55 protein-coding genes and 4 pseudogenes (1 of these 59 running past the window's edge) are annotated in these 55,151 nt (G+C 62.2%); 26 read left to right on the top strand and 33 right to left on the bottom strand.

Annotated features, from left to right (window positions below; all coding sequences use genetic code 11):
* Positions 1-131 precede the first annotated feature (131 nt).
* On the bottom strand, positions 132-1,676 hold the full coding sequence (locus LPA36_RS27495) for a methyl-accepting chemotaxis protein (protein ID WP_228883762.1): 1,545 nt from the start codon (positions 1,674-1,676) through the stop codon (positions 132-134).
* 538 nt (positions 1,677-2,214) lie between these two features.
* Between LPA36_RS27495 and LPA36_RS27500 the strand changes: the two genes are divergently transcribed.
* The 4 genes from LPA36_RS27500 to LPA36_RS27515 are packed head-to-tail and all read left to right on the top strand — an operon-like array spanning position 2,215 to position 6,909.
* The gene (locus tag LPA36_RS27500) at positions 2,215-2,979 is read left to right on the top strand and encodes a phosphocholine cytidylyltransferase family protein (RefSeq protein ID WP_228883615.1); all 765 of its coding nucleotides are present in this window, start codon (positions 2,215-2,217) and stop codon (positions 2,977-2,979) included.
* Positions 2,976-4,667 carry a phosphoenolpyruvate mutase gene (gene aepX, locus LPA36_RS27505; RefSeq protein WP_228883617.1) on the top strand — a complete coding sequence of 564 codons (1,692 nt, stop codon included), beginning with the start codon at positions 2,976-2,978 and terminating at the stop codon, positions 4,665-4,667. The genes LPA36_RS27500 and aepX overlap by 4 nt, the downstream gene beginning before the upstream one ends.
* Positions 4,664-5,842, top strand: coding sequence for a phosphonopyruvate decarboxylase (gene aepY, locus LPA36_RS27510; RefSeq protein ID WP_228883623.1), 1,179 nt, complete (start codon positions 4,664-4,666; stop codon positions 5,840-5,842). The genes aepX and aepY overlap by 4 nt, the downstream gene beginning before the upstream one ends.
* Positions 5,842-6,909 carry a 2-aminoethylphosphonate aminotransferase gene (locus LPA36_RS27515; RefSeq protein WP_228883625.1) on the top strand — a complete coding sequence of 356 codons (1,068 nt, stop codon included), beginning with the start codon at positions 5,842-5,844 and terminating at the stop codon, positions 6,907-6,909. The genes aepY and LPA36_RS27515 overlap by 1 nt, the downstream gene beginning before the upstream one ends.
* A gap of 48 nt (positions 6,910-6,957) precedes the next feature.
* Here LPA36_RS27515 and LPA36_RS27520 read toward each other — a convergent pair whose 3' ends face one another.
* The 6 genes from LPA36_RS27520 to LPA36_RS27545 all read right to left on the bottom strand — a co-directional run bounded on the left by LPA36_RS27520 (position 6,958) and on the right by LPA36_RS27545 (position 12,896).
* Positions 6,958-7,119 carry a hypothetical protein gene (locus LPA36_RS27520; protein WP_228883627.1) on the bottom strand — a complete coding sequence of 54 codons (162 nt, stop codon included), beginning with the start codon at positions 7,117-7,119 and terminating at the stop codon, positions 6,958-6,960.
* 125 nt (positions 7,120-7,244) lie between these two features.
* Positions 7,245-7,961 (bottom strand): PIG-L family deacetylase, encoded by a 717-nt coding sequence (locus LPA36_RS27525; protein WP_228883629.1) that lies wholly within the window; start codon positions 7,959-7,961, stop codon positions 7,245-7,247.
* Positions 7,962-8,150: 189 nt separating this feature from the next.
* Complete coding sequence (locus tag LPA36_RS27530) at positions 8,151-8,741, bottom strand: nucleotidyltransferase family protein (protein ID WP_228883631.1); 591 nt, start codon at positions 8,739-8,741, stop codon at positions 8,151-8,153.
* A 203-nt stretch (positions 8,742-8,944) separates the two neighbouring features.
* On the bottom strand, positions 8,945-11,170 hold the full coding sequence (locus LPA36_RS27535; protein WP_228883633.1) for a xanthine dehydrogenase family protein molybdopterin-binding subunit: 2,226 nt from the start codon (positions 11,168-11,170) through the stop codon (positions 8,945-8,947).
* The gene (locus LPA36_RS27540; RefSeq protein WP_228883635.1) at positions 11,167-12,168 is read right to left on the bottom strand and encodes an FAD binding domain-containing protein; all 1,002 of its coding nucleotides are present in this window, start codon (positions 12,166-12,168) and stop codon (positions 11,167-11,169) included. The genes LPA36_RS27535 and LPA36_RS27540 overlap by 4 nt, the downstream gene beginning before the upstream one ends.
* 11 nt (positions 12,169-12,179) lie before the next feature.
* A complete protein-coding gene (locus tag LPA36_RS27545) occupies positions 12,180-12,896 on the bottom strand; it encodes a 2Fe-2S iron-sulfur cluster-binding protein (RefSeq protein WP_228883637.1) in 717 nt (238 codons plus the stop codon).
* Between the two features lie 1,066 nt (positions 12,897-13,962).
* Between LPA36_RS27545 and LPA36_RS27550 the strand changes: the two genes are divergently transcribed.
* Positions 13,963-15,162 (top strand): porin, encoded by a 1,200-nt coding sequence (locus tag LPA36_RS27550; protein ID WP_228883639.1) that lies wholly within the window; start codon positions 13,963-13,965, stop codon positions 15,160-15,162.
* 337 nt (positions 15,163-15,499) lie between these two features.
* Positions 15,500-17,083: an aldehyde dehydrogenase (NADP(+)) gene (locus LPA36_RS27555; protein ID WP_228883641.1), complete on the top strand. Its 1,584-nt coding sequence runs from the start codon at positions 15,500-15,502 to the stop codon at positions 17,081-17,083.
* A gap of 117 nt (positions 17,084-17,200) precedes the next feature.
* Here LPA36_RS27555 and LPA36_RS27560 read toward each other — a convergent pair whose 3' ends face one another.
* The 3 genes from LPA36_RS27560 to kdgD all read right to left on the bottom strand — a co-directional run bounded on the left by LPA36_RS27560 (position 17,201) and on the right by kdgD (position 20,784).
* A complete protein-coding gene (locus tag LPA36_RS27560; RefSeq protein WP_228883643.1) occupies positions 17,201-17,944 on the bottom strand; it encodes a FadR/GntR family transcriptional regulator in 744 nt (247 codons plus the stop codon).
* A gap of 361 nt (positions 17,945-18,305) precedes the next feature.
* Positions 18,306-19,655 (bottom strand): MFS transporter, encoded by a 1,350-nt coding sequence (locus tag LPA36_RS27565; RefSeq protein ID WP_228883645.1) that lies wholly within the window; start codon positions 19,653-19,655, stop codon positions 18,306-18,308.
* A gap of 211 nt (positions 19,656-19,866) precedes the next feature.
* Complete coding sequence (gene kdgD / locus LPA36_RS27570; RefSeq protein WP_228883647.1) at positions 19,867-20,784, bottom strand: 5-dehydro-4-deoxyglucarate dehydratase; 918 nt, start codon at positions 20,782-20,784, stop codon at positions 19,867-19,869.
* 206 nt (positions 20,785-20,990) lie between these two features.
* On the opposite strand from kdgD, the gene garD reads away from it, so the two are divergent.
* From garD to LPA36_RS27590, 4 genes are all read left to right on the top strand, one after another.
* Entirely contained in the window at positions 20,991-22,580 is a 1,590-nt protein-coding gene (gene garD, locus LPA36_RS27575; protein ID WP_228883655.1) for a galactarate dehydratase, read from the top strand.
* 78 nt (positions 22,581-22,658) lie between these two features.
* Positions 22,659-23,753, top strand: coding sequence for a lactonase family protein (locus LPA36_RS27580; protein ID WP_228883657.1), 1,095 nt, complete (start codon positions 22,659-22,661; stop codon positions 23,751-23,753).
* A gap of 255 nt (positions 23,754-24,008) precedes the next feature.
* Complete coding sequence (locus tag LPA36_RS27585; protein ID WP_228883659.1) at positions 24,009-24,530, top strand: Tar ligand binding domain-containing protein; 522 nt, start codon at positions 24,009-24,011, stop codon at positions 24,528-24,530.
* Positions 24,531-24,648: 118 nt separating this feature from the next.
* A complete protein-coding gene (locus LPA36_RS27590; protein ID WP_228883661.1) occupies positions 24,649-25,056 on the top strand; it encodes a hypothetical protein in 408 nt (135 codons plus the stop codon).
* 303 nt (positions 25,057-25,359) lie between these two features.
* Here the strand turns inward: LPA36_RS27590 and LPA36_RS27595 are convergent, their stop codons facing one another.
* Positions 25,360-25,842 (bottom strand): DUF2778 domain-containing protein, encoded by a 483-nt coding sequence (locus LPA36_RS27595; RefSeq protein ID WP_228883663.1) that lies wholly within the window; start codon positions 25,840-25,842, stop codon positions 25,360-25,362.
* Positions 25,843-25,851: 9 nt separating this feature from the next.
* Positions 25,852-26,334, bottom strand: a complete 483-nt coding sequence (gene tssD, locus LPA36_RS27600) for a type VI secretion system tube protein TssD (protein ID WP_228883665.1) — start codon at positions 26,332-26,334, stop codon at positions 25,852-25,854.
* Between tssD and LPA36_RS29630 the strand changes: the two genes are divergently transcribed.
* The 3 genes and pseudogenes from LPA36_RS29630 to LPA36_RS27610 all read left to right on the top strand — a co-directional run bounded on the left by LPA36_RS29630 (position 26,317) and on the right by LPA36_RS27610 (position 28,440).
* Positions 26,317-26,820: a group II intron maturase-specific domain-containing protein gene (locus LPA36_RS29630; protein WP_407674346.1), complete on the top strand. Its 504-nt coding sequence runs from the start codon at positions 26,317-26,319 to the stop codon at positions 26,818-26,820. The genes tssD and LPA36_RS29630 overlap by 18 nt on opposite strands.
* A 79-nt stretch (positions 26,821-26,899) precedes the next feature.
* Positions 26,900-27,124, top strand: a pseudogene (locus tag LPA36_RS27605) (transposase); the annotation flags it as partial.
* A 231-nt stretch (positions 27,125-27,355) separates the two neighbouring features.
* Positions 27,356-28,440, top strand: a pseudogene (locus LPA36_RS27610) (IS630 family transposase).
* 44 nt (positions 28,441-28,484) lie between these two features.
* On the opposite strand, the pseudogene LPA36_RS29635 reads toward LPA36_RS27610, so the two are convergent.
* Positions 28,485-29,138, bottom strand: a pseudogene (locus LPA36_RS29635) (tyrosine-type recombinase/integrase); the annotation flags it as partial.
* A gap of 9 nt (positions 29,139-29,147) precedes the next feature.
* Between LPA36_RS29635 and LPA36_RS27615 the strand changes: the two are divergent.
* A pseudogene (locus LPA36_RS27615) lies at positions 29,148-29,507 on the top strand (methyl-accepting chemotaxis protein); the annotation flags it as partial.
* 66 nt (positions 29,508-29,573) lie between these two features.
* On the opposite strand, the gene LPA36_RS27620 reads toward LPA36_RS27615, so the two are convergent.
* On the bottom strand, positions 29,574-30,866 hold the full coding sequence (locus LPA36_RS27620) for an aspartate carbamoyltransferase (RefSeq protein WP_228883666.1): 1,293 nt from the start codon (positions 30,864-30,866) through the stop codon (positions 29,574-29,576).
* Between the two features lie 424 nt (positions 30,867-31,290).
* On the opposite strand from LPA36_RS27620, the gene LPA36_RS27625 reads away from it, so the two are divergent.
* The 3 genes from LPA36_RS27625 to LPA36_RS27635 are packed head-to-tail and all read left to right on the top strand — an operon-like array spanning position 31,291 to position 32,541.
* On the top strand, positions 31,291-31,659 hold the full coding sequence (locus LPA36_RS27625; RefSeq protein WP_228883668.1) for a hypothetical protein: 369 nt from the start codon (positions 31,291-31,293) through the stop codon (positions 31,657-31,659).
* Complete coding sequence (locus LPA36_RS27630) at positions 31,656-32,045, top strand: hypothetical protein (protein ID WP_324250989.1); 390 nt, start codon at positions 31,656-31,658, stop codon at positions 32,043-32,045. Before LPA36_RS27625 ends, LPA36_RS27630 begins: the two co-directional genes overlap by 4 nt.
* A 49-nt stretch (positions 32,046-32,094) precedes the next feature.
* Positions 32,095-32,541 (top strand): lytic transglycosylase domain-containing protein, encoded by a 447-nt coding sequence (locus LPA36_RS27635; RefSeq protein WP_407674352.1) that lies wholly within the window; start codon positions 32,095-32,097, stop codon positions 32,539-32,541.
* Positions 32,542-32,721: 180 nt separating this feature from the next.
* On the opposite strand, the gene LPA36_RS27640 is transcribed toward LPA36_RS27635, so the two are convergent.
* Together LPA36_RS27640 and LPA36_RS27645 are read right to left on the bottom strand one after the other, a co-directional pair.
* Entirely contained in the window at positions 32,722-33,474 is a 753-nt protein-coding gene (locus LPA36_RS27640; RefSeq protein WP_228883672.1) for a hypothetical protein, read from the bottom strand.
* 288 nt (positions 33,475-33,762) lie between these two features.
* Positions 33,763-35,208, bottom strand: a complete 1,446-nt coding sequence (locus LPA36_RS27645; protein ID WP_228883674.1) for a DEAD/DEAH box helicase — start codon at positions 35,206-35,208, stop codon at positions 33,763-33,765.
* 199 nt (positions 35,209-35,407) lie between these two features.
* On the opposite strand from LPA36_RS27645, the gene LPA36_RS27650 reads away from it, so the two are divergent.
* Complete coding sequence (locus LPA36_RS27650; protein ID WP_228883676.1) at positions 35,408-35,752, top strand: hypothetical protein; 345 nt, start codon at positions 35,408-35,410, stop codon at positions 35,750-35,752.
* Between the two features lie 1,199 nt (positions 35,753-36,951).
* Here LPA36_RS27650 and LPA36_RS27655 read toward each other — a convergent pair.
* The 7 genes from LPA36_RS27655 to LPA36_RS27685 all read right to left on the bottom strand — a co-directional run bounded on the left by LPA36_RS27655 (position 36,952) and on the right by LPA36_RS27685 (position 43,122).
* On the bottom strand, positions 36,952-37,137 hold the full coding sequence (locus tag LPA36_RS27655) for a hypothetical protein (protein ID WP_228883678.1): 186 nt from the start codon (positions 37,135-37,137) through the stop codon (positions 36,952-36,954).
* A gap of 531 nt (positions 37,138-37,668) precedes the next feature.
* Positions 37,669-37,974: a VIT1/CCC1 transporter family protein gene (locus LPA36_RS27660; protein WP_407674347.1), complete on the bottom strand. Its 306-nt coding sequence runs from the start codon at positions 37,972-37,974 to the stop codon at positions 37,669-37,671.
* A gap of 18 nt (positions 37,975-37,992) precedes the next feature.
* On the bottom strand, positions 37,993-38,559 hold the full coding sequence (locus LPA36_RS27665) for a cytochrome b (protein ID WP_228883679.1): 567 nt from the start codon (positions 38,557-38,559) through the stop codon (positions 37,993-37,995).
* A gap of 611 nt (positions 38,560-39,170) precedes the next feature.
* Positions 39,171-40,055, bottom strand: a complete 885-nt coding sequence (locus LPA36_RS27670) for an NmrA family NAD(P)-binding protein (protein ID WP_228883681.1) — start codon at positions 40,053-40,055, stop codon at positions 39,171-39,173.
* A 147-nt stretch (positions 40,056-40,202) separates the two neighbouring features.
* Positions 40,203-41,378, bottom strand: coding sequence for an alpha/beta hydrolase (locus LPA36_RS27675; protein WP_228883683.1), 1,176 nt, complete (start codon positions 41,376-41,378; stop codon positions 40,203-40,205).
* Entirely contained in the window at positions 41,375-41,914 is a 540-nt protein-coding gene (locus LPA36_RS27680; RefSeq protein ID WP_324250990.1) for an aldo/keto reductase, read from the bottom strand. Before LPA36_RS27680 ends, LPA36_RS27675 begins: the two co-directional genes overlap by 4 nt.
* Positions 41,915-42,027: 113 nt before the next feature.
* A complete protein-coding gene (locus LPA36_RS27685) occupies positions 42,028-43,122 on the bottom strand; it encodes an alpha/beta fold hydrolase (protein ID WP_228883685.1) in 1,095 nt (364 codons plus the stop codon).
* Positions 43,123-43,347: 225 nt separating this feature from the next.
* On the opposite strand from LPA36_RS27685, the gene LPA36_RS27690 reads away from it, so the two are divergent.
* Positions 43,348-44,295 (top strand): GlxA family transcriptional regulator, encoded by a 948-nt coding sequence (locus LPA36_RS27690; RefSeq protein WP_228883687.1) that lies wholly within the window; start codon positions 43,348-43,350, stop codon positions 44,293-44,295.
* Between the two features lie 203 nt (positions 44,296-44,498).
* Here the strand turns inward: LPA36_RS27690 and LPA36_RS27695 are convergent, their stop codons facing one another.
* Entirely contained in the window at positions 44,499-44,813 is a 315-nt protein-coding gene (locus LPA36_RS27695) for a hypothetical protein (protein ID WP_228883689.1), read from the bottom strand.
* Between the two features lie 62 nt (positions 44,814-44,875).
* Here LPA36_RS27695 and dapA point away from each other — a divergent pair, with 62 nt between their 5' ends.
* Entirely contained in the window at positions 44,876-45,733 is an 858-nt protein-coding gene (gene dapA / locus LPA36_RS27700; protein ID WP_228883691.1) for a 4-hydroxy-tetrahydrodipicolinate synthase, read from the top strand.
* An 8-nt stretch (positions 45,734-45,741) separates the two neighbouring features.
* Here dapA and LPA36_RS27705 read toward each other — a convergent pair whose 3' ends face one another.
* From LPA36_RS27705 to LPA36_RS27715, 3 genes are all read right to left on the bottom strand, one after another.
* Positions 45,742-46,515 (bottom strand): hypothetical protein, encoded by a 774-nt coding sequence (locus tag LPA36_RS27705; protein WP_228883693.1) that lies wholly within the window; start codon positions 46,513-46,515, stop codon positions 45,742-45,744.
* A gap of 124 nt (positions 46,516-46,639) precedes the next feature.
* Complete coding sequence (locus LPA36_RS27710; RefSeq protein ID WP_228883695.1) at positions 46,640-47,071, bottom strand: rhodanese-like domain-containing protein; 432 nt, start codon at positions 47,069-47,071, stop codon at positions 46,640-46,642.
* Between the two features lie 41 nt (positions 47,072-47,112).
* On the bottom strand, positions 47,113-47,262 hold the full coding sequence (locus tag LPA36_RS27715; RefSeq protein ID WP_228883697.1) for a hypothetical protein: 150 nt from the start codon (positions 47,260-47,262) through the stop codon (positions 47,113-47,115).
* Between the two features lie 24 nt (positions 47,263-47,286).
* Between LPA36_RS27715 and LPA36_RS27720 the strand changes: the two genes are divergently transcribed.
* Entirely contained in the window at positions 47,287-47,748 is a 462-nt protein-coding gene (locus LPA36_RS27720) for a MarR family winged helix-turn-helix transcriptional regulator (RefSeq protein ID WP_228883700.1), read from the top strand.
* A gap of 507 nt (positions 47,749-48,255) precedes the next feature.
* Here the strand turns inward: LPA36_RS27720 and LPA36_RS27725 are convergent.
* From LPA36_RS27725 to LPA36_RS27740, 4 genes are all read right to left on the bottom strand, one after another.
* A complete protein-coding gene (locus tag LPA36_RS27725) occupies positions 48,256-48,585 on the bottom strand; it encodes a DUF4148 domain-containing protein (protein ID WP_228883702.1) in 330 nt (109 codons plus the stop codon).
* 104 nt (positions 48,586-48,689) lie between these two features.
* Positions 48,690-48,959, bottom strand: a complete 270-nt coding sequence (locus tag LPA36_RS27730; RefSeq protein ID WP_228883704.1) for a hypothetical protein — start codon at positions 48,957-48,959, stop codon at positions 48,690-48,692.
* An 89-nt stretch (positions 48,960-49,048) separates the two neighbouring features.
* The gene (locus tag LPA36_RS27735) at positions 49,049-49,468 is read right to left on the bottom strand and encodes an organic hydroperoxide resistance protein (RefSeq protein ID WP_228883706.1); all 420 of its coding nucleotides are present in this window, start codon (positions 49,466-49,468) and stop codon (positions 49,049-49,051) included.
* A 223-nt stretch (positions 49,469-49,691) separates the two neighbouring features.
* Positions 49,692-50,246 carry a thioredoxin family protein gene (locus LPA36_RS27740; protein ID WP_228883707.1) on the bottom strand — a complete coding sequence of 185 codons (555 nt, stop codon included), beginning with the start codon at positions 50,244-50,246 and terminating at the stop codon, positions 49,692-49,694.
* Positions 50,247-50,582: 336 nt separating this feature from the next.
* Between LPA36_RS27740 and LPA36_RS27745 the strand changes: the two genes are divergently transcribed.
* Positions 50,583-51,119, top strand: coding sequence for a DsbA family protein (locus LPA36_RS27745; RefSeq protein WP_228883709.1), 537 nt, complete (start codon positions 50,583-50,585; stop codon positions 51,117-51,119).
* A gap of 110 nt (positions 51,120-51,229) precedes the next feature.
* Here LPA36_RS27745 and LPA36_RS27750 read toward each other — a convergent pair whose 3' ends face one another.
* Positions 51,230-51,913: an enolase C-terminal domain-like protein gene (locus LPA36_RS27750; protein ID WP_228883710.1), complete on the bottom strand. Its 684-nt coding sequence runs from the start codon at positions 51,911-51,913 to the stop codon at positions 51,230-51,232.
* A gap of 272 nt (positions 51,914-52,185) precedes the next feature.
* On the opposite strand from LPA36_RS27750, the gene ftrA reads away from it, so the two are divergent.
* Both ftrA and LPA36_RS27760 read left to right on the top strand, forming a co-directional pair.
* On the top strand, positions 52,186-53,154 hold the full coding sequence (gene ftrA / locus LPA36_RS27755) for a transcriptional regulator FtrA (RefSeq protein ID WP_228883711.1): 969 nt from the start codon (positions 52,186-52,188) through the stop codon (positions 53,152-53,154).
* A gap of 96 nt (positions 53,155-53,250) precedes the next feature.
* Positions 53,251-53,745, top strand: a complete 495-nt coding sequence (locus tag LPA36_RS27760; protein WP_228883712.1) for an MgtC/SapB family protein — start codon at positions 53,251-53,253, stop codon at positions 53,743-53,745.
* An 80-nt stretch (positions 53,746-53,825) separates the two neighbouring features.
* Here the strand turns inward: LPA36_RS27760 and LPA36_RS27765 are convergent, their stop codons facing one another.
* A complete protein-coding gene (locus tag LPA36_RS27765; RefSeq protein ID WP_228883713.1) occupies positions 53,826-54,209 on the bottom strand; it encodes a hypothetical protein in 384 nt (127 codons plus the stop codon).
* Between the two features lie 242 nt (positions 54,210-54,451).
* Between LPA36_RS27765 and LPA36_RS27770 the strand changes: the two genes are divergently transcribed.
* Positions 54,452-54,904, top strand: a complete 453-nt coding sequence (locus tag LPA36_RS27770; protein ID WP_228883714.1) for an Hsp20/alpha crystallin family protein — start codon at positions 54,452-54,454, stop codon at positions 54,902-54,904.
* 24 nt (positions 54,905-54,928) lie between these two features.
* Positions 54,929-55,151: the 5' portion of an Hsp20/alpha crystallin family protein gene (locus tag LPA36_RS27775; RefSeq protein ID WP_228883715.1), read on the top strand. Its footprint extends 185 nt past the window's final position; the window shows 223 of its 408 coding nt (coding positions 1-223); it begins with the start codon at positions 54,929-54,931; the stop codon falls past the right edge of the window.

Consider the following 55,151-nt stretch of genomic DNA (forward strand, 5'->3'; position numbering starts at 1 on the left):
GCTGCTGGACACCCAGCGACGCCTCCAGCGTCCTTGATGAACCGCCGTATGCGGAACCGCACGTACGGTGGTGTGGGAGGGCTGAGGGGGTGACCCCTCACCCTACCCGATATCCCATCCGCGCCACGTGTTCAGGCCGGCAGCGAGAAGCTGGAGATTGCTTCGCGCAGCACGCCCACCTGGTCCTTCAGCGAATGCGCGGCCGCCGCAGCCTGCTCGACGAGCGCCGCGTTCTGCTGCGTGACCTGATCCATTTCGCCGACCGCGCGATTCACCTGCTCGATGCCCGCGCTCTGTTCGCGCGACGCGTTACTGATTTCCTCGAGAATCTCGTTCACGCGGCGCACCGACTGCACGATCTCCGTCATCGTTGAACCGGCGTTCGTCACGAGGGCCGCGCCTTCTTCCACCGTATCGGTCGACGTTTCGATCAGCGCCTTGATTTCCTTCGCGGCCGTGGCCGAGCGCTGCGCGAGGCTGCGCACTTCGGCGGCCACCACCGCGAAGCCGCGTCCCTGTTCACCGGCGCGCGCCGCTTCCACGGCCGCGTTCAGCGCGAGAATGTTGGTCTGGAACGCGATGCCGTCGATCACGCCGATGATGTCGCCGATCTGCCGTGAGCTGGTCGTGATCTCGCCCATCGTACGTACCACGTCGTCGACGACCTTGCTGCCGCGCTTCGCGACGTCCGCCGCCTGGCCGGCGAGTTCCGCGGCCTGCAGCGCGTTGTCGGCGTTGTGCTTCACGTTGGCAGTCATCTCGTCCATGCTCGACGCGGTCTGCACGAGCGCCGCGGCCTGTTCTTCCGTGCGCTGCGAGAGGTCGGTGTTGCCGGCGGCGATTTCTGTCGCACCGACGTTGATGTTGTCGGTACCAAGGCGCACACGCGAAACCGTATCGACGAGACCACGCTGCATCGTATGCAGCGCGTACAGCAGGCTCGTGTGGTCGTTGTGGCTCAGCACCGGCACGGACGTCGCGAGATCGCCATGCGCCATGCGCTGCGCCGCTTCGACGGCCACTTCCAGATCGCCGCCGAGCGTGCGGCGCACGCTGCGCAGCACAAGCATCATCACGAGCGTCGCAACGCCGCCGAGCACAACCGTGATCAGTAGCCAGCGCACCAGGTTCTCGTAGAACGCGGACTGCACGTCGTCCATATACATGCCGGTCACGATGAACCAGTCCCAGGGCGCGAAACGCAGCGCGTAGCTCGTCTTCGCCACCGGTTCCTGACTGCCGGGCTTCGACCACAGGTAGTCGATGAAACCGCCTTCGGTCGAATTGCCTGCCTTCACGATGTTGACGAACAGATGGTTGCCCTTCGGATCAGCGAACTGTGCGAGGTTCTTGCCGACCATTTCCGGCCTGATCGGGTGCATCAGCATCACGGGCTGCGAATCGTTGATCGACAGATAGCCGTCCTTGCCATAGCGCATCGCGGCGACGGCGGCGAGCGCCTGCTTTTTGGCTTCGTCTTCGGTGATCGTGTGCTGTTGTGAAAGCGCGTAGTAATGATTGACCACGGCAGTGGCCTGCTGCACCAGGAACGTCAGCTGGTCGCGACGGTCGGCAATCATTGACGCGCGGTTCTGCATCGCGCCGAATGCGCCGATCAGGATCAGACCGATCCAGAGTACGGCGATCATCGAGCCGAGTTTTTTGTTGAGGGTCATCTTCTGCATGGTGTACGCGTTTTCCGTCGGTCGAAGCGGGCTGGTTTGAGAGGCTGCAGGTCTGGCGAAAGTGGAAAGTGGCATGCGGGCGATGCCATGTTCGCGTTTACGGCATCCTGGCTGGCGTGGCGCAGGAAGGGGAAACCCGTAATAAACAGACAAATAATGGGATCTGCCGGCAGCATGAAAAGCAGTTTTGCGCGGATTGAGGCATTAATCGATTCGAATGCCGGCTGAAGTCCAGATAATCGAAATCTGGTTTAGGCATTTGGGTCTTTATTCGGCTAATTTCGCCAGAATATGCCACACGATGCACATGGAAATTACACAATTTTCACCGCAACTGCATCAATTGCCATAAGGCTCGCAGCCGGAAGACGGCGCCGTTTTATTTCGTTTATAGTCGCCACTTTTAGCTCGCGAGATACCGCGTTATATCGCCCTTAAGACGAATGATTGCGGCTGATAAAAACCGGATGAGACGCGGGCTTTTTCGCCCATTCCTTTAAACCCGATTCCCTTTTGTGCCGGAAAACCCATGCGAGCCATTATTCTTGCCGCGGGACTCGGCCTGCGCCTCCAGCAGCCGCCCGAAGAGCAATTTCCGAAATGCCTGTTGAGCTTTGACGGCGTTTCGCTGCTCGAACGGCATCTCCAGTTGCTCGACGCCGCCGGCATCGACGACATCGTGATCGCCGTGGGTTTCAAGCCGGAGCGCGTACGCGACGAACTCGAGCGCCTCGACTGTGACCCGTTTCCCGAGATGGTGCTGAATCTGGACTACCAGCTTGGCAGCGTGCTGACCGTGCACACGGTGGCCGAAGCACTGACGCGCGGGGGTGACGTGCTGCTGATGGACGCCGATGTGCTCTACGACGCACGCATGATCGATGCGCTCGTGGCCGGCACGAACGTCAACCGCGTGTTGCTCGACCGAGGCTTCGAGGCGGGCGACGAACCCGTCAAGCTGTGCCTGAAAGACGGCGTGCCGGTCGAATTCCGCAAGCAGCTCGCGGTCGGCCTCGACTACGACACGATCGGCGAATCCGTCGGCTTTTTCCGTTTCCGCGAGGACACCGCGCGACGCTTCGCTGAAATCGTCGCGGGCTACGTCGACGGCGGGCGCTCGAACATGCCGCATGAAGAGGCGTTGCGGGACCTGCTGCTCGAAGGTCATCACCCATTCGATATCGCGGACGTCACGGGCGCGCCGTGGATCGAAATCGATTTTCCCAACGATGTGGCGCGAGCCGGCAATGAAGTCCTGCCGCGCCTTCAGAGGACTGTAGGAGTCACACGATGAACGCAAGAGATCCCCATTTCCTGACCGCTTCGCGCAGCGCACGGTTGCGCCAGATGCTGGTTGGCAACGAACTCGAATTCCTGATGGAAGCCCACAACGGCCTGTCCGCGCGCATCGTGCGCGAAGCGGGCTTTCGCGGCATCTGGGCGTCGGGCCTCGCGATCTCCGCGCAGTATGGCGTGCGCGACAACAACGAAGCGAGCTGGACGCAGGTCGTCGACACGCTCGAATTCATGGCCGACGCGAGCGATCTGCCGATCCTGCTCGACGGCGACACCGGTTACGGCAACTTCAACAACGTGCGCCGTCTGGTGCGCAAGCTGGAGCAACGCGGCGTAGCGGGCGTCTGTATCGAGGACAAGCAGTTCCCGAAAACGAACAGCTTCATCAACGGCGAGCGCCAGCCGCTCGCGGAAATGGATGAGTTCTGCGGCAAGATCAAGGCCGGCAAGGATTCGCAGACCGACGACGATTTCTCGATCGTCGCGCGCGTCGAGGCGCTGATCGCCGGCTGGGGCATGGACGAAGCACTGCGCCGCGCGGAAGCCTACCGTCAGGCCGGCGCTGACGCGATCCTGATTCACAGCAAGCTGTCACGCCCGGACGAGATTCTCGAATTCGCGCGCGAATGGGCGGGCCGCGGTCCGCTCGTGATCGTGCCGACGAAGTACTACAGCACGCCGACCGAAGTGTTCCGCAAGGCGGGTATCAGCACGGTGATCTGGGCAAACCACCTGATCCGCTCGGCGACCACCGCGATGCAGGCGGTCGCGAAAGAGATCTACACGAACGAGACGCTCGTCGACGTCGAGGACCGCATCGCGCCCGTCAACGAAATCTTCCGTCTGCAGGACGCCGACGAATACTCGGAAGCCGAAAAGCGCTACCTGTCGGCCTCGCGCGCATCGGGCGCGGCGGTGGTCCTGGCCGCGAGCCGCGGCGCGGGCCTCGAAGCCGTGACGACCGACCGGCCGAAGGTCATGTTGCCGATCGCGGGCAAGCCGCTTTTGCGCTGGCTCGTCGACGCGTTCAAGAAGCAGGGCGTGAACGACATCACGGTGGTGGGCGGCTATCGCGCCGACGCCATCGACACGGCCGGCGTGAAGCTCGTCGTCAACGAACGTCATGCGGAAACGGGCGAACTGGCGTCGCTCGCCTGCACGATCGGCGGGCTGCAAACCGATACGGTGATTTCCTACGGCGACCTGCTGTTCCGCAGCTATATCGTGCGCGATCTCGTCGAAAGCGAAGCGGACTTCAGCGTGGTGGTCGATTCGTCGCTCACGCAGACGGAAAACAGCAGCGTGCGCGACTTCGCATGGTGCTCGGCGGCCGACGATCGGGGCCTCTTCGGCAACAAGGTGTTGCTGAAGCGTGTGTCCAGCGAACAGCAAGATGCGCAGAAGCCCGATGGCCGCTGGGTGGGTCTGCTGAACGTGCGAGGCGAAGGGCGCGAGCGTCTGAAGGCTGTCGTTGCGAAGCTGCGTGAGCAAAAGGATTTCGACTCGCTCGATATGCCGGCGCTCCTGAACGCGCTCGTCGAAGCGGGCGAGCAGATCGAAGTGCAGTACGTGCACGGCCACTGGCGCGGTGTGAACGACCTCGAAGACTTCCGTCGCGCGGGCGATTTCGCGCATGCGCAGACACCGTTCGCGGTCGGCGGCACGAGCGGCGGGGAGGCTCGATGATCGAAGCCGCGCAATTTGTCGAGGCGGCGCGCGAGCGCGGCTTCGACTGGTACGCGGGTGTGCCGTGTTCGTATCTCACGCCGTTCATCAACTACGTGGTGCAGGACCCGTCGCTGCACTACGTGTCGGCGGCCAACGAAGGCGACGCGGTTGCCCTGATCGCAGGCGCGACGCTGGGCGCGAAAAACGGCCGGCGCGGCATCACGATGATGCAGAACTCCGGCCTCGGCAACGCGGTGAGCCCGCTTACGTCGCTCACATGGACGTTCCGGCTGCCGCAGTTGCTGATCGTGACGTGGCGTGGCCAGCCGGGCGTGCCCGATGAACCGCAGCACGCGCTGATGGGCCCCGTCACGCCGGCGATGCTCGATACGATGGAAATTCCGTGGGAGACGTTCCCGACGGAAGCCGGCGCCATCGGTCCCGCGCTTGACCGCGCGATCGCCCATATGGACGAAACCGGGCGCCCGTATGCACTCGTCATGCAGAAGGGCAGCGTCGCGCCGTATGAACTGAAGCAGAATGCGGCGCCTGCCGCGCACGTACCGTGTATCGCGCGCGCTGAATCGAAAGGCGTGCCGCAGGACGCGCTGCCGTCGCGTCACGATGCGTTGCAGCGCGTGATCGCGCACACGCCGGTCGAGTCGACCGTCGTGCTCGCGTCGACCGGCTTTTGCGGCCGCGAGCTCTACGCGATCGACGACCGTCCGAACCAGCTCTACATGGTCGGCTCGATGGGATGCCTGACACCTTTCGCGCTCGGTCTTGCGCTCGCGCGCCCGGACCTGAAGGTGGTCGCGCTCGACGGCGACGGCGCCGCGCTGATGCGCATGGGCGTCTTCGCGACGCTCGGCGCGTATGGTCCGTCGAATCTCACGCACGTGCTGCTCGATAACGGCGCGCACGATTCGACGGGCGGCCAGGCGACCGTTTCGCCGGCGGTGTCGTTCGCGGGCGTCGCCGCGGCGTGCGGCTACGCGTCGGCGGTCGAAGGCGACGACCTTGCGCTGCTCGACGAGGTGCTCGGCGCCGCACCCACGGAACACGGCACGCGTTTCGTGCGCGTGTCGATCCGGCGCGGCACGCCCGACGGCCTGCCGCGTCCCACCATCACCCCGCCCGATGTGAAGACGCGCCTGATGCGCCACATCGGCACGCAACAAGGAGTGCGCTGATGCTGTTGCTCAATCCAGGCCCTGTCACGCTGACCGACCGCGTGCGCCAGAGTCTGCTGCAAACCGACCTGTGCCATCGCGAGAGCGAATTTTTCGACCTGCAGGAAGAGGCGCGCACGCGTCTCGTGAAGCTGTACGACCTCGATCCGTCGCAATGGCAGGCGGTATTGATGACGGGCTCCGGCACGGCGGCCGTCGAAAGCATGATCGCGGCGCTCGTGCCGCAGGACGGCAAGCTGCTGATCGTCGAAAACGGCGTGTACGGCGAGCGCATCACGCAGATCGCGAGCCAGTACAGGATCGCGCATGAAACGGTGAAGCACGACTGGATGGATGCGCCGGATCTTGCGCGTATCGCCGCGTGCCTCGACGGCGAGCGCGGCTTCACGCATGTCGCCGTGATCCATCACGAAACGACAACCGGCCGTCTGAACGATCTCGCGGCGCTTGGCGCACTCTGCCAGCAGCGCGGCATCCGTCTGCTGGTCGATGGCGTGAGCAGCTTCGCCGCCGAAGCGATCGACTTCGTCAACGGCGGCATCGACGCCGTCGCGGCCACCGCGAACAAATGCGTACACGGCGTGCCGGGTGCCTCGTTCGTAATGGTGCGCCGTGCGGCGCTCGCGAACGCTGCAAGCCGCACGTTCTATCTCGACCTCGGGCGTCTCGCGAAACTTCAGGACCAGCGCAACACGCCGTTCACGCCTTCGGTGCACGCGTACTACGCGCTCGTCGAAGCGCTGCGCGAGCTCGAGGACGAAGGCGGCTGGCACGCACGTCACGCGCGCTACGCGGCGCTCGCCGAACAGGCGCGCGCGGGGCTCGCCGCGCTCGGAATCGAAAGCGCGGTGCCGCCGGAGCAGTCGTCGGTGGTGCTGCGCGCGTACCGGTTGCCGAAAGGCATCACGTATCCGCAACTGCATGACGCGCTGAAGGCCCGCGGTTTCGTGATCTACGCGGGGCAGGGCGGCCTGTCTGCGGAACTGTTCCGCATCTCGACGATGGGCAACATCCATCCGGCCGACATCGACCGCCTGCTGCAAGGCTTCGCCGAACTGGCGCGCTGACCCCGCTTTGTGTCGTCGCGGCGCTCCCGGCTTGCCGTTCTGTTCCGCTCAGCGCGGATCCGTGACCGGATCCTTGCTGGGTGGACCATCGGGATGCTGCGGTTCGTCGTTGTGTCCGGGCGAAGGCGGCGCGAGCGGGTCGCCTTCGGGGTCGCGTGTCGGGTCCGCGAGCGGATCGGGAACCGGGTTGGTCTGCAGCTGATACGTCATACCTTACCTCGTGTCCGGAATGCGTCCGGCGATCGCGGCGGCCGAGCCGCCCGCTGATCGAAAGACATCCTTTCTAGCGTAGGCCAAACGAAGGCTGCCTGCAGGCGCTTCGCGTGCGGCGGCGCTCATTTCCCTGCATGACGCGCCGGCCTGCGCTTCACACTCAACTGCCAGTAACGCTCCGGCGCGAATACGTCGTCGCAGGCATGCGGTCCGAACGCGCGTAACTGGCTGGCGTAGGCGTTGACTGCGTCGCGTTTGATGAGTGTCTGGCGCGCCGGATCGATCGTATGCAGCGCGTCCGGATGCGCGGGCGTCGCGCCGATGTCGCGTCGCGCGAGTTCTGCGAGCCGCGCCTCGACGACGCCCGGCTGGCGACGGTGAATCGCTTCCTCGTAGGCGAACCACGTGAGGTGCGCGAGCCGCGGCAACACTTCGCAGCACGCATCGGAGACAAGCTCGTGATCGCTGTGGAACAGGCCGACCGGCATCAGCAGCGTATTGGCCGTCGAACCGTAGATGATCTCTTCGAGCGCGGCAGCCAGCTTGCTGATCGACGGCGAATCGAGATACTGGCCGTCGCGGAACGGCATGCGCACGGGAATCGCGTCGAGCGCGGCGAGCGCGTTGTTGTCCTCGATGGTGCGCGCGCGCATCGCCTCGTGCGCGCTGCTGAAGCCCGAGCGCGCGTCCCATTCCGTCTGCATTTCGTGCGCGGGCGGCGCGGCGAAGACCGTGCAGACGGCGGCATCGGGATGTGCCGCAAGGAGTGCGCCGCAGCTGAACACGGCGTCGTCGAAATGCGGAGAAACGATGAAAAGACGCGGACTGGTTTCGCTCATGGCCTCGTGCGTGGTGCGCAGCCCGCTACGAAGCGGATCATGCGCGTACGCGTCAGACGGTTCCCGTCAGCTTAGTCCTGATCGGCGAACGTTGTGTGACCGCATGTTTTCGCGCCGGCGCCTTGATGCTGCGGCAATGCGGATCAGATGCCGATCCAGTGCGCGTCGCGCAGATCGCGCAGATCGGGCTCAGGCCAGCCCGAGCAGATCGTCGGGCGTATCGACATCGCGCAGAATGCCGGGATCGTCGACGTCGACCCGCGTGACCTCGTGCCGCCTGAACAGGTCGCGCGCGCCCGTGTCGCCGTCGAGCGCGACGAGCGCGTCGAAATGTTGCGTGCCGAATCCTGCGGGGTGTCCGCGCTCGCCGTTGTAGAACGGCGCGACAAGCGCGGCGCCTTCATCGAGCTTGCGGGCCACCGTCTCGATCGTCGAGAGCGCGATGCGCGGCATGTCGGCGAGCGACACGATCCAGCCTTCCGCGTCGCGGCTCGCTTCGACGGCCGCCGCGAGACTCGCGCCCATGCCGCGTTCGGCGTCGATCGAGAACATCACTTCGCAGCCGGCATCGTTCAAGACGCGTGCGAGCGCGTCGGACCCGGGCCGCACGACGGCGAGCACGCGCGGCACGATCATCAGCAGACGATGCGCGGCCTCGTGCGCGACCGGCTGACCGCCGGGCAGGCGCGCGAGCAGCTTGTTGTGAATGCCCGCTGGATCGAAGCGCGACCCGTAGCCTGCGGCCAGCAGCACGCCAGTGGCGAACGACGCATAAGCCATGGGACGGCACCGGGGAGAGGAGATACGCCGATTGTGCGGCGCAACGCGCGATCAGGCAAGCGGGTATGGGCGCCAATGCGTGCGAGGCAACGCATGACGTCACGCACCAAAAAAAGCGCGGTCATGCCGTTCGGCCATGACCGCGTGTCAATGCGTGTCGGCGTCGTTTCATGCGCGCCCTGCACTGCGCATGAAACGGCACGTCACGCTTGCGTGGAACCCATGAATACCTTGTCGAGTGTAATGGGCAAATCGCGTACACGCACGCCTGTCGCGTGAAAAACCGCGTTGGCGATCGCCGCCGGCACGCCCGTAATGCCGATTTCACCGATTCCCTTCGCGCCAAGCGAATTGATGTGCGGATCGACTTCATCGATAAAGCCGATGTCGATGGCGTTGATATCGGCATTCACGGGCACGTGATATTCCGCGAGATTGCCGTTCACGAAGCGGCCGTAGCGCGTGTCCAGATCGGTTTTTTCTTCGAGCGCCGCGCCGATACCCCAGACGATGCCGCCCATCAACTGGCTATGCGCCGTCTTCGCGTTGAGCAGCCGGCCGACGCCATACACCGACGTGATCCGCGCGACGCGAATCGTGCCGAGATCGGCATCGACGTGCACTTCCGCGAACACCGCACCGAAAGAGTGAAACGAGAACTTCTGCTTTTCGTCGCCAGGCTTGACGCTCGCCTGCGCCTCGATCGGCTGGCCGCCCGCGCGCGCGAGGATCGCACCGGCCGGGTCGCGTCGCGACGCGTCTTGCGTGCTGACGACCCAGCCGTTCTCGACGGTGACTTCGTCAGGCGTCGCGCCGTGCACGGGCGATGCCGGATCGGCAAGCGCCATCGCGATGAGCTTTGCGCGGACCTGCGCGGCGGCATCGCGCACGGCGGGGGAAACGCTCGCGACCGACTGCGAGCCGCCCGATACCGGCGCCTGCGGCAGCGACGAATCGCCGAGCGCGAAGCGGATCGTGTCGGGCGAAAACCCCATTGCGTCGGCGGCGACCTGGGTCATCACGGTATACGTGCCGGTGCCGAGATCCTGCGTGCCCGACGCGACCATCGCGGTGCCGTCCGGCAGGATGCGGGCGATCGCCGAGGCCGCGCTGCGGTTCGCCGGATAGGTCGCCGTCGCCATGCCGAGGCCGATCAGCGTGTTCCCGTCGCGCATCGAACGGGGCGTGGCCGTGCGTCGCGACCAGCCGAACTTTTCCGCGCCGAGGCGGTAGCACTCGCGCAGGCCCTTGCTCGACCACGGCTTGTTTTCCTGCGGATCGGCTTCGGCGTAGTTCTTCAGACGCAGCGCGACGGGGTCCATCTTCAGCGCCCACGCGAGTTCGTCCATCGCGGATTCCAGTGCGAACGAACCCGTGGTCTCGCCCGGCGCGCGCATGAACGTCGGCGTGCCGACGTTCAGCGGCACGAGCCGGTGCGTGGTCGACTGGTTGGGCACGGCGTAGAGCATGCGCGTGACCATCGCGCAGGTTTCGGTCCAGTCCTCGATGACGGAAGTGTTCGAGTATGTATCGTGGCGCATGCCGGTGAGCGTGCCGTCGTTGCGCGCGGCGATGACGAAGTGCTGCTCGGTCATCGGCCGGCCGCCGACCGGGCCGAACATCTGCGGGCGCTCCAGCGCGAGCCGCACGGGTCGGCCAGTCTGCTTCGCGGCCATCGCGCACAGCGTCACGTGCGACCACGACGACCCCTTGCAGCCAAAGCCGCCGCCGACGAACGGCGAGATCACATGCACGTTGTCCGCGCCGATGCCGAACGTCTTCGAGATGGCGGTCTTCGCGCCCGAGACACCCTGTGTCGAGTCGTACAGCGTGAGGTTCGGGCCGTCCCAGATCGCGAGCGTCGCGTGCGGTTCCATTGGATTGTGATGCTCCATCGGCGTGGTGTAGACCGCGTCGATGCGCGTCGTGCCGCTTGCGAGGCCCGCGTCGATGTCGCCGCGCAGCGTGTCGGTCTGCCGGCCCTGCGGCTTGTCGGGCGCGTGCGCGGTGGACTTCGCGCGCGCGAAGTCGAGCGTTGCCTGCGCGGGCTGGTAGGCGATGCGCAACTGGCGGGCGGCATCGGTGGCCTGTTCCAGCGTTTCCGCGACGACGACCGCGACCGGCTCGTTGCTGTAATGCACCTGGTTGTCCTGCAACAGCGACAGATGACGTCCGGCCGGCGGCGCAAGCGGCGGCCGGCCGCCGTTGGGCAGCTTCATCGCGTTCTGGTACGTCATCACGAGGATCACGCCGGGCATCGTCTGGACACGCGCGGAATCGATCGAAGCGATGCTGCCGCTGGCGACGGTGCTCGTGACGAGCACCGCGTGCGCGAGTCGCGCGGCGGGAAACTCGGCGGCATAGCGCGCTTCGCCGGTGACTTTCAGGAGGCCGTCGGTGCGGTCGAGCGGGAGGCCGATCATGTTCATGCGACACCTCCCGGCTGCTGCGCAGCCTCTTTCAGCGCGCGAACAATCGATCGTTGCGCGAGCTGGATCTTGAACGCGTTGTCGCGCTGCGGCCTCGCATCGCGTAGCGCCGCTGCGGCGGCGGCCTGCAGGTTCGCGTCGTTGAGGGCGTGTCCCGCGAGCATCTGCTCGGCCTCATTCGCGCGCCATGGCCTGTGCGCGACGCCGCCCAGCGCGATGCGCGCGCTCCGGATCGTGCCGCGGTCCATCTGCAGCGCCGCCGCGACGGAAACGAGCGCGAATGCATAGCTCGCGCGGTCGCGCACCTTCAGGTAATACGCGTGATCGCTATATAGAGGCGGCGGCAGGTCGACCGACGTAATGAGTTCGCCGGGCCGCAGCGTCGTATCGAGGTCGGGCCGGTCGCCGGGCAGTCGGTGAAAGTCGCCGAACGCGATTGTCCGTTCTCCGTGCGGGCCGTTCACGCGCACCACGGCATCGAGCGCGGCGAGCGCCACGCTCATGTCCGACGGGTTCACCGCGATGCATTGAGGGCTCGCACCGAGAATCGCATGCATGCGCGTGTGACCGTCGATCGCCGCGCAGCCGCTGCCGGGCTCGCGCTTGTTGCACCGGGCGAACGCGGGATCGTAGAAGTAGTTGCAGCGCGTGCGCTGCATCAGGTTGCCGCCGACGGTCGCCATATTGCGCAACTGCGCCGATGCGCCCGCGAGCAGCGCCTGCGTGAGGAGCGGATAGCGGCTTCGCACCGTGGCGTGATTGGCCGCGTCGCTGTTGCGCACGAGCGCGCCGATACGCAGGCCGCCGTTGGGCAGCGCGTCCACGCTGTCGAGCCCGCGAATGTGTGTGATGTCGACAAGCCGCACCGGGCGCGCGACGCCACCTTTCATCAGGTCGAGCAGGTTCGTGCCGCCGCCGATGAAGGCCGTCCCCGGCTGCTGGGCGGAACGGATGGCGCCGGCGACGTCGCTGGCGCGTTCGTAGGAGATCGCTTCCATAACCGGTCTCCTCAGGCCATGCCGTCGTTCACGGCGTGCACCGCCGCGACGATGTTCGGATACGCGCCACAGCGACAGATGTTGCCGCTCATGCGCTCACGGATCTCGTCGTCGGAGAGTTGCGGCGGGCGCACGCGCACGTTCGCCGTGACGGTGCTGGCGGTGCCGGCCCTGAACTCGTCGAGCAGCGCGGTGGCCGAGCACAGTTGCCCCGGCGTGCAGTAGCCGCACTGAAACGCGTCGTGTTTAACGAAGGCCTGCTGGATCGGACTCAGCGTGTTGTTGCGGGCCAGTCCTTCGACGGTCGTGATCGCTTCGCCTTCGTGCATCACCGCAAGCGTCAGGCACGCGTTGATGCGCCGCCCCTCGACGAGCACCGTACACGCGCCGCACTGACCGCGGTCGCAGCCCTTCTTCGTGCCCATCAGGCCAGCGTATTCGCGCAAAGCGTCGAGCAGCGTGACGCGCGGCTCCAGTTGCAGGGTGTATGCGCGCCCGTTGACGTTGAGCGTGACCGGGCGCGCGGGCACACTCGCGCGTGCGACGGGCGGCGGCGCGGCCGGTTGCTGCTGTGCCCGGACGTGTGGCGCGGCGCCAACAGTCGCGGCGGCTGCTGCCGATTGCAGAAAACGTCGTCGCGACGTGTTCGGCAGGGCGTTCGTGTCGGGGAGGCTGGACGATTCGGTCGATCCCGTGGCGGGATCCGGGCGGTCGGAAGGGTGGGACATGACGCTCTGCGTGCTCCATGAAAGGTCGATGCAGATTCGCGACACAGCGGCTTCGTGCATCGGGGAATATCGACGGATTCAGCAATTTCGGTGCCACTGGCGATGGACGCGCAGGCCTCAGGCGGGCGTGTGCCGGCAAGAAGAACGGCGGAAAAAATGGCAACGCGGCGCGTCAAGTGTGCACGTTGCGCTTAACTAAAGACGAAGTAAAGCGTCTCGCAAAACCACGCCAGGTGTGGCTTTCTGGTTGAAAGCGAGGTGTCACACGAGGCCCGCGAAGCCTTTCGTCAAGGTTGCGGATGGACCGTTCTTTACGCGCTGGAAGCACGGTATCTGAAGCGACGTCAGACGAACTGATCAATATGTAAGACGGGCCGCCCGAAACGGTTCGTTTTCCCGTCGCGCGGCCGTGCGCGTGTCCCAGAGCGGTTTTGCGCAACGGCGAGCCCAATCATTGCTGATTCCGAAAAATGGAGGATGAGGCGGGTTAGTGCGGAGAAATCACGCTATGTTGTATGACGTCACATAATAAAAGTGAGCTTCGAAGACCGCCTGACCACGGGCTTCCCCTTGTATTTGCAGCAGATAAATAGGGGTAAATGCCTAATTGAAATTCAAGGAAAGCTCAATGATAGTACGTTGTCGTACAACAAGGCGGAGTTCCGACAAGTCGTCTTTATTGCGACGAACTCGGCAGTCAGTCACAGAAACGCGCGCAATTCTTCGTCTCACAGATAGATTGTGCGAGTTGCAGGCAACGTACAGATGTGGACGTGACGCGACGGTTTCTCTGGTGGAAGGGGTTCCCGGCAGCGGGTGCGCCCCCGCCGATCGGTCCATGTGATTGAAAGGCAACACCCAGAGGGGCTGTAACGAAATCCAGGGGCAAACGCCCGTGGATGGTTGGCCTGGTTGGGCCGGATTGGCGAGCAGCTATCTCGCGCGCAACACGTTATCGGTCGTAGCGGAGAGGCTGAGGAAGTATCTGGACATCAGCGCCGCGCAGTACGGGACACTGTGTAGCTGCGACGGGAAGGCAACAACAGATTTTTACAGAGGAGTCTAAATGAAAAAAGTAATTGCAACCTCGGCCCTGGGTTTGGTCGCGCTTGGCGCTCACGCGCAAAGCAGTGTCACGCTGTACGGTATCGTCGATGCCGGGATTGGCTATCTCAGCAGCCAGGCGCCGCTCGGTTCGAACAGCGGCGGCCATTCGGTGGTCAAGATGGTCAACGGCGTATGGGCTGGCAGCCGCTTCGGCCTGAAGGGCGCTGAAGATCTGGGTGGCGGCACCAAGGCGATCTTCCAGCTGGAAGAAGGGTTTAGCCCGAGCTCGGGCGCGATGTCGACGTCCAACCTGATGTTTAGCCGTCAGGCATACGTTGGGATGACCAATGCGGCGTACGGTACGTTCACAGCTGGCCGTCAGTACACGTCGTACTACACGCTGCTGTCGCCGTACAGCCCGACCACGTGGCTGACAGGCGCTTACGGCGCGCACCCGGGCGATATCGACTCGCTCGATACGGTGTACCGCGCGAACAACTCGCTCGTGTACCAGTCGCCGAACATGCACGGCCTGACGATCGGCGGTTCGTATTCGCTGGGTGGCGTGCCGGGCAGCACGAACGCAGGTTCGACGTGGAGTGCCGCAGCGCAATACGTAACCGGTCCGTTCGGCATCGCGGCCGGCTTCCAGCGCATCAACAACTCGACTTCGGGCGGTGGCGCATGGGGTACTGATTCGACGACGTCGACGGCTTCGGGCACCGCTCCGTCTGTGTCGGCGATCAACAACGGCTACCAGACGGCGCAGGCGCAACAGCGCGTCGCGGTGACGGGCGGTTGGGCATTCAACCAGCAGTGGGACATTTCGTTCTCGTATTCGAACGTGCAATACATCCCGGGCATCCACTCGGCGTTCGTCAACGAAGCGATTTTCAACACGGGCGGCGCTGTCCTGCATTACAAGATCACGCCGGCGCTGGATCTTGCTGCGGGCTACAGCTATACGCGTGCTACCGAATCGAACGGCATCACGAGCGCTGCGAGCTACAACCAGTTCAACCTGTCGCAGTTCTACAGCTTGTCGAAGCGCACCAGCCTGTACGCACTCGAGGCTTACCAGCGTGCTAACGGCCAGACGCTTGGCACGGCAGGCTTTGGCCACATCATCAACGCGACGGCTAGCGTCGGTGACCAGAACAGCCCGGCTTCGTCGCGCAGCCAGGTGGGTGTCGGCGTGGGCATGATCACCAAGTTCTGATGGGTCGATGTGCCGGCGGCAATCTCCGGATTGCCGCGACACGATGATTGGCCCGCTCGCCGTTATGCGGCAGCGGGCATCTGAAGCGGGGTTGTTTTAGCCCGCTTCGGCGATGGAGCGAAGGGGATTCCCTTCGCTCCATTTTTTATTCCTACGATGTTTTCGTTCAATGTCATCGGTCGTCGTATGTCATTTGGCGGCTGACGCAAATCCACTACGTAGGCGCGCCCGTAAAATCCCACCGGAGAAGAGGGGAATGCGGCGATCGACATTGCGGCGACAGGCCGTTATGTTGTAGGATGACCGATATCAAATGCCTTCATCCAGGGAAAGCGAAATGTCTATTACCGGCGAAATGCTGATTGGCCGTGAGGCCGTGCGTGGCAACGAAAAACCGTTGCGCGCGTTCAATCCCACCACGGGTTCCGAGATCGCCGAGCCGGTGTTCGGCACGGGTACAGTTGCCGATGTCACACGTGCGTGCGAGCTGGCCCAGCAGGCGTTCGATGCTTACCGCAACCTGCCGTTGACGGTGCGTGCCGAATTTCTCGAACGTATCGCAGACGGCATCACGGAACTCGGCGACACGCTGATCCAGCGCGCGCATGAAGAATCCGGTCTGCCGAAGGCACGCCTCGAAGGCGAGCGTGGCCGTACTACCGGCCAGCTGAAACTGTTCGCGCAGGTCGTGCGTGCAGGCCAGTGGCTCGCCGCGACGCTCGATTCCCCGCTGCCGGAACGCAAGCCGCTGCCGCGCTCGGACCTGCGCATGCAGAAGATCGCACTTGGCCCCGTCGCCGTATTCGGCGCGAGCAATTTCCCGCTGGCGTTTTCAGTCGCCGGTGGCGATACCGCCGCCGCGCTGGCAGCCGGTTGCCCGGTCGTCGTGAAGGCGCATCGTGCCCACCTCGGCACTTCGGAAATGGTCGGTCGCGTGATTCAACGTGTCGCGAAGGAAATGGACCTGCCGGAAGGCGTGTTCTCGATGATCGTCGGCGCCGGCAGCCTGGTGGGCGAAGCGCTCGTCGCGCATCCGGCCATCAAGGCCGTGGGCTTCACCGGTTCGCGTGCTGGCGGCACTTCGCTGATGCGCGTCGCTGCAGCGCGCCCTGAACCGATTCCGGTCTATGCGGAAATGAGCAGCATCAACCCGGTCTTCCTGCTGCCGGACGCCCTCGCGGCGCGCGGCGAAACCATCGCGCGCGGCTTCGTCGATTCGCTCGTGCTTGGCGCAGGTCAGTTCTGCACGAACCCGGGCCTCGCGATTGCCGTCGACAGCGACGCGCTCAAGGGCTTCGTGGCAACCGCTTCGCAGGCGCTGGGCGCGAAGCCCGCGCAGACGATGCTGACGTCCGGCATCCACGCCGCGTACGAAGAAGGCGAAAGCAAGCTGGCCGCGATCAAGGGTGTGGAAGCTGTGGCGCACGGCGCTGCCGCAACGGGCCCGACGCAGGCATGTGCCGCGCTCTTCGTGACGGACGCGCAGACGTTCCTCGCCACGCCGGACCTCGAAGATGAAGTCTTCGGCCCCGCTTCGACGATCGTGCGTTGCCGCGACGAGCAGGACATGCTGGCGGTCGCCGAGCACTTTGCCGGCCAGCTCACGGCGACCGTGCAGATGGACAGCAGCGATCTGGCGGCAGCGAAAAAGCTGGTGCCGATCCTCGAGCGCAAGGCAGGCCGCATCCTGGTCAACGGCTTCCCGACGGGCGTCGAGGTTTCGCATGCGATGGTCCACGGTGGCCCGTTCCCGGCAACGGCGGACAGCCGCGTGACGTCGGTGGGTACAACTTCGATTGAGCGTTTCCTGCGCCCGGTGTGCTACCAGGACTTCCCGGCCGACCTGTTGCCGCTGGCGCTCGCCGACGGAAATCCGCTCGACCTGTGGCGTCGTCGTGACGGCGAGATCACGCGCAGCTAAGCTGCCCGACGCAGATAGCAGCATGAAAAATGGCCGGGAATGAAGCGATTCATTCCCGGCCATCTGCGTTCTGGCTTCTGGATGTATTGCGCTGTTCGCGTGAAGCGGCGGGCCCAGTCAGCCGGCCGCTTCGGTCGTTTCGTTCGCGCGCCTGAGCCGCTCGCGGCTGTTCGACAGATGCATGCGCATTGCGGCGCGCGCGCCTTCCGCATCGTGACGCGAGATCGCCTCGAGAATGCTCTCGTGTTCGAGGTTCACGAGCGACAGGTACGCATCCGGTTCGGCGCGTGCAATGCCGGCCGAGTCGAGCCGGTTGCGCGGAATGAGCGCGCTGCCCATCTGCGACAGGATATCGACGAAGTAGCGGTTGCCGGTCGCGCGTGCGACGGAGATATGAAACTGGAGATCGGCGTCGACGCTGTCCTGGCCGTTCAGGCGCGTGGCTTCGATCGCGTCGAGTGCGGCGCGCATGCGGGCGACGTCGTCGGGCCTTGCGCGTTGCGCCGCGAGACCCGCGCATTCCGTTTCGAGGCTGATGCGCAGCTCGAGGATGGACAGCACGTCGCGCAGGGTGGTGGCGGGCACCATGTCGATGCCAAGTCGCTCGCGCGGCGGCTCCAGCACAAAGCTGCCGATGCCATGGCGCGTTTCGATGATGCGGCCTGCCTGCAGGCGCGAAATGGCCTCGCGGATCACGGTGCGGCTCACGCTTAACGTGACCATCAGTTGCGATTCCGTCGGCAGTTTGTCGCCCGGTTTGAGCGCGCTCGTCGCGATCTGTTCGCTGACGTAATTGACGACGTACTCGGCGAGATTGCGGGCCCGTCGCGCCGGCGCCGCGGATGCCAGTGTTGTAGCCATCGTGAACGCCCTCGAATTGATGAATGCAGAGATATGCTGCGACTGATTATACCGTTGTCAGATGACTGGTCAGATAAAGTGCCAGCATCTTGTGCGAGACCGGCGTAACGTACTTTGCATGGGACCAGAGCAGGGTGCTTTGCATGGGACCAGAGTAGGGTGCTTTGCATGGGACCAGAGTAGGGCGCTGAAGCGCCAACTCTGGTCGACAGCTGAAGCGCCAACTCTGGTCGACAGGTGAGCCTTTCCAGGATCCGCGCGAACCGTCGCGGTGGCCACGGCCGCGCGGGACGAATCGCCCACATGTCAGCGCGTTCCGGTGCGAAACGCGGCGACGCCCCCCACCGGAACGCGTGCCGGATCACACCGTACGCAGTTCGACCCGTTTGATGTCCTTCACGATCACGAGATAGCTGAACACCGTGATTAGCGCGTTGATGCCGACGAACACGAGTGCGCCGTTGAACGAGCCCGTCTGCGCGACGAGATAGCCGATCACGATCGGCGTCACGATGCCGGCCGCGTTGCCGAACATGTTGAAAATCGAGCCCGACAGACCGAGCGCTTCTTTCGGCGACGTGTCCGCGACGACGGCCCAGCCGAGTGCGCCAATGCCCTTGCCGAAGAACGCAAGCGACATCAGGGCAACGACGAGCCAGTCGGTCGTGACGTAATTGCAGCCGACGATGCAGGCGGACAGCAGCATGCCGCCGACGATCGGCAGCTTGCGGGCGAACGTCAGCGAATGGCCGCGGCGGATCAGCGAGTCCGACAGGAAACCGCCCAGCACGCCGCCCGAAAAGCCGCAGATCGCCGGCAGCGAAGCGACCAGACCGGCCTGCAGGATCGTCATGCCGCGCGCCTGGACGAGGTAGATCGGAAACCACGTCAGGAAGAAGTAGGTGAGCACGTTGATGCAGAACTGCGCCAGATAAACACCGAGCAGCATCCGGTTGCCGAGCAGCTGACGCACGAGGAGCCAGCCGCCGGTACGCACGACGTCATCCGGCTGGGCGTTGCGGTGGCCATTCACGACGCCGCCGCCCTGCTCGATGTAGTCGAGTTCCGCGCGCGAGACGCGCGGATGGTCGGCAGGGTTCTTCATGACCTTGAGCCACGTGAAGGCGAGCATGAGTCCGGCTACGCCCATCACGAGATAGACCGCGTGCCAGCCGAACGCATGGGTGAGCCACGCCATCAGCGGCGTGAACACGACGGCAGCGAAATACTGGGCCGAATTGAAGATCGCCGATGCGGCGCCGCGTTCTGTCGTCGGAAACCAGCTGGCCACGACCTTTGCGTTCGCCGGAAACGCCGGCGATTCGGCCGCGCCCATCGCAAAACGCAGCACAAAGAGGCCGACGACTGCGGCAGCACCGCTGCCGAGCACACCGATCGAGCTTTGCAGCAGCGTGAAGAGCGACCAGAGGAAAATGCTCGCGGCGTAGACGCGCCGCGCGCCGAAGCGATCGAGGAGCCACCCGGCAGGCAGTTGCGAGAGCACATACGCCCAGCTGAACGCGGAGAACATGTAGCCCATCCGGATCGCATCGAAGCCGAACTCCGCGCGCATCGCCGAGCCGGTCACGGAGAGCGTCGCACGGTCCGCATAGTTGAACGTCGTGATGACGAAGATCAGCAGCAGAATCGCATAGCGGACTTTCGTGCGCTTCGCGACGTGTGCGGGATTCGCGGCGTGGCTCATTTCCATGATCGTCTCCTGAATTTTTCAGGCGGGGGCAGAGGCTCCCCAGCTTCGATGCGGCGGCAGCCGGAACTCACACGGCCTGCCAGTCGGCGTGATCGGCCTCGCGGTGCGCGAAAAGCCGTGTATCTGACAAAAGCGCCCGGCAACGCGTGCGTTCCGGGCGCTCCTGCTGGCGACATGGCGCGCAGTTACGCGCGCCGTGCGGCCGGGGCGCTTACTGCGCGCCGAGCTTCTTGATGAGGACGTCGAGCTGGCTCATTTCGTCTTCGGTCAGGTCGGTCAGCGGTGCGCGCACCGGACCTGCGCTGTGGCCGACCAGCTTCGCGCCAGCCTTCACGATGCTCACTGCGTAGCCTGCGCGGCGATTGCGGATCGCGAGGTACGGCAGGAAGAATTCGTCGATCAGCTTGCCGACGGTTGCGTGGTCGTTCGCCGCGATGGCGCGGTAGAAGTCCATCGCCGTCTTCGGGATGAAGTTGAACACCGCCGACGAGTACACCGGCACGCCCAGCGCCTTGTAGGCCGCGGCATAGACTTCGGCCGTCGGCAGGCCGCCGAGGTACGAGAAGCGGTCGCCGAGGCGGCGGCGGATCGTCACCATGTTTTCGATTTCGCCCACGCCGTCCTTGAAGCCGATCAGGTTCGGGCAACGGTCGGCCAGACGCTCGAGCATGTCGGCGTTCAGCTTCGAGTTCGCGCGGTTGTAGATGATCACACCCATGTCCGGCACGGACTTGCAGACTTCCTCAGCGTGCGCGGCGATGCCTTCCTGGCTTGCTTCCGTCAGGTAGTGGGGCATCAGCAGAATGCCGTTCGCGCCCAGACGCTGCGCTTCCTGTGCGTAGGCGATCGCGACGCGCGTCGGGCCGCCTGCGCCGGCCAGAATCGGTACCTTGCCCTTGCAAACTTCCGTGGCCGTGCGCACGACGTTCGAGTAGTCGTTATGGGTCAGCGAGAAGAATTCACCCGTGCCGCCGGCGACGAAGAGCGCCGATGCGCCATAGGGTGCAAGCCATTCGAGGCGCGCAGCATAGGTATCGGCGCGAAAATCGCCTTGTTCGTTGAAGTCGGTCACGGGGAAGGAAAGAAGGCCTTCCGAAACAATCTGCTTCAGTTCCTGCGGTGTCGTCATGATTAAGTATCCTGGGCTACGAGTTCGGGTACAGAGAGTTCTTATACGTCATCGTACAACAACAAATCGAGCGCCACAACCGGGATTTAGCGTCATAATGGACAGTATAGGGTTAATACGGACCATCCTTTCGGGCTTTCATGTTGTAGGATGACGTATGAATTGTTGGCGTAGCAGGCGCATACGCGCCCATAAGGATTGATGCAATGGAACTGACTCCGCTCTACATCCGCGTTCACCCCAATGACAATGTCGCGATTGTCGTCAACGACGGCGGCCTGGGTGAAGGCGCGGTGTTTCCCGACGGCCTGACGCTGCGCGAACGCGTGCCGCAGGGACACAAGGTGGCGCTTGCCGATCTCGCGGAAGGCGACGAGGTCATCCGCTACAACGTGGTGATCGGCTACGCACTCAAGGCGTTGTCGAAGGGCAGCTGGATCAACGAACACGTAATCCGCATGCCGAGCCCGCCCGGGCTCGAAGATCTGCCGATCGCGACTATCAAGGCGCCGGAGATGCCGCCGCTCGAAGGCTATACGTTCGAGGGCTACCGTAACGCTGACGGCTCGGTCGGCTCGCGCAACATTCTCGCCATTACCACGACGGTGCAGTGCGTCGCCGACGTCGTCCAGCACGCCGTGACGCGCATCAAGGCCGAACTGCTGCCGCGCTATCCGAACGTCGACGACGTCGTCGGGCTGGGTCACACCTACGGTTGCGGCGTGGCGATCGACGCGCCCGATGCGATGGTGCCGATCCGCACCGTGCGCAACATCAGCCTGAATCCCAACTTCGGCGGCGAAGTGATGATGGTGAGCCTCGGCTGCGAAAAGCTGCAGCCGGAACGCCTGATGCCGCCGGGCACGATTCCGATCGCGGCGGCTTCGAACGTCGCGGAAGTGGCCGATATCGGCGACCTCGCTGCGGATTCCAACGGTGACGTGGTCGTGCTTCAGGACGACGCGCACGTCGGCTTCCAGTCGATGATCGACTCGATCATGAAGACGGCCGAAGGCCATCTGAAGCGACTGAACAACCGCCGTCGCGAAACCTGCCCGGCGTCCGACCTCGTGATCGGCGTGCAATGCGGCGGCAGCGACGCATTCTCGGGCCTCACGGCCAACCCGGCAGTGGGCTTCGCGACCGACCTGCTGGTGCGTGCCGGCGCGACGGTGATGTTCTCCGAAGTCACCGAAGTGCGCGACGGCGTCGACCAGCTGACCGCGCGCGCAGCGAACCCGGAAGTGGCCGCGGCGATCATCCGCGAGATGCAGTGGTATGACGATTATCTGAAGCGCGGCGGCGCCGACCGCAGCGCGAACACGACGCCGGGCAACAAGAAGGGCGGCCTGTCGAACATCGTCGAAAAGGCGATGGGTTCGATCATCAAGTCGGGCAACTCGGCGATTTCGGGCGTGCTGTCGCCGGGCGAAAAGGTCCAGCAGAAGGGTCTGATCTACGCGGCCACGCCGGCCAGCGATTTCATCTGCGGCACGCTGCAACTGGCGGCGGGCATCAACCTGCACGTGTTCACGACCGGGCGCGGCACGCCGTACAGCCTCGCTGAAGTGCCGGTCATCAAGGTCGCAACACGCTCGGATCTCGCGCGCCGCTGGCACGACCTGATGGACATCGACGCGGGCACGATCGCAACAGGCAACGCAACCATCGAAGACGTGGGCTGGGAACTGTTCCGCCTGATGCTCGACGTGGCGAGCGGACGCAAGGAAACCTGCGCGGAGAAACTCGGGCTTCACAACGCGTTGACGCTGTTCAACCCGGCGCCGGTGACCTGAGCGTCGTCCAGCGCGCGGCTTGATGTGCCTTAACCACCAACCAGAAAATAACCAGACCAGATGTCCAGCAAGCCATTCATGACCAGAAAAACAATCCTGAGCGCGATCGCAGGCATGCTGATCGGCCTTACCGCTTCAGGCGCGAGCCACGCGGCCACCTATGCGTATGTATCGAACGCCGACAGCCAGGATATTTCGGTGTTCAGCCTGAACCCGTCGACCGGGGCGCTCGACGCGGTGCAGACAGTCGCCGTCGGCGGCACCGCGATGCCGATGGCGCTTTCTCCAGATCATCACCATCTGTATGCCGGATTGCGTTCGAAGCCGTACCGGGTCGTGAGCTTTGCGATCAATCCGCTCGATGGCCATCTGATCCAGCTGGGCACGGCGCCGCTCGCCGAGAGTATGGCGTATCTGTCGACCGACGCGACCGGCCGCTATCTGTTTTCCGCGTCGTACGGCGGCAACCTGCTCGCGGTCAATCCGATCGGCGCCAATGGCGTGGCGGGCGACGTGCAGCAGACCATCCCCACCGGCCCGATGGCGCACGCGATCCGCAATGCGCCGGATAACCGCTATGTGTTCGCGTCGGTGCTCGGTTCGGATACGTGGCTTCGTCTGAAGTTCGACGCGTCGAACGGCCATCTCACGCCGGACGCCGCGCCTGCGTATGCGCTGCCGGAAAAGTCGGGCCCACGCCACTTCGTGTTCTCGGCGGATCATCGCTTTACGTATCTGATCGACGAGCTCGACGGCAAGCTGCATACGCTGGCCTTCGACGCAACCCGCGACACCGTCAAGCCGATCCAGACCATCTCGATCCTGCCGGACAACTTCAAGGGCGACAAACCGTGGGGCGCGGATCTTCATCTGACGCCGGACGGTCGTTTCCTGTACGCATCGGAACGCACGTCGAGCACGCTCGCGACATATCGCGTCAATCAGGCCACCGGCAAGCTCACGCGGATCGGCACGTATCCGACCGAGAAGCAGCCGCGCGGATTCAATATCGATCCGTCGGGCAACTATCTGCTGGCAGTGGGACAACTGTCGACGCAGATGCGCGCATACCGGATCGACCGAAAGACGGGTGCGTTACGCGCGATCGGCGAGTACCCGGTGGGCAAGAATCCGAACTGGGTCGAGATCGTGCAGTTCGACGGCTCGAACTGATTCCGGAAAGCGCATCACGCTGACGCATTCGCGCGCTCTGAATGCGCGCGAATGCGTCGAAAGCGATCGTGAATGGCCCGTGCTTCTGACGCACGGGCCATTTTATTTGACGTCCGAAATATATCGATGTCGCCTGTGCCGCGTATGCGGCCTGGTGTCCATGATTTAAATCGTGACGTGATGCGTTTTCATGCTCAAGTCACAGGGTATACGTGCCTTTAACAGATCATCGTACAACTCCGGGCTGAAAGCAGCATGCGCAACCTGTCGGTTCAAAATAGTCTCCTTGGTGTGTTCCTGATCTTCGCGACGATGATCGTGTTCGGCGGCGTGGTTGGCGTCGTGACGCTGAGTCGCGCGAACGCCAACCTCGATCGCATTCACGGCATTGCGACGCAGGAAATTCTGGTCAACGACGGCTACAAGGATTCCACCCGCACGCGTGCCGCGTTGACGCGCGCGTACTCTGCACTCAGGGAGCGCAACGATCTCGCGACGCGCGATTCGGCGCTGAAAAGCGCGGCGACCGCCTTCAGGCGTGCCGCCGACGAAACAGAATCGTTTCGCAACGCGTCGCAATTCACCGGTCTCGATGAGGACCTGAAGCAGCATCTGGTCGAATCGTCGATGCATCTCGCGTCGATCCTGAAGCAGGCCGGTGACGCGCTGCGTTCGGGCGACACCAACGCCTACGTGCAGATCAACGATCACGACATCACGCTGGCGGGTCAGGCGTATACCGCCGACGTCGAAAAATTTCAGGCACTGGCGGACTAGCTCTCGAACGATGCCGCCGCGCAGGTCGACACCGAATATGCGCGCGTCGTCACGATGGTCATCGTGGGCGTCTGCGCGTATGATTGGCACCCGCTCCGCGACTGTCGATTTTTCAGGCTTGACCATCCCCGAGATTCACGCGCAATGCTCGATGATCATCGACGCGATGCAGCGGCGCTTACCGCCTCCCGAATATTGCGTGATGGTCGGGCGCTTCGCATCGACGGAAGCGATGAAGGCAATAGGCGTCGAAGGTTTCATGATGTGGCTGTCGCCTGCTGCGCCGATCAGCATTCACGCCGCGCTGTCGTCGCTGATCTGGCGGCGCTATGTGTCGAGGAAGTACCGCAACGGCTATTCCCTGCGCGCCATCGCAAAGGCGACAGGCTCAAGCAAGTCCGCGCTCGGACGTGTCGCGCAATGGCTCGATGGCGAGTCATCCGGCCTTGAATTGCGCGCGCTGCGCCGCCTTGAACAATCTTTCGTACCGCATGGTGTCTGCGAAGCCATGCGGATGCAGGCATGAAAGAGCGGCATTGTTACGTGCGTCGCTTTCGGATGGATGCAACTGCGAACCATGCAATTCCCAAGACGAGCGCGACGGTTAGCCACGATGCAATGGTGAGAGCAAAGATGCACAGCATTTCAATGTCATCTTCATCGCGTAGCGCCTCGATGCCGCTCGCGCGAACTGCGTCGCGTATCGCATTCCATAACCATTCTGGAATCCATCGCGACGTGTGAGAGATAAACGCGCCAAGGAACCAGCCGCCGATAAGCGATGCTGCGACATACGCAAGCACGCTTGCTATGCGCTGAAGCCGTCTCTTCATCGAACGTCCACCGTACCGTAGGCGCGCATGTCGCTGCCGGGAACCTGCAAAGTAGGCTTGCGGGAGCGAATGAACCGATTAAGCTGATCGAATTCAAGGTGACTGACCACGGTAATACAACCTTCGCTTAGACGTCGCGGTCCCTCCGGGTGCAAACGGAAATTGCCGCGACGGATGCCATTGACCATTGTCGTATCACCAGTCGTCGGATTCCATAGCGCAAACCATGTCGTCCGGTCGGTTGTCCCGTAGCCATACTCCGACCACAGATTACGCGCCCAACCGAGCATTCCGCCTGATTGCCGGTCAACGATATAGTACGTGCCTGGCGGGAGCGGTCCTACGTCTTGTGCGGCTATCGCTTTCGGGTTATCACGTCCCCACTTCTGACCGGAATAGGCGGTGACTGTACCGAAGCCAGAGCAGTGCAACGCAGACGTGGTTTTGCTGTTCAGTCCAAAGGTGCAGCGTATCGGCATCGCGATCCCTTAGATGTAGTTCCAACCATCTTTGAAAACCATGTTGCCGTCCGCATAGGTCCACGTGACTTCCTCGTACATCAGTTCGACAATTTCAAAGTGATTGCGGTGCGCGCTGGCCGTTTCCTTGATGTTCGGAACACGCGGTGACATGCCGACGACTTTGATGTTCTTCATCGACATCGTGAAGTACGCTTCCTCCCTGCCTGCTTCGTTGGTGCGATAGAACTTTAGTTCGCCAGCCTGAAGCGTCAGACCGCACACAACCGCGCGATATAGCAGAGCGGATGAGCGGTCAATTTCCTTTTCGATAGTTATCGGACGATGGGAACGTGTACCCATTAGCTTCCCGGTGTTTCCGTCCGTGGGTGTATGAATGCCATGCGTGAGGCTCAGAACTTCAATGCTCCCCTCGCGGCCTGCTACCGAGCTTGATCCTCGAATGTCTGCACCGCCTTCGTCTTTCAGCCATAAATGCAAAGGGACCGCCATCGAATCTCCGTTCAAAAAAGGTTCCGGCCATGCCGGGGAATCGTCCTTTTAGCACAATGGAAAACGGGAACAGTGAACAATTGTCAAAGGATTCGCGGTATCTTTGCGGCAGGATTTGCAACCGAATCAGGGTGGGCGGCCTCAACTCTGTTTCCTGCCGGCGGCGAGCAACGATGCGCTGAAACGGATGAGGCAAACGGTACCGAGTGGCAGATACATCGTCGGACTCCAGCCACGCTTGAAGACTTTGCGCAGCAATGCAATCCAGCGATACAAGGGTGGTGGAACTACTATGGGGCGTTCTATCGAACGGCGATGTATGCGATCTTCCAATATGTCGATCGGAAGCTCGAGCGCTGGGCCAGACGGAAGTACAAGACACTGTCGCGACACAAACGACGTAGCGCTGAATGGCTACGCAAGATGGCAGCTGTCTGCCCACGGTTGTTGGTTCACTGGCGGGTCGCTGAGGCAACGGTTGGCTGACGGGAGCCGTATGAGGCGAGAGTCTCACGTACGGTTCTGCGAGAGGCTTGAGGTGCAACCCCTCTGGCCTAATTACCACCCGCACAGTCCATGGCAACGCGGCACTTGTGAAAACACCAACGGACTGCTGCGCCAGTATCTGCCCAAAGGCACGGACCTTTCGCTCTACAGTCAGGACGAACTCGACGCCATTGCCGACAGCCTGAACAGCCGTCCTCGCGCCACTCACGCCTTCCATTCGCCATTCGAGGTCTTTGCCGCGATCCTTGCTTCAGCAAGCCAGTCTCAAGGCTCTAAACATTAAACCCGCTGTTGCGCTTCACCCTTGAAACCGCCCAGCTTTACTTTCATTGATGACTCAGGCAACCGCCATCGTCAATTGCAGAACATTGGCCGGTGCGTGCAGATAATCACACCACGCGCGCAGCAGTTCAGCGCGCCGATCAAAAAGCGTGGTGCGCTCGAGTGGGGTGCGTCATAAATAATGCAAATTAATTGCGATTTGCGAGTCTTCTTTACCTGTTTTGGAGAACTCATGAGAATCGCGGCGAAAGTTTAGCTAACGAAGCACAGCGCGAACAGTTAGAGACATGGGCTAAAGGTCGGAGGGTCCCGGTTCGACTGGCCGAGCGCGCCAGGATGATTTTGCTCGCGGCGCAGGGCAAGACGGATAAAGAGATCGGTACGGACCTTGCGATCTGGCGAGGCACGGTGGCACGCTGGCGCACTCGCTTTATAGCTGACGGTGTGACCGGAATCGAGGGGGATGAGACGCGACCCGGGCGCAAGCCGAAGATCTCTGCGCGCAAGGTCAAGAGCATCGTGACGCTGACGACGCAGCAGCGTCCGGATAACGCGACGCATTGGAGTACGCGCAGCATGGCAGCGGTGGCCGGCGTCAGTGCCGCGAGCGTGCGGCGCATCTGGCAGGCGCACGGCCTCAAGCCGCATCGGGTAGAGAGCTTCAAGGTATCGAACGACAAGCACTTCGTCGAGAAACTCGAGGACATCGTTGGGCTGTATCTCGATCCCCCGGAGCACGCCTTGGTCTTGTGCTGCGATGAGAAGAGCCAGATCCAGGTGCTTGACCGGACCCAGCCGGGATTGCCGCTCAAGCGTGGTCGCTGTCAAACGATGACACACGATTACAAGCGCCATGGTGTGACGACGCTGTTTGCCGCGATGAACACGCTCGACGGGGGTGTCATTGGCCAGTGCCAGACAAAACATCGTCACCAGGAGTGGTTGAGCTTCTTGCGCAAGATCGATCGCAACACGCCCAAGGGCAAGGAACTGCATTTGATCGCTGACAACTATGCAACTCATAAGCATCCCGAGGTAAAGGCGTGGCTCGCCAGGCACCCGCGATTCCACATGCATTTCACGCCCGCCAGTGCCTCCTGGCTCAACATGGTCGAACGCTTCTTTCGTGACTTGTCAGAGAACCAGTTGCGACGTGCGGTCTTCCGCTCGGTACCTGAATTGATCTCCACCATCGAACAGTACGTGGACAAGCACAATCGTGATCCGAAACCGTTCATCTGGACGGCAAAGGCTTCCGACATCCTGGTCAAAGTCACACGTGCCAGGTCCAAGCTGAATAAGATGCAATCCGTTTGACGCCGGGGGCAGACCACTAGCGACCAGTCTTTAAACGTGTTGCGCGTACCGTGCGGCACAGGTGCGCGGCCTTCCGTATCAGAAGGTGCGCCAGTCTCCCGCATGAATTCCTGAAGGCGCTCGGCCGCAATTGGCGCTTTGCCAAGGGTATTCGGAAAAACAAGTTCGTCATTCACGCGCAACGTATATATCCGGCGCAGTAAATCGACGGCTTCTGAAACCAGAGGGGATTTATGCGGCAGGTTGCTTTTCATGCGCTCGGCAGGAATCAGCCACGCGCCGCCATCAAGATCAAGCTCTGACGAGCGCATGCCGCGCGCCTCATTCGGTCGGCAGGCGGTCAGCATCTGCACGTAAAGGCAGGCGCGAATCACCTCGGTCGGCTTGATGTCGCGCAAGTGTTCGCGCACGAACTTGGGTGCGATCTTCCAAGGCAACGCAGGCTGGTGCTTCGCGGTGTTGTCCTGCTTCGCGAGCAGCTTGCGGACACGCTGGGTCGGGTCGTACTCGATGTATTCATGTGCTTCACACCCCCGCATGATCACGCTGGCGCGTTGCAGGACATCCGCCGCCGCGCGCGGGGTTTTTGTCCAGGCACTGCGCAGCGCATCCGCGAAGTCTGAAGCCTTCAGGGTATCAACGCGACGTTCAAGCAGGGGTGCAAGGTGTGTCTCGACCCTCGCAAGCCAGCGCTTCACATTTTTGGTGTCCGAAGCCGCGCGCTGCGCAGCGCGGACGCGGCGAGGGAAATCAAGGCGCTGATCGGCGCGTCGGTGCAGGACGTCGAAACCGGCAACGCGCTGGTGACGCGTGCGGGAGAATCGATGCGGGAGATCGTCGGTGCCGTGCGCAACGTCGCGACCATCATGAGCGAGATCAAGTCAGCGACGATCGAGCAGGGCACAGGCATCGAACAGGTCGGGCAGGCCGTGAGCCAGATGGATCAGGTCACGCAGCAGAACGCCGCGCTCGTCGAAGAGGCGGCGGCCGCGGCGAGCGCGCTGAAAGACCAGGCGCAGTCGATGACGAAGGCAGTCGCTGAATTTCGCCTGAGGGCGGTTGCGTGATCGTGGAGGGCTGAAGTTGCGGCGGGCTGTGACCGGGCGACAGGCCTGTCACAGCCCTTCGACCATTCAGTCGATGCCGTGAAACACGGCATCGTCCGGGCCGAGATACGCGGGCGGACGCCACGCCGCATCGCGCATCGAATGCTGCACGAGTTTTTCGACACCGAGCAGCACCGCGAAAATCGCCATCCGGACGGGAATGCCGTTGTCCGTCTGCCGGAAAATCGCGAGCCGTGAGTCGTGATTCAGGTCGACGCTCAGGTCGTTCGCGCCTGCCCGGCTGTCGCGCGGCAGCGGGTGCATGATCAGCGTGTCGCTGCCACACACGGCGTCCATCAGCGCCTGATTGATCTGGAAGTCCGGCGTGTAGCCCTCGAACGATTCGTCCTTGAAGCGCTCCTTCTGGATGCGCGTCGCGTAGACCACGTCCGCTCCGCGCAGGCCGGCCGTCAGATCGTGCGTCTGCTCGACGACGTGTCCGTTGCGCGAAATCTGCTCGACGATATACGTCGGCATTTCGAGCATCGGCGGCGAGACCAGCGTGAACTTGATACCGCGATACAGCGCAAGCAGCTTCACGAGCGAGTGCACCGTGCGGCCATATTTCAGGTCGCCGACGAGCGCGATGTGCGCGCCATCGACGATCTTGCCCAGCCGCGAGAACTCCCGCTGGATCGTGTACAGATCGAGCAGCGCCTGGCTCGGGTGTTCGCCGGGGCCGTCGCCGCCGTTGATCACCGGGATGTTCGTCGCGCGCGCGAATTCAGCGACCGAACCCTGCTCGGGGTGACGGATCACCAGCGCGTCGACGTAACCGCTCATCACGCGGCTGGTGTCGTAGATCGACTCGCCTTTCGCCATCGACGAAAACGTGAAGCCGGTCGTATCGCACACGGATCCGCCGAGGCGGCAGAACGCGGCGCCGAAGCTCACGCGGGTACGCGTGCTGGCCTCGAAGAACAGGTTGCCGAGCACCGCGCCTTCCAGCACGCGCGAGATTTTCCGGCGGCGCGCGATGGGCTGCATGATGTCGGCCACCCGAAAGAGCGCTTCGACGGAATCGCGCGAGAACTGCTCGACGGACAGCAACTGCGGGCGCCCCTCGAACAGCATCTGGCTGGCCAGCGATTGTGAGTCTACGCTTTGCGTATATATTTCATTCGGTGCGCCGTTGACCACGATCTCCGACACGAAACGCTCGACGATTTCCGGCATCGCGCGCGACTCCTGCGAATCGTCGGGCAGGAGCCACGTATCGAGTGCCCGGCGCGATACGCCGATGCGGTTCGCGAAGCTCTCGCGGGTCATGTTCATGCGACGCATCGCGTCGCGCAGGAAGGCTTGCTGAGGAACGCTCATGCGGATCACCCGTCGGTGGTAAGAAAACGCGTTATATACGCGTTGCGTATATTAGTTCGGCGACGGAAGAAGTCAAGTTATTTTGCGATTGCAGGAAAGCAGAACGAACTGCGCGGCCAGCAGCCGCCCGATGAAATCCAGCGTCATCTTCGGGAAAGAAGGCAAGCCGCAAGACCGGGCACGGTACCGGCACGATGACGGGATCACGTCATTCTTGTGGTGCCCACTTGAAGCCTGCGAACAGGCTCGGCATGCAAGGCGACCTCACCACATTTCTGTCACTTCGACGGTCAATGTTTGCGATCTGGCGCGATTTCTGAGAAAACTCTTTCGATTTCGCAAACGTTTGCCGATTGCGTATCAAGTTCGGCGGCGTGCTGCCGTCAAACCGGATACAGCGTCCAACGACCACCGGGAGCGGCATGTGAAACAGATCGCATTGGGTGCGGTTCTCGTTGCTTTGGCCGGTTGCGCGCAACTGCCCGCCACCACTGCCACGCAAGCAGAGAAGCCACCCGTATCGAATGAAGTGATCAGCTTTGCGATCCCGCCCGACGCGCTCGGCGCGCGTGATCCCCAGCTAACGGCCGTGCTGGTGAAAGCGGGCGCGCTCGCCGCCGCGCAAAAGCAGCCGACGACGATCCTCGTGACCGCCCTCGGCCAGGACTTCCCGTACCTGAACCAGGCGATATGGAGAGGCGTGCCTGCGCAGCACACGGCGAAGCTCAGCCTCGAAAACCTGACGGCCGGCGCGAATCAGTCGTATAGCGTGTCGATCAAGCAGACGCCTTGACGAGCCGCGCAACGACGCCTCAACGCCGCTATAAGGAAGTCAATATCATGTACCGGATTGCCGTTCTCGCAGCGAGCCTGTTGCTGGCTTCGCCGGCGTTTGCCGGTCAGCCGCTCGCCACTGCGATGCTTTCGACGACCGCCTCGCCCAGCACGGCCGCCGCCGCGGACAAGGTCTATCCGCCGCTGCCGACGCTCACAATGCTGCCGCCCTCCAGCGGCGATGACGACGAACCACTCGCGACGAAACCCACCGCGAAGAAGCGCAAGACCCGCGTGCCCGATATACGACCGACGACGCCTGCTGCGCGCCTCGTCGTCTCCGACGCCTCGCGTGCCTACCTGAAGACCATCGACCGCCAGCTCGATCTCGCGTCGGCCAGATAACCGTCGGCGCGTCCCGCCCTCAGCGCGGACCGTCACAACGGAGACATCCATCGTGTTCACTCAACGCTTCATTGCAGCGCTGGCCCTTGCGCTATCCTGCGCCGCCGCACATGCCGACGATTGCTTCGAACAGGCCGCCGTCTATCAGGGCGTCAATCCGTCGATCCTGCGTGCGGTGGCCTGGCACGAGTCGAAAGGCGACCCGTCCGCCATCAACCGCAATGCAAACGGTTCGATCGACGTCGGCCAGTTGCAGATCAACTCAGTTCACTTCGGCGATCTGAAGCGCGAGGGCATCCCGCATCGCGCGCTCACAGATGCCTGCGTGAACATCTATGTCGCTGCGTGGCTGTTGAAGCAGAAAATGGTGAAGTACGGCAATACGTGGCGCGCGATCGGCGCGTATCACTCGGAGTCGCCGAAAGAGCGGGACGCATACGCGCGCAGCATTCAAAAGATTCTGGTGGCGTGGGGCGAATTGCAGGCTGCGCACTAGCGGCTGATTGCCGCCATGCGTTCCTGCTTGCGCGACCTGGTCAGCTGGTGGCCAGGCGCCAGGTTCGTGGCGATCGGCCGCGTGCAGGCACGAGAGCAGTTGACGCAGAAGCACGCGAGTATCGGTTCGCGCAAGCAGTTGCAGCCGAGGGTCTGCCGATCTCCAGCGGGCGCAGAGGGATTATTGGCCCAGAGCGGCCTGGGCCCGTTGCAGCCACTCGCTGTTATGTTCGCGGGCGTGTCGAGGCCAATGCCTGGCATCCTGCACGATCTCAGCGTAAAGCTCGCGCGCACGCTGGCGGTCCGCCTCGTCGGACTGCGCCCCCAGCCAGTCGGCGTACAGGCAACGCGGTGCGGCGTCGCTTGCGCTTGCGAGCGCAAGCTCGAACGCGGCGCGTGTGCCTCGCGCGCCCATTGCGGCCAGGGCCCGTGCGTACAGCAACGCGGGCTCCGGCTGCCGGCGGGTGAGAGGATGGGCGGCGAACAGTTTTTCCAGCGCGTCCTGCGTGGCCGAAGCACTCCCATTGGCAAACTGCGCTCGCGCCAGCCCCTGGAGCAACGCCGGATCGGATGAGAACGGCCCGCTGGCCCCCGCCTCGTAATGCTCCACGGCTTCGGCAGCATTTCCTCCTTCGAGCAGCGCTGCAGCCAGTCGCATGCGATGCGCGACGGTCGGTGCGCGATCGAAATCCGTGCGCGCCTCGCGCACCGCCCGGTTGGGATCGACAAGCTGCGAGATGGCCCTGGTTGCCGTCCTTGCCCCACGCGACTGGCGCAGGGCGGGCAGGTAAATAACAAAGAAGTAGACCGCACTGCCAAGGCCAGGGAAAAGAAACAGGATCAGCAGCCAGTACATGTTCTGCTGGGTGCGAACGGCATGCACCGCAAAGAACAGGGCGATGATGACGTAGAGGCTGATTCCGAAGATGCGCATTGACGGGAAGGTCAGTCGTGGAGCGTTGCAGACGGCATTCGCCCGGCTGGAATCAATATATCGCAGTCGGCCGCGATTGCGGCTTCAGGATGAGCGATCGGTAACGATCACGGCCGCGAAGTCGAACGGCCGATCCTGGCCGCTCAGGGTCCCACACCCCGGCTACGGCGATAGCCTCGGCACGGCATGCAAAGAAGTAAGTCGATCGGGAGCCGGACTTTCACGCTGCCTGCCAGTTGGCCGCAAACCGTCATCCCGTCCCAGGGCGGCGTTACTCATCCCAGCGGATCAGGGTTGGCGTTTGCCGCGGCCACCAGCGAGTTTGCCAGCCGGCTTACGTGAACCCGCAGCTGGCTTGCTGGCGGGTTTGCTGCGTGGCTTTTGCACGCTGAATGGGTTACCGCTGGACAAGCTTGTGCCTTTACCCGCGGCCACAGCGCGTTGCGCCGCAGGCTTGCGTTTGTTTTCGCCACTTTGCGGGCGCGGTTTTTTGCTGAGCACCTGCATGGCGCCCGGCGCAGCTTGCGGCACTTTGGGCTTCTTGGGCTTTTTGGGTTTCTTGATGATCTGGCCCGTCGCGCTGGTTTGCGGCACGCGGTGTTCGGCCTCAAAACCCGGCTCTTCTTCACGGCGCAGCGTTTGCCGGATCAGCGCTTCAATCGCGGCCAGTTGCGGCGCTTCATCGGCACACACAAGGGACACCGCCACGCCGCTGGCGCCCGCTCGGCCGGTACGGCCAATACGGTGCACATAGTCTTGCGCCACGATCGGCAGATCAACGTTGATCACCAGCGGCAGGTCGTCGATATCCAGCCCGCGCGCAGCCACATCGGTGGCTACCAGCATATGTACTTCGCCCGTCTTGAAGCGCTCCAGCGCACGCAGGCGCGCGGGTTGCGGTTTATCGCCGTGGATGGTGTCGACCGCGTAGCCCGCTTCGTCCAGCATGGCCGCCAGGTACTCCACGCCATTGCGGGTTTTGACGAACACCAGCGCGTGCTCCCAGTTGTTCCCGGCCACAAGGTGCATGAAGAGGTCAGGTTTGTTCTTTTTATCCACCGTCACCACCCACTGCCTGATCTTGCTGGCCGCGGCATTGGGCGGGCTGACGCTGATATTGACCGGGCCGCGCAGAATGCCCGCCGCCATCGCGCGGATATCATCGGTAAACGTGGCAGAGAACAGCAGAGTCTGGCGTTGAGCGGGCAAAGCAGCAAAGACGGCGTTGAGTTCGCGTGCAAAGCCCAGATCCAGCATGCGGTCGGCTTCATCCAGCACCAGCGCTTCTACTTGATCGAACTGCACTGCGTTCTGGCGATTGAGATCTAGCAAACGGCCCGGCGTGGCAACGAGCACATCCACGCCTTTGCGCAACTTCATCATCTGCGGGTTGATACTCACACCGCCGTAGGCGGCCAGAAATCGTAAATCGAGGCCTTTACCGTAATCGATAAAGCTTTGCAGCACTTGTTCAGCCAGTTCGCGCGTGGGCACCAGCACCAGAACACGCGTGCGGTTGCTGGACACCGCCGGGCCGTGTTGCACCAGCCGTTGCAACAGCGGCAGCGCAAAACCCGCCGTTTTGCCAGTGCCGGTTTGTGCCGCAGCCATGACGTCCTTGCCACTGAGCACAGCAGGAATCGCCTTTGCCTGCACCGGCGTAGGTGTCTGGTAATTGAGGTCCCGCACATTACGCAGCAAGGGATCGATCAGGCCAAGCGAGGCAAAAGACATTGGCGTATTCCGGGCTAAAACCGCAGATTCTAGCGGTTACCGCCTGATTGTGCCGCGCCGGCAAGCTGTACTACGAGACACCGATGAGCAGCACAACGCCAGCGCCAGCCCAAGTTGCATCGACAGCAAACGCGCCACTGGCCGCACAACCAGCCACGTATCGTCGAGATGAAAGAAGGGCGGCTCCGTGGGAAAGTGAATGGGTCATATCGACCCGAAGCGGGCCTTCAGATTTCCCGAAAGCGGCCGTTCAACAGTCTGGGATGTCTCGGATCAAAATATCATGTTTACGCCAGAGTTTTCTGCAACCGACGCCACAGAACACACGCTGATCGCCAATCACTATGTCGAGACGGAAGATGCACTGAACCTAAGCGTTGCGTTCGTACGGGCGCGGATACTTTTTGGCCGACAACACGTGCCTCTGCCGACAAGGTTTGTGGCGCACTATGACGTGCGTGGACAAAGGATTGTGGACGATCTGGAGGGTCGGCTGGAAAAAGCGCTCGGAGACGTCGCCGAGGTTCGGGTGAAGCGGTCATGAGCCTTCAACTTATAGCTAGTGGGGCATCCCTGAGCGATGTTGAGCGCAGCCTTGACCTGCTCGACGGTAAAGCCGAAGTATTTTCGATTGACCGAGAGCATGTCGGGATTTCTATCCCGACCCGATTGCTTGACACTGTCGGGGAGGCAAAGGTTAGAGAGGCGCTACGACACTTGACCGTCTATGACCTTTACTCGGGCGTTTGGAACGGACAGTAATGCGTAGTCGAGCAAATTGGAACATCGACGGAAAATTGTCGACGATTCGAAGAGGGATATCGACCGTCGCTTCATGGCCGACGCCGGTCCGAACCGTCTGTCGTCATTTATGTCGAGAGATTTAGTTGCGCTCGTGCGGATTCAGTTCCAGCAGTTGGCGTGCTAGCCGACTGGTGATCACCGGGCCGCATTTGGCGCAAACTCCGTTGTTGGTTGCCATGCCGCAGCAAGGACAAAACCACCTACCCAGATTGAACCGTGTCAACTTGTAGGATAAAGGGGGGGCCTTCAACGTGAGCGTCTCGAATTGCTCTCGAACGGAGATGCTAAATAATGAGCCCGACAATGAGCATCGGAGCTCTCCCGGGGTGGCTTCAACGAGCTGTGCGGAACAGTAGGGACAGTGCATAGGCTGGAGTGTGTCGGTCGGATTGATTGTTGACGATCTTGGGGGAGATGTCGAGCGTCTGAAATTGGCCGATTCTTGCCGCTAGACGTGCGATCGACGCGAACTCGACACCCACCTCGACACGTGTGGCAGCACGTGACCCGGAGCGGCCAGTCACGCTGCGCGCTCACTGGCAGAAACTGACCGGTCCGTACGTTCAGGGGGCATTTTCCGGAACGACTATTCGACCTGGCCGCCGCTAGCCGGTCGCCACACCGACGGCGGCTTAAGCCAGCAAGGTGCTGGCACCTCCGTCGTCATGGTGTTTCTCGTCCGCGGTCCACGTGGGAGTCCGTTGTTTTGCAAGGAGAAAAGTCGAGCACGCCTGGCGAGGAACCGGAAGCCTGGTACCTCATCGATCGTGAACAGGAAAACGGTCGTCATGCCCTCAGAAAGAATGCTCACGATTACAACCGCCGTCGAGTTGAGGCGGAACGGTCGGTATCGGGGCAGCGCAGATAAAGTCACCGGAAGCGAATTCAAAGAGGCCCCTCGTTGGCGGGGCCTTGAGCTGCGAAATCGCCGTGTTTCTGTTAGTACGTCACCGAGGTCCCACTGCCAGTAAAACTGTGCTGGGTGGGAGCGTCATTTGCATAGTCGGAAACGGCCTGGATGATGTTCACGATCTGTTGCGGCAACCTGCCGCCGCTGACGGCGGTCATCGCAGTACGATCCATCTCAACGGCTACGGGGAGGTCTTTGATTACTAGCGTGTTCATTTGGATTCTCCAAAATTAAATGAGTCAGTCAGGAATGTCAGAGCTTCTTTTGAGGGTGTCCCCACTCCTCGATGAGGATCAAGGCAAAGTGCGTGCCAAACGGGGGCGCCGCGGTAAGTAATCCCGCAACTGGTTGAAAATATTGGATTTTTAATGGCGGTCAGGGCGAATTGGCAGGCAGACGTGCGCGCTGCGGCTGGTGGCTGGGACCCAACTCTCCGTCTGGCGCTGTCGGTTAGATCGCGACATATGCGGTCCGCCTGCGTATCCCGTGTTTGTACGATGTCCTCGAGGCCTGGAATCCGGTCGAAGCCTGAGGACAATGAGTCTGTCGCGGACAGTCCCGCTTTCCTGCCGGGCTGCTATGGCCACCATGCTGCTTTGGCCTGCGATGGCGAAACTGCGCGCAGGCTCCTTCGTGCCGGCGTTTTTGAAATCACTTTCCTTGACGAGTACCTCCCCGACATGAAAGGCAGTGCTGTCGCAGGGTCGCTGAGGGAAACGCCGGTTCGCTCAGCGGCTTTCCTCGTTTCAATGACGGGAGACGCTCACAGTCAGGGAGACATTGCCCGGCGCTTCGATGTCTGTTTGCAAAAGCCGTTCTCCTGCGAGGCACTCATGCGAAACCGATACGTACTCGCCTGTCGCCATCGACATCGCGCCGGCTACCCATCCAGCCAGGCCGGTCAGCACCAGACGGCCATGTTCGGCGTGCGTGGACGCGACGCCGATTATCAGACTTGCCGTCGAAATGATGCCGTCGTTTGCGCCAGGCACCGCAGCGCGTAGCCGGCCAATTGCCTTGATTCGACGCGGTTCCTTGTGAGCCTTGGGCATTCGCAGACCCTGGCGGTCTCAACCCTGATCACGCGACGGCCCTGCGTGGGGCAGCATCCGTTGCAGCACATGGTCTTTCAGAACAAAGCGATGGAACAGCGCTGCGACGACATGCAGACCAATCAATGCGAAGAGCACCCATGCGAGGATGCCGTGCACATCCCCCATCTCGTGGCCGAAGGCCGAGCCCGGCTTGCTCAGCGCAGGATAGGGCACCAAGCCCAGCAAGCGGACCGTCCAGCCGCGTGAGGACGCGTTGATCCAGCCGAGCAGCGGCACCAGCACCAGGGTGGCGTAGAGGAGAACATGCGTTATGCGCGAGACGGCGCTGAGTAGCGGCGGCAGCTCATCCGGCGTGGGCCAATGCGTCAATCGCCAGATCACCCGGATTGCCATCACGGCGACGAGCGTCGCACCCACGCCAAGATGCCAGGCGATCAGATTAACCGGCTGCGTGTCTTTGTGGACATCCGGCATCGTCCAGCCGATCACAAATTGCATTGCGACCAACAGGACGGTTAGCCAGTGCAGCGTGCGCGCGACTGCATCATATGCCGGACGCTGCATGTCGTAGACCTTAGCCATTCGTGCTCCTCAGGTTGTCACGATTTGATGAACTGATGGGGCGCGCAGCCTGCGAATTTTGAACTGATAGCCCGAAAAAAACGCTGCACAAATCCGGTTAATGCTAGCGACCTTACCTTAAGGAAACCTGACGGAGGGCAGGGGCGATCCGGATCCTCGACTCCGCTGCTGTTTCCGCACAACCGCCAACGTAGCGTCGGCAAGACCGGGAGGCCGAGGTTTTCCGCTTGAATCACGGGAACAGTTTGCGCCTGGCAGGCAACGTCACGGGCCGGCTTTTTGCTATTCCTCCATGCATCATCAATCAACGGTCTTCGCTGGGAACCCACATGCACGCGACTCGCTACCGCCAGTCGGCACCGCCACAGGAACGGCTCCCTTGCATTCGTTAGCAGCCGTATGTACCACCCGCTCTCTCGGGTCAAAGTTTGAATCCGATTCAAAATCCACGACGTCATATATCGCGGGTATTGGCGCCGGAAGGGTTCGCACTTCGCGGTCAGTGCCAACCACTTCGCACGTTCCCTGGTGAGCGGAATACCTGCTCACGAAGCGTCCTGCGCAGGTCCAGACAATCGTGAGCAGCTTCTTTCGAGGGCAGGACCAGACCGTCAGTCTGCGAAGACCGCCACGTGCTTCCGGATGAACGCCTCGACAGTCATGGGCGGGGTTCCCGTCAGTTCTTCGACCAGTGTATTGGTACCAGCGAAAATGCCATTTTGGTAGTCGACCGCGACAGACAGAAGATGCTGTGAAAACGCATCGCTAAATTTCGAGTCGGTATTCAAACGCTTTTCGAACATATCGAGGTCGATCGGCTCGTACTTCACTTCCCGGCCCAGAACCTTGCTCATTTCATCAGCAATTTGATGATGGTTCATCTCGACGGGGCCGTATAGCGGGTAGACCTTGCCAGCGTGCGGAACTGGATCACGAAGAATCGCAGCGATGACGCGCCCCTGGTCTTCTGCTGCAATCGGTGCGTGACGCCCGTTACCAAAGGGCAGCCTCAATGTTCCGTCCTTTTTGACGTTTGCAACCTGGCCGGGATAGGTTAACCATTGTGCGAAGAACGTCGGGCGAATGTGGGTGACCGGGGTTCCCGACCAGTCAAATACCCTCTCCGAGATCCAGTGATCACGTGCCGCGTGACTTGTTGCATTCCTGCGAGCGGAAATTTGCGACATGTTCACGATCCCGCTGATTCCAGCCTCCCGGGCCGCCTGAGCAAAATAGACGCTCGCCTGTATTCCCCCTGCTTCGATTGGGTAGACAAAGTACGCCGAAAAAATGCCCTCGAGAGCCCGTGCCACGTCGTCCAGACTGGAAAGGTTGCCGACCAAAACCTCGACTCCACGCGACTTCAGTCGTTCCGAACGTTGGTCCTCGTTCCGCACCAGTGTGCGTACCTTTTCACCAGCCGCTAAAAGCGCTTCCGTCGCTGCTCCGCCGGTATCGCCTGTCCCTCCGGCAACAAAAATTTTCTGATCAGACATTTCGTACGCTCCACGCTGAAGGGAAAGGGGGACTGGGTCTGTGGCATGTCGTAGTGCTTGATCAAACTCGCGCGAGGTAGCTTGCCTGAGTCAATCGACGAACGGGTTCGCCTGGACCGGGAATCGTTCACCCGGCTGGCTCACCTGCTACAACCCGCTCGTCTTGAGCCACGAACGAATGGCTTGAACAAGCTCAATCTTGCACTCAAGCGGAAGCCAGTGGCCAGCGGGCAGGTTCGTTATGGAAAGGTCGGCGCAGGCGCCGCGCATCGGTTCTCCGAGGCGACTGCGGTTGATGTCGCAAATCGCGTCCCAATCACCGTTGACGAACAAAACGGGCTGGCGTAGCTGGCCGCCGTCCGGCGCCGTGTGCGCGTAGGCAATGTTGGCGGCGTCGTTCAGGTACCAGGCATTGACCGAACGGAAACCACTGACATCGAATGCATCGGCCAGCGCCTTAAAGTCGGTGGGCGTCCAGAGCGCTGGATCAGGCGGCGTCGCCGGGGCGCGATACGCCGAGCCATAACGCCCACCGTTTTTTGTGATCAAGGCGGACGGAGAGACCTGGCCGATCGCTGCAGGATTGCCGCGCCGATAGAGCGACGCGAGCGTTGCCGGGATGTCCGCCTCGAAATCGCTAACCGTCTGGCTGAAGTGCGTCAGGTAAAAGCGGAAGTAATCCCACTGCCCGTCCGGGTATTGATCGGCCGGGTACAACTGACGGTCAATCAGCTGCACGAGATTCGGCAGCGCGAAACCCTCGGGAAAGTAAGGGACTGAGATCAGCACCACGCCGCGACTGCGCGCCCCGTGGTGCGCAGCCAGCGCTCCGGCCACCGGGCTTCCCCAGTCGTGGCCAACCCAGATTGCCGGGCGCGCTCCCAAATGGTCGTGTAGTTCGACCATGTCGTCGACGATCGCGCTCAAGGCGTAGGCCCCGGAGGCGGCCGGCGCCGCTGAGCCACCGTAACCCCGCATGTCCGGTGCAACGCAGTGCCAACCTTCGGACGCGAACGCCTCGATCTGCGCGCGCCACATCAGGCCGATCTCGGGCCAGCCGTGGAGAAAGATCATCAGCGGCCCATCGGCCGGCCCGGCCGCCAGGTAGCACGTTGTGTGGCGCGGCGAACTGAAGGTATGCGCGGTCAGATTCGGGACGCTATCTGAACTGGCGCTCGCGACTACCGTGCCGCCGGCAGCGCCAGACCCAGCCCCAGCCCCCAAAGCTGCCTTACTCATCAACAGGCTTGCACCAAAGGCGGTTCCATCGGCGAGCAGGGTGCGACGCGACATAGCTGACATAAAGAGGTCTGATTTAGTCACGATTGATTACAGGAAAGGTTTGCGGACTCACCTGCTCCGGGTCTGGTCCGCCACGTTCGCCGGTGTCGAGTTCGCTGATTGCCTGAACTTCCCCCGACGCAAGTGCGAAGTCGAAGAATCGCCCGAACGCGTCCCTCCTCGAGAAGCTTAAGCGAGGCTTTGTAAGCATCGATAGTTGCTTCGAAAGCAGAAGGAACCGGCCAATGGATCAGATACAGGTCCAGGACATCGAATCCCAGCCTCAGAAGACTTCGGTCAAAAGCCCGAAGGGTCCGATCGTAGCCATAGTCGGTGATCCACACCTTGGTCGTCACGAAGACGTCCTCCCGACGGACGCCGGACAAGCGGATACCTTCCCCAACCTGCTGCTCGTTCATATAGGCCGCGGCGGTATCGATCAGCCTGTATCCATTTGCGACTGCCGATCTGACCGCAGCTACGGTTTTCTCAGGCTCGCTACGAAACACCCCAAGTCCGAATGCGGCCATCTCAATTCCATTGTTCAACCTGTACACGGGACTTTTGCCTGTCACCATCGTTAAATCCGTTTCAGCTGGATGTCTTTCGCCGGCACGCTGCTGCAAAGTGTGTGGGATCGGGTGCCGTCACGCAGGATAGAGTCCCTTCCTCGTATCAATCCCATTGCAAGTCAGGTGGGCGTTACGGTTTGCAGAAACTTCACGAGTTGCTCATTGACCACGTCAGGGGCTTCGTGTTGTACCCAGTGGCCCACATTGTCGAGTTCGAGACCGCCAATGAGACTGGGAACGCCGGAGCGCATCTGGTCCACGGTCAGCGGATAGAGCGCTTTCAAGCCATCCGCCTTCCCCCAGATGAAAAATGAAGGCTGGGTAATCCTGGCGCCCTTCCAGGGAGCGGAGAGGTAAAAGTACGGTTCAGCGGCCCGATAGTAGTTCAGGGCACCGTGAAAGCCGGCGCGCTGAAATTCCCCCACGTTATGAGCAACGTAATCAGGCTCCGCCCATGACGGTAACGGTCCGGGGGCCGCACGGTGAAGGCTGCGTGCCGGATCCATCGGATTCCACCGCTTGTCTGCGGGAGCGGAGCCCGATGCCCAGTACAGGATTCCTGGAATGGTCACCGTGGCGTCGGCCCAGATCTGATCGGCGTCCGGCCGGATCTGTTCGAACATGTAGAAATCATCCTGGTGGCCGGACTTGCGCATCTTCTCGAAGACGCTGACATCCCCACGAGGAACGAATGGCACGCTCAGACAGAACACGGCCTTGAATCGATCGGGACGCATCAGCGCCGCTTGCCACACATGCGTTGCACCCCAGTCGTGACCCACGAGGACAGCGCCCTGAATCTTCAACGCATCGAGCAGGCCCACCAGATCACCGACTGTTTGCAGTGGCGTGTACAAGGTTGGGTCTGTCGGCGCCGAACTGCGTCCGTAGCCGCGCATATCAGGAGCAATTGCCCGATATCCGGCAGACGCCACGGCTTTCATCTGCCGGCGCCACGTGTAGGAAGTGTCTGGAAACCCGTGGCAGAAGAGTACGGCTGGCCCCTCTCCCTGTTCGGTTACGTGCAGGGTGATGCCATTGGTATTGACGTCGTACTCCTTGATACCGGGTACGCCGCCGGTCCCAGGGCTTTGCGCCTGCGCCCCGCGGTCCAGGAGCAGGCTTGCACCAATGGCCGTCCCGCTCGCGAGGAACGCGCGGCGCGAGATAGAGGGTGCAGGAATAGACGCTGTTCCAAAGAGGTTGCTTTCCATTGAGGTTCTCGATTGGTCCGATGTGAGACTCGGGAATCCGCTAATGGTAGAAGCCCTCAAAAAGGCGGGAAGGACGTATTTCCGACAATTCTGGCCATGCTGGCGCGGCCACTCTTATCGGCATCAGGATCGCTGGTTAGAATTACCGTACAGCAGGCGACGGCTCGCGCCGGGCGCCGGCGTGCGGGACGTAACGTTATGTCCTGCTATTTTCCGGGACCTACCATGCTGCGCATTGGCTACATCGTCGTTCCAGGCTTCCAGGTCATGGTTTTCGGCGGACTAACCGTGTTTGAGCTCGCAAACCGACTGACCAGTGAGCCGTACTACGAGATCCGTCTGATATCTGAAAGCGGTGGGCCGGTTCAAAGTTCTCTCGGATATTCCGTCATGACGGATAGTTTCGCTGAAGGTGGGTTCGATACGGTGATCATCGGCGGCGTCATCACTGGCGCGCACCTGGCGAGCGCCGCACTGATTGAATATTTGAAAAGCGCGGTGAAAAACACCCGGCGCGTTGCCTCAATGTGCACGGGCGCGTTCTTTTTGGCTCAGGCCGGCGTTCTGGACAATCGGCGTGCCACGACTCACTGGGCGCACGCGCGCGAATTGCAAACGACGTATCCGAAAGTCATGGTCGAAGAAGATCGGATATTTATCGTGGACGGTCCGGTATGGACATCTGCGGGCATGACTGCGGGGACCGATCTCGCGGTTTCGATGGTGGAACGAGACCTCGGTGCGAAGGTAGCGCGAATTGTCGCCAAGCGAATGGTCATGTTCCATCGACGTGCCGGCGGACAATTACAGCACTCCACACTGCTGGACCTCGATGCTAAAACTGACAGGATACAAACCGCACTGGTTTACGCGAAAAGCAATTTGCACACCCCGCTGACGGTCGACAGACTGGCTGAAGCTGCCAATCTGAGTGTGCGGCAATTCACCCGGGCGTTCCGTGAGGAGACCGGGCAATCACCTGCGAAAGCTGTCGAGAACTTGCGGTTGGAAACAGCGCGTCTCATGGTCGAGCAGGGCAGGCTGCCGATTGACGTCGTTGCGCGAGAAACGGGTTTTGCTGATCCAGACAGAATGCGCCGTGCGTTTCTGCGAGCTTTCGGTGAACCACCCCAGGCTATTCGCCGCAACGCGCGTGAGCACGCCGACAATTGAGGTATCAACTACCTGTCATGAGCACGGCGCACGGTCCAGAATTTCGCATCAATCGAATGACCGATAACGTCGAAGTTGCGGTCGTCGCTCGCACATTCGCGACGGGTTCTTAGTGGCCGGTTCTTGCCGGTCGCCGACCGTCGACAACTCAAAGCTGCACCTTATTTCGGGTGCGATGCGGAGGCATCGCTTGACGGAAGTCGTTAGCAAGTTGCTGATTTTTCCGGGTTGCCGGTCCACGGAATTCCATCTTCCTTCAGCGATGAGGGAGCACGAAAGCGGGCGCCTTTTTGCGCGATAACGCATTTGCCGGTTACACTGGCGCTCATGCAAACCCGCCCAATCCTTCGTCTGCGTCCGGCCGCCCTCGCTTCGGCGAGCGTCGTTGCGTGCGTTTGCGCGATGGCTTCGGCAATGGCTTGCGCAGCAACGCAAGCCAAAGCAAAAAAACAGCTGCTCATCTGACCGGAGCCTGCTGTTCCGTCAGATGTGTGACGGAGCAGCGAGTTCAGGTCCATCCTCGATGTCCCTTCCCGCACTGCCTGACGGAATCGATACGGTCACGTTTCGAGGATTAGTCATGTCGATTTTTTCGGGTATCTGGATTCCGCTCATCACGCCGTTCGCCGATGGCGCGGTCGATCATGCCGCGTTGCGCGCACTGGTGGGCGGTTACGTGACGGCGGATGTCGCGGGTTTTGTCGCGCTGGGCACGACGGGCGAGCCCGCCGCGCTCGACGAAACCGAGCAGGCCGCGGTGCTCGCGACCATTCTGGCGGCGGCGGGCGACGTGCCGGTGATAGCGGGCGTCTCCGGCAACCACGCGGCCACGTTGCGCGAGCGCGTCGTGCAACTCAACGACGCGCCGGTCGCCGGCATGCTGATCAGCGCGCCGTACTACATCCGGCCTTCGCAGGCGGGCCTCATCGATCACTTCGCGTCGCTGGCGGACATCAGCAGGAAGCCTGTCGTGATCTACGACATTCCGGCCCGTACCGGCGTACAGATCGAGCTGGAGACGCTCCTGACGCTGGCTGCGCATCCGCGCATCGAAGCCGTGAAGGATTGCGCGGGTTCACTGGACACCACGCTCGCACTGATTCTCGACGGCCGCCTGCGGGTGCTGGCCGGCGACGACGCCAACCTGTTCGCGACGCTTTGCATGGGCGGCGCGGGTGCGATTGCCGCTTCGGCGCATGTGCGCACAGCGCGTTTTGTCGCGCTGTATCGCGCGCTGGCGGCGGGGCGGCTCGACGAAGGGCGTGCGATCTGGCATTCGCTGGTGCCGCTCGTGCGCGCGATGTTCGACGAGCCGAACCCGGGGCCGGTGAAGTCGGCACTGGCGGCGCAGGGCGTGATCAGAGACGGACTGCGCGCGCCGATGACGCGCGCATCCGACGCGCTGCAGCAGCGCCTGCGGGAACTGGTTGCCGCATAAGCGGGCAGCTACATCATGCCGCCGGCGTTCGAACTGCCGGTATTGCCCGTTCCGCCACCCATCGCCGATGGCGGCGTCGCGGGCAGCGGCTGCGTGGCGCCCGCCGCCGTGACGAACGACAGTGTGCCGCTCAGGGGCCCGTTGTCATCGATCGCGCCAGCCGCCTGCAGCGCGTCGAGATCGTGGTCGAGGCCCTCGTTATCTGGCACAAAAGGCGTGGTCAGAAAGTTCGGCACGGACAGCGTCAGCGCAAAGCGCTGCTGAAGACTGCTGACGACGGCCGTCTGCGCATTCAGGACGTCGGTCGGGTTGCCGAGCACCTGCTGGAAGCGCGCATTAAGCGCGAATCCGGCGAGGAGCCCCGTCTCGTTCGTGCCGAGCTGCCCGCTGAGGTAGCCAAGCAGGAGGTCGGTCTCGGGCGTGACGTTGAACGTGCCGCCCGCGAACGCGACGGAATGGAACGTGTGGTTGCTGGCCGTCGCGGTGATGAGGCAGGGCGGTACCGCGTTCAGTGTGACGCTGAACTGGCCGTTGGCGTCAGCGTTCGCGCTCGCCGCGCCCTGCACGCACGCGAGGCTCACCATGGCGGTCGCCAGCGGCTTGCCACTCGCGGCTGTGCCTGACACCGTCATGCTCGTGGGCGTCGCCGCGGACCCGGCGGACGAGCCGACGCCGATGCTGGCGTTGCTGCCGCCGCCACCGCAGGCGGCGAGTGTCGCGAGCAGGGCCGCGCACGATGAGGCCAGCGCGGGGCGGGAAAAATGCGCAACGGAAATGTTCATGTGAGCCTGCCACCGGTCGGAAAGACGAACGCATCCGCGCGAAGGCAGCGTTGCTGCCCGCGCGTGATGGGCTATCCGGTGTAAACGACGGGCGCGGCGGCCGTATTCCGCATGCGCGCGATTTCTATGCTTCGCGTGCGAGCGCCGGACCCGACGATTCGTGCGCGGGTTTCGCGAGCGCGAAACCTTCGTCGATCCATCCGGTGAGACCGCCGATCATCACTTTCACCGGCCGTCCGAGTTGCGCGAGGCGGATCGCGCCGCGCGTCGCACCATTGCAATGCGGCCCCGCGCAATACGTGACGAAGAGCGTTTCGGGTGGCCACGCAGCGAGCTTCGAAGCGATGAGCTTGCCGTGCGGCAGGTTGATTGCGCCAGGTACGTGGCCGGCGGCGTAAAGCGCCGGGCTTCGCACGTCGAGCAGCACGAAGTCGGCGGTTTGCGTCGACAGTGCATCGTGGACGTCCCAGCAATCGGTTTCGAACTGCAGGCTCGATTCGAAGTGTGAGAGCGCTTCGGGGCTTCTGGCGGCGGGAACGGCGGTGACGTGGGACATGACTGGCTTCCGGTAAAAGTGTTGTGGCGCGGGTGAATGCATTATCGGCGCAGGACGTGCGTCGTATAAGTGGCGTAATCGACAATCTTCGGTAACATCACGCCACGCAGGATCGCCGCAGGCCGTTGCTGGATATCCAGCACTTCCGAGAAGATCGCATCCGATATATAATTGACTTCAAGTTGACCCATCCGGGTCTTGCCATCGAGGTGCACATGAAATCCACCGAAAAGACAGCTGCTGCGGAGGTCAAGCTTTCCGACTTCCTGTGCTTCGCGGTCTATTCCGCGAATCTCGCGTTCGGCAAGGCGTACAAGCCGATTCTCGAGGAGCTTGGGCTCACGTACACGCAATACATCACGATCATTGCGCTGTGGGAGGAAGACAATCAGACCGTCGGCAGTCTCGGCGAGAAGCTGTTTCTCGAATCCAACACGCTCACGCCGATTCTGAAGAAACTCGAAGTGATGGGTTATCTGAAGCGGCAGCGCGATCCCGAAGACGAACGCCAGGTGCGCGTGAGCCTGACGAAAAATGGCCGGCGGCTGCGCGAAAGAGGACTGAACATGGACCTCGTCGAGGCCACTGGCCTGGCACCTGGCGAGTTTGCGAAAGTGCAGAAGGCGATCGTCACGCTGCGCAACAATCTTGTCGAGTCCGTGCAAAACGAAGAGTGAGCGCTGGCCGCTCAGGTTGACGCAATTTCCTCCGCTCGTCTTTGCATTGTCACGCGCCGCGCTTCGAATACGCGGCGCGTTTTTATTTGTGCGCGCAGTGTTGGGAGGCATTTTTGTGGGTGCGAGTCCCGCTGCCAGTCGATCACAACGAGCGAAGCGCAACTGCGTGAGGGGGACCGATCGTGGGGAAGAAGCGTGGAGCGGAACTGCGAGCCGATGAACAAAAACCGGATAGAAGGCATTGTCGACCAGGGCGGGCGTCACGCGCGGTGAAGCTGCGCATGCAGCCGTAAGCGACGAAGGCAGCGGTTCGCGACGTAAATCCGGGGAGACAGGGTCAGCGCTGCCGGAGGCGGCGCTGACGAGAGAGAACCTGGAACAGGCGTTCATTGCGTGGCAGGCGTTCTGATCGCGATCGATGGGCCGGGCGCCTGTCTTCAACGTAAATCGATAGCGATAAAATCGCATGCGATATACATGGGGCGGCAGAACCGGCTAATCGCGCTTTTAGTGGCCGAAGTAGATCGAGGCCTGGGCGGTGCGTACTGCGGTTCGGCTGGCCGTTTCTGATGTGCCGTTTTCGATGCCGCCATAACCTGACGTTGCGGCATTATTCGCCGCCGGATTGACGGCCTGGATCCTGGCGAGGGCGGTCTGGATGTCGTCCGGATAGTACGGATCGCGGCCGTGCGACGGGCTGTATCCGGCCTTTTCGAGTGGCACCAGTTCCGCGCGAACCTGTGCGCGCGTGAGGCCCGTATCCGGTTGCTGCGCGTAACCGACGACAGGCGCTGAAAGAATGAATGTAGCAGCAAGGGCGCCTGGTTTGATCTTCATAAAAATGAACTCCGAAATTAATAAATTCATCGATCAGGTCAGTGAGTTCGGCCTGCTATATCGCGTCAACGGCTGAACGGCTCGATAAACGAGCGCGTACTGGCTCAGTGGCGTTCGTAGAGGCCGTTCTGCTGCGTGGCGACGCCATGGCGCGCCGATTCCGACTGCCCCGCGATGGCGCCGCCGTACGAATCCGCAGTGGTGGCGTCGTTGCGGTCGGCGGCAACGGTTTGCGCGCGCTGACCGCGTTGTGACGCGGGCGCGCCGATCGACGGCTTGTAGAAGGGAGCGGGACCGTAGCCGCTGGCAAACGCAGGCGCTGCGATGGATGCGGAAAGTGCGGCGAATACAGCAACGATGAGTCGGGTTTTCATGATGGATTTCTTCGTTAAAGGTGGGTGAATAGCATGAGGCGCGAGCGTTGCCCGAGCGCCTCCGTATGTTGTTTTAGTTACTGACCGGATTAAACCAGGGTAATGACGACGTCGATATTGCCGTGCGTGGCTTTGGAATACGGGCACGTCTGATGCGCTGCGTCCACGATCGCCTGGGCGAGCTCACGCGGCACACCTGGCACGCTGACGTTCAGTCGCGCCTGGAGAAAGTAGCCGTCGCCTTCCGTGCCCAGATCCACTTCCGCGTCGACAGCGAGATCTTCCGGAAGCTTGACGCCCAGTCTGGGCGCCGCGAGCCCCATTGCGCCGATGAAACATGCCGACCAGCCTGCCGCGAACAGCTGCTCCGGATTCGTGCCGTCGCCGGCAGTGCCGGGCGACGACAGCTTGATGTCCAGACGGCCGTCCGAACTGCGGGACGTGCCGTTGCGGCCCCCCGAAGAAGTGTGAGTCTTGCCGGTGTACAGAACTTTTTCAATCGTGGTCATGATGGGATCCTTGACGGATAAACGACTATCCGATGTAAATCGCATGCGATGTAATCGCGTGGTGTGAATATTCGATGACTCACTCCGTGTTATAAATCGTAGGCGATCAAATCGTGTACGATATAAAAACGGAAAATTGATTGCCTGATTTTCAATGCTTCATACCTGCGAAGGAGACCGGGTTCATCGTTCACGTCTTCAGGCTTCGCAGGTGCACGCGTAGTTACTGTTCAGAACGCGCCAGTTGCTCGCGAATGGCTGCTTCGGTCTTCGCGTAATCGCCTTCGCCGAAGTGGCTGTAGACGATTCGCCCCTGCTTGTCGATCAGGTAGGCCGCGGGCCAGTATTGATTGCCATACGCGTTCCATGTCGCATAGCTGTTGTCCTGCGCGACCGGATAGTGCAACCCGTACTTCTGGATTGCCGCGCTGACCTTTTCCGTCTTGCGTTCGTATGGGTACTCTGGCGTGTGCACGCCCACCACCACGAGGCCCTGATCCTTGTACTTCGTGTACCAGTCCTCGACATGCGGCAATGTATTGATGCAGTTGATGCACGAGTAGGTCCAGAAATCAACGAGGACCACTTTTCCCCGCAACTGCTGCATGGTCAGCGGCTTGCTGTTGAGCCAGTTTTCGATGCCGGCAAACTCCGGCGCTGCGCTGCTCGTGCTGACCGGAAGTGCGCTGGCGGCGCCGCTTTGGGCACTCATCACACCGGCTGCCACAATCGCGGCGACGGCGGCTGCGGCCGCCACGGTCTTGAGTCGGTTAAGCATGGCTATGTCCTTCGATCTGGTGAGATACATCCGGATGGGATGGTGCAATGAGAACGCGCCCACGTATCTGCTCTGTGTCGGTTGCGGGGGATATGTGCGGCCTTTTGTGTCGGAGCGCGGACCAGATACATTGCGATACAAAAGCGTCGTGCAGCCTGCGCTTCGAGGTCATGCGGATATTCGCCTGCTTACACCGCGTTAAAAGTGAATTGCGGCGCACACTACGCAAGGTCGGATAGTTCGCACATATAGTCAGCCCAGAGGCGCGTTTTGGAACGGCGGCACAAGCCGCCAGTCGCTGCAGCGCGCAACCGGTACATGAAAAGGGAAGAAGATATGAAGCTGATTTTTGTGGGTGATCCGATGTGCTCGTGGTGCTACGGCTTTGGCAAGGAAATGGCCGCAGTCGTGGAGAGCATGCCAGGGCTCGAAGTGCAGATCGTGGTGGGCGGTATGGGAGCAGGATCGACGCAGGTGCTGGACGACGCGGGCAAGCGGTTCCGGCTCAAGCACAGGGCTCGCGTCGAGGAGGTGAGCGGGGCGGAATTCAACCGCGATGCGCTGATAGCGCGCGAGAACTTCGTCTACGACACCGAACCTGTGTGTCGCGCCGTGGTGGCCGCGCGGATCGTTGCTCCCGCCTGCGACCCGCTGAAAGTGTTTCGCGCGATGCAGCGTGTGTTCTATGTCGATGGGCTCGACACGATCGATGGCAAGGTGCTCTCGCGGGGGAAGATCCAGTTCAGAACGAGCCGGCTGATCAGGATGCTGTCCGGGTGGTTGAGTTTGCCGCGCTTCCCTGCCAGAAATCCGGGAATGATGACAAAGGCGACGGGCACGATAGGCGCTGCGATACGTTCGAGCATGATGTGATGTTTCCTGGAATTATCGTGTGTGCCCGATCACTGTTGCGTCCGGCACCTTGTCCGTGATTGCCATGCAGCGCTTCGCAGCTGCCCGGGACTTTCAAGTATGCATCACACTCATGCGACCCGGTATTCGCGGACGACTTCGTGGTTCGGTTCAAGGCCGAGCCCCACGCCTTGAGGAACGGCAATGGCGCCGTCGTGCAGAACGATGGCGTCGCCATACGGTTGCGCTTCGAGATCGAAATAACGCCATTCGACGAGTGCACCAGGCCCGCCCAGTGCCGCGCTTGCGTGCACGCTGGCAAGGTGACCCGGACCGTCGTAGAAGGTGTGGACCATCACCGTGACGTTGTTGGTATTCGCCATCGCGAACACTTTCTTCGGTTCGGTCAGGCCGCCCATTTTTGCGGGGCTTGGCTGGATAAAGTCGACGGCGTCTGCTTCAGGCAGATGTTGAAAGTCCATGAATGTCGACGCGTTTTCGCCGGCGGCGACCGGAATGCCGCCGTCGCGACGGACCTGCGCGAGGCCCGAATAGCTTTCGGGCGGCCAGACCGGTTCCCCGATCCATCGCAGATTGAAAGGGCGCAGCCTTTCTGTCATGCCGAGCGCTTCGCACACGGACCAGGGGCAATTGACGTCCAGTGTTATTTCGACGTCGTCACCTGCGGCTTCGCGGGCAGCGCGCACGCAGTCAAGCTCGATCTCGTGCAGCTTGAGATGACGATAGCCATCGGCCACGGCACGCTTGACGTTTTCAGTGACAGGTTCGACAACGACCTTTTGTGACGTGCTCATAGTCAATCTCCAGATAAGGTAATTCGGTGATTCGGCTGGCTTGCCGGTTTCGCCGGCGGTGCCGATGAAGAGCAATCTAGGCGCATTCACCCGAAGTTCGAACACCTGCGGCGAACAAACAGTTATGCGTGGCAGGAACAAATCGGTCGCCCCGAGCGTTTTCACACGTCTTTTCGCACGGGCGCCGGAAGGTCCATGCGCGTTGCGGCCGGGGCGACGCGGTGCGGCGCCAGACAGGTGGCGCAACTACAGATCTCCGGTAACATTGCGCCATGGAAGATCATCTTGTCGTCGCGCTCGTTTACGACCGCCTCTGCACCTTCGAATTCGGCTGTGTGACCGAGCTGTTCGCGCTGGACCGTCCGGAGCTCGACGTCGCCTGGTATCGCTTTGCGGTGTGCGCGGGCGAGTCCGGGCCAATCCGTGCGGCGGGCGGCATCACCGTGGCGGCGCCATACTCGCTGCGCATGCTGGAGCGTGCCGACACGATCGTGATACCAGGCTGGCGCGATGCCGACGAAATTCCGCCCGAGCCGCTGCTGAAGAAAATCCGCGCGGCTTACCGGCGCGGCGCGCGGCTGTGCTCCATCTGCTCAGGCGTATTCGTGCTCGCCGCCGCGGGCGTGCTCGACGGCAAGACAGTCACGACCCACTGGCGCTACGCGGAGCGTCTGCAGCGCCGCTATCCGCAACTGAGAGTCAAGCCTGATGCGCTCTATGTCGACGAAGGGCAGATCGTGACGTCGGCGGGTTCGGCGGCGGGTCTCGACATGCTGCTGCATCTCGTGCGCCAGGATCACGGTGGCGCGATCGCGAACCGCGTGGCGCAGCGGCTTGTTGTGCCGCCGCATCGCGAGGGCGGGCAGGCGCAGTTCGTACCGCGCCCGATGCCGCAGGATGACGGTGGGCGTCTAGCGAAACTGATGGACTGGGTGCGCGCAAATCCCGCGCAGCCTCACACGCTGGCGTCGCTGGCCGGGCACGCGGCGATGAGCACGCGCACGCTGCAGCGCCAGTTTCGCGACGCGACAGGAATGGCGCCCTGGGCGTGGCTTGTGCGCGAGCGCGTCGCGATTGCCCGGGATCTGCTGGAGCAGCAGGCGCACCTGCCGGTTGCGCGCGTCGCGGAACTGGCGGGCTTCGGCTCCGAGGAATCGATGCGACGGCATTTTCGCCGGATCGCACTGACGAGCCCGGTGGCGTACCGCCGGAAATTTTCGGGCGAACCGGCTTCGCCGTGAGCTGCGGCTTCGACCTGCGTGTCGCGCCGATGCAGGACGGCGCACAGTGCAGGGCATGCCATCCAGAACAACAGTTGCACGACCTGAGAACCTTATATGCTGCCTGCTTCCAGTCTCATAGAAGTGATCCTGCGCATGACGCTGGCGGTGGTGGTCGGCGGCATCATCGGCATCGACCGTAATCTGCGCGGCAAGCCGACCGGTATCAAGACGCTCGGCCTCGTCGCACTCGGCTCGTGTCTCGTGACGATGGCGAGCATGGGCTTCGTCGTGAACGGCATTGCCGCCGACGTGAACGCGGCACGCGTGATCCAGGGCATCGTTACCGGTATCGGTTTCCTGGGCGCGGGCGTGATCGTGCAAAACCCGGCCCGCGAGAAGATACGCGGGCTGACCACCGCAGCGTCGATCTGGGTGACGGCGGCGCTTGGCATCGTCTGCGGCACGGGCGCGTGGTCGGTCGCGCTGGCTGCGCTCGTGCTGCTGTTTGCGTTGCTGTTCATCGGTCGCATTGTCGAGAAGCCCCTGCATCGCTTCTGGATGCAAAAGCCTGAACACGAGCGCGACGAAATCGCCGCAAGCGACGACTGACCGATACGTAGCCTCTGGCGCCGCGTAGCAGTCAGGATCGTGCAATTTCAAAGGTTACCCGAACGCCTTGCGCCCGAAGATCACTGGATCGGCGGCACAACGCCCAGTTTCTCGGCCAGCATGCGCTCGTACACGCCGAAGTGCAGGTCGACTTCCTCCTGACTGACTGTCGTTACGATGACGTTCACCTGATCCGGCAGCAGGCCGAGCACCACCGCAATCGCCGCTTCCAGTTGCGGCGCGCAAACGCGGTCTTCGGCAAGTGTCGTGCCGACAGCGATATCGTAGGTTTGTTCGTGCTGGAAGACGATCTCGACCAGCCGCGCGCGGGCGCTCATGTTGTTGTCGATCGCGAGTTGCACGACCTTCGCCACGCTACGCATCGATTCCGTCGGAAAGCCTCTGGTCGAGCGCAGCCGGACGCGGTGTCTGCCAAGCGTGAGCCAGTCCGAATCGAATTCCATGGTGTCCTCCGGTTCCGTTGCAATGCACCGCGATAATAGGATTTGGCAGGCGATTTTCAAGACCGGAATTTCACCACCGCCCCTTGAAATTTTCACCGTAGGTTCTATCTTTGATTTCGCTCAGGCAGATGCGCCGGTCACATCCGGTGCGCTGCGTGTTTCGATTTGTTTGCCAGCGGCCTGGCAGGCGAACTGGAGCGCGTAGGCCCGTTCGCCTCCTCGCTGCATCGAAGGAGGATACGATGAGTGATCTCTTTTCCGGAACCGACCTGTTCAGTGAGTTCGACCGTCTGCAGCGGCAGATGGACAGCCTGTTCGGCGGTTTTCCGTCCAGCATCCGTTCGGGCCGCTTCGGGGCCTTTCCGCAGCTGAACATCGGTTCGACCGACGACTCAATCGAAATCGTCGCGTTCGCGCCCGGTCTCAAGCTGGCCGAACTCGACGTGTCGATCGACAAGGGCCTGCTGACAATCAGCGGTGAGCGCAAGGCCGCCCAGACCGGCAGCGATGACAAAACCCGGGACGACACCCGCACCTATGCACAGGAACGGTTCAGCGGCAGTTTCCGGCGCGTGATCGAGCTGCCGCAGAATGCGGACCCCGACAAGGTGCAGGCGCGCTACACCAACGGTTGCCTGTCGATCAGCGTGGGCAAGCGTGAAGCGTCGAAGCCGCGAGCCATTACCGTCCAGTAATGCCAGCCATTCAAGGAGCAAGCCATGAACGACAGGACACAGGTCGCTGAACGCGACCAGAAAGCGGTAGCACGACGCGAGGGTGACCAGCCGGCGCGGCGGGCGACGCTCGCACCCGCAGTCGACGTGTTCGAGGACAGCCAGGGCATCACGCTGTGGGCGGACCTGCCAGGCGTCACGAAGGACAAACTCGACGTGAAGGTGCACGACGGCAATCTTTATATCGAGGCCGAAGCAGTTGTGCCAA

The sequence above is a fragment of the Paraburkholderia saeva genome (genome assembly GCF_907164555.1).
Lineage (GTDB): Bacteria > Pseudomonadota > Gammaproteobacteria > Burkholderiales > Burkholderiaceae > Paraburkholderia > Paraburkholderia saeva.

What these genes read in the sequence shown, in the direction of transcription:
- LPA36_RS27560 (WP_228883643.1), bottom strand. Translation starts at nt 17,944, where the DNA reads ATGGCTACAACACTGGCATCCGCGGCGCCGGCGCGACGGGCCCGCAAT.
- LPA36_RS27530 (WP_228883631.1), bottom strand. Translation starts at nt 8,741, where the DNA reads ATGGCTTATGCGTCGTTCGCCACTGGCGTGCTGCTGGCCGCAGGCTAC.
- LPA36_RS27495 (WP_228883762.1), bottom strand. Translation starts at nt 1,676, where the DNA reads ATGACCCTCAACAAAAAACTCGGCTCGATGATCGCCGTACTCTGGATC.
- LPA36_RS27750 (WP_228883710.1), bottom strand. Translation starts at nt 51,913, where the DNA reads ATGAGCACGTCACAAAAGGTCGTTGTCGAACCTGTCACTGAAAACGTC.
- LPA36_RS27540 (WP_228883635.1), bottom strand. Translation starts at nt 12,168, where the DNA reads ATGGAAGCGATCTCCTACGAACGCGCCAGCGACGTCGCCGGCGCCATC.
- LPA36_RS27555 (WP_228883641.1), top strand. Translation starts at nt 15,500, where the DNA reads ATGTCTATTACCGGCGAAATGCTGATTGGCCGTGAGGCCGTGCGTGGC.
- LPA36_RS27535 (WP_228883633.1), bottom strand. Translation starts at nt 11,170, where the DNA reads ATGAACATGATCGGCCTCCCGCTCGACCGCACCGACGGCCTCCTGAAA.
- LPA36_RS27715 (WP_228883697.1), bottom strand. Translation starts at nt 47,262, where the DNA reads ATGGGTCAACTTGAAGTCAATTATATATCGGATGCGATCTTCTCGGAA.
- LPA36_RS27500 (WP_228883615.1), top strand. Translation starts at nt 2,215, where the DNA reads ATGCGAGCCATTATTCTTGCCGCGGGACTCGGCCTGCGCCTCCAGCAG.
- aepX (WP_228883617.1), top strand. Translation starts at nt 2,976, where the DNA reads ATGAACGCAAGAGATCCCCATTTCCTGACCGCTTCGCGCAGCGCACGG.
- LPA36_RS27585 (WP_228883659.1), top strand. Translation starts at nt 24,009, where the DNA reads ATGCGCAACCTGTCGGTTCAAAATAGTCTCCTTGGTGTGTTCCTGATC.
- LPA36_RS29630 (WP_407674346.1), top strand. Translation starts at nt 26,317, where the DNA reads ATGCAAAGGGACCGCCATCGAATCTCCGTTCAAAAAAGGTTCCGGCCA.
- LPA36_RS27620 (WP_228883666.1), bottom strand. Translation starts at nt 30,866, where the DNA reads ATGAGCGTTCCTCAGCAAGCCTTCCTGCGCGACGCGATGCGTCGCATG.
- LPA36_RS27650 (WP_228883676.1), top strand. Translation starts at nt 35,408, where the DNA reads ATGGGTCATATCGACCCGAAGCGGGCCTTCAGATTTCCCGAAAGCGGC.
- tssD (WP_228883665.1), bottom strand. Translation starts at nt 26,334, where the DNA reads ATGGCGGTCCCTTTGCATTTATGGCTGAAAGACGAAGGCGGTGCAGAC.
- LPA36_RS27580 (WP_228883657.1), top strand. Translation starts at nt 22,659, where the DNA reads ATGACCAGAAAAACAATCCTGAGCGCGATCGCAGGCATGCTGATCGGC.
- aepY (WP_228883623.1), top strand. Translation starts at nt 4,664, where the DNA reads ATGATCGAAGCCGCGCAATTTGTCGAGGCGGCGCGCGAGCGCGGCTTC.
- LPA36_RS27645 (WP_228883674.1), bottom strand. Translation starts at nt 35,208, where the DNA reads ATGTCTTTTGCCTCGCTTGGCCTGATCGATCCCTTGCTGCGTAATGTG.
- LPA36_RS27670 (WP_228883681.1), bottom strand. Translation starts at nt 40,055, where the DNA reads ATGTCTGATCAGAAAATTTTTGTTGCCGGAGGGACAGGCGATACCGGC.
- kdgD (WP_228883647.1), bottom strand. Translation starts at nt 20,784, where the DNA reads ATGACGACACCGCAGGAACTGAAGCAGATTGTTTCGGAAGGCCTTCTT.
- LPA36_RS27720 (WP_228883700.1), top strand. Translation starts at nt 47,287, where the DNA reads ATGAAATCCACCGAAAAGACAGCTGCTGCGGAGGTCAAGCTTTCCGAC.
- LPA36_RS27520 (WP_228883627.1), bottom strand. Translation starts at nt 7,119, where the DNA reads ATGACGTATCAGCTGCAGACCAACCCGGTTCCCGATCCGCTCGCGGAC.
- LPA36_RS27595 (WP_228883663.1), bottom strand. Translation starts at nt 25,842, where the DNA reads ATGCCGATACGCTGCACCTTTGGACTGAACAGCAAAACCACGTCTGCG.
- ftrA (WP_228883711.1), top strand. Translation starts at nt 52,186, where the DNA reads ATGGAAGATCATCTTGTCGTCGCGCTCGTTTACGACCGCCTCTGCACC.
- LPA36_RS27525 (WP_228883629.1), bottom strand. Translation starts at nt 7,961, where the DNA reads ATGAGCGAAACCAGTCCGCGTCTTTTCATCGTTTCTCCGCATTTCGAC.
- LPA36_RS27735 (WP_228883706.1), bottom strand. Translation starts at nt 49,468, where the DNA reads ATGACCACGATTGAAAAAGTTCTGTACACCGGCAAGACTCACACTTCT.
- LPA36_RS27655 (WP_228883678.1), bottom strand. Translation starts at nt 37,137, where the DNA reads ATGAACACGCTAGTAATCAAAGACCTCCCCGTAGCCGTTGAGATGGAT.
- LPA36_RS27740 (WP_228883707.1), bottom strand. Translation starts at nt 50,246, where the DNA reads ATGCTTAACCGACTCAAGACCGTGGCGGCCGCAGCCGCCGTCGCCGCG.
- LPA36_RS27660 (WP_407674347.1), bottom strand. Translation starts at nt 37,974, where the DNA reads ATGCCCAAGGCTCACAAGGAACCGCGTCGAATCAAGGCAATTGGCCGG.
- LPA36_RS27685 (WP_228883685.1), bottom strand. Translation starts at nt 43,122, where the DNA reads ATGGAAAGCAACCTCTTTGGAACAGCGTCTATTCCTGCACCCTCTATC.
- LPA36_RS27725 (WP_228883702.1), bottom strand. Translation starts at nt 48,585, where the DNA reads ATGAAGATCAAACCAGGCGCCCTTGCTGCTACATTCATTCTTTCAGCG.
- LPA36_RS27705 (WP_228883693.1), bottom strand. Translation starts at nt 46,515, where the DNA reads ATGAACATTTCCGTTGCGCATTTTTCCCGCCCCGCGCTGGCCTCATCG.
- LPA36_RS27515 (WP_228883625.1), top strand. Translation starts at nt 5,842, where the DNA reads ATGCTGTTGCTCAATCCAGGCCCTGTCACGCTGACCGACCGCGTGCGC.
- LPA36_RS27640 (WP_228883672.1), bottom strand. Translation starts at nt 33,474, where the DNA reads ATGCGCATCTTCGGAATCAGCCTCTACGTCATCATCGCCCTGTTCTTT.
- LPA36_RS27745 (WP_228883709.1), top strand. Translation starts at nt 50,583, where the DNA reads ATGAAGCTGATTTTTGTGGGTGATCCGATGTGCTCGTGGTGCTACGGC.
- LPA36_RS27690 (WP_228883687.1), top strand. Translation starts at nt 43,348, where the DNA reads ATGCTGCGCATTGGCTACATCGTCGTTCCAGGCTTCCAGGTCATGGTT.
- LPA36_RS27730 (WP_228883704.1), bottom strand. Translation starts at nt 48,959, where the DNA reads ATGAAAACCCGACTCATCGTTGCTGTATTCGCCGCACTTTCCGCATCC.
- LPA36_RS27710 (WP_228883695.1), bottom strand. Translation starts at nt 47,071, where the DNA reads ATGTCCCACGTCACCGCCGTTCCCGCCGCCAGAAGCCCCGAAGCGCTC.
- LPA36_RS27765 (WP_228883713.1), bottom strand. Translation starts at nt 54,209, where the DNA reads ATGGAATTCGATTCGGACTGGCTCACGCTTGGCAGACACCGCGTCCGG.
- LPA36_RS27770 (WP_228883714.1), top strand. Translation starts at nt 54,452, where the DNA reads ATGAGTGATCTCTTTTCCGGAACCGACCTGTTCAGTGAGTTCGACCGT.
- LPA36_RS27665 (WP_228883679.1), bottom strand. Translation starts at nt 38,559, where the DNA reads ATGGCTAAGGTCTACGACATGCAGCGTCCGGCATATGATGCAGTCGCG.
- LPA36_RS27545 (WP_228883637.1), bottom strand. Translation starts at nt 12,896, where the DNA reads ATGTCCCACCCTTCCGACCGCCCGGATCCCGCCACGGGATCGACCGAA.
- garD (WP_228883655.1), top strand. Translation starts at nt 20,991, where the DNA reads ATGGAACTGACTCCGCTCTACATCCGCGTTCACCCCAATGACAATGTC.
- dapA (WP_228883691.1), top strand. Translation starts at nt 44,876, where the DNA reads ATGTCGATTTTTTCGGGTATCTGGATTCCGCTCATCACGCCGTTCGCC.
- LPA36_RS27760 (WP_228883712.1), top strand. Translation starts at nt 53,251, where the DNA reads ATGCTGCCTGCTTCCAGTCTCATAGAAGTGATCCTGCGCATGACGCTG.
- LPA36_RS27680 (WP_324250990.1), bottom strand. Translation starts at nt 41,914, where the DNA reads ATGGTGACAGGCAAAAGTCCCGTGTACAGGTTGAACAATGGAATTGAG.
- LPA36_RS27695 (WP_228883689.1), bottom strand. Translation starts at nt 44,813, where the DNA reads ATGGACCTGAACTCGCTGCTCCGTCACACATCTGACGGAACAGCAGGC.
- LPA36_RS27565 (WP_228883645.1), bottom strand. Translation starts at nt 19,655, where the DNA reads ATGGAAATGAGCCACGCCGCGAATCCCGCACACGTCGCGAAGCGCACG.
- LPA36_RS27550 (WP_228883639.1), top strand. Translation starts at nt 13,963, where the DNA reads ATGAAAAAAGTAATTGCAACCTCGGCCCTGGGTTTGGTCGCGCTTGGC.